The organism is Spiroplasma endosymbiont of Lasioglossum villosulum, from assembly GCF_964020195.1.
GTDB classification, from domain to species: domain Bacteria; phylum Bacillota_I; class Bacilli_A; order Mycoplasmatales; family VBWQ01; genus Spiroplasma_E; species Spiroplasma_E ixodetis_A.
The window spans coordinates 230,685-288,355 of sequence record NZ_OZ026539.1 but is presented as its reverse complement, the minus strand read 5'-3'; the positions used below and the strand labels follow the sequence as shown (position 1 = coordinate 288,355).

Sequence of the window (57,671 nt, the reverse complement as noted above, 5' to 3'; positions counted from 1 at the left end):
AAAAAGTACTATCTATGAATCAACATGATTGATTAAATTTAGTTCATACAATACATACAGAAAATAGATATGGAAAAACTTTAATTTTAGATTTACAAAAAATTCGTGCTAATGCTATTAAATTTAATTTTAAAAAAAGTTCAATACATAAGATTGTTTTAAATGCAAATAAAATTTTTAAATATTTGGATATTAGATTTTATTTAAAAAAGGTTTAAATAAATTTTGAAAAAATACACAATATTTTGAAAAAATACGAGAAAGTATATATAAATTACAAGAAAAATTTGAAAAGTTAGAAAAACAAGCATTTGAAAAGATTAATAAATTAAAACAAAAAGCAACTGATTTATTTACTAGTGCAGAAAAAAGAGCAATTAAACATGCACAATTAATTCCATTAAATTCACAAGTATTTATGGGTTGTAAAATTCAACCTTTATCATTAGATAAATGTGCAATTACTATTTATCATCGCAATCCTAAATATAAACCAATTACAGTTGTTGATAGTATTCTTAAAGCAAAAACTTTTGTTACTCAAATACATCCATTTCATTGATATCGTTGATATAGTGGTTGATACATTGGTTATGGTATTAATCGTAATAAATGATTAAAAGCAATAGCATTTGCTCCACCAGTGGTACAACAAGTAATTAGAGATAGTTTTAAAGTATATAGAGAAATATTTAGAATAATAAGAACTTATCATAAAGTAGTAAATGTTATTAATAATCCTATTGAAAATATTAATAAATCATTTAAAAGTGTTGGTTTAAAATTTTCAGTTAATACTTTATTTGGCACTGGACTATTACATCATTTAGAAAAATTTGCATATAGTCAAGTTATAAAAAAAGGTAAGAAAAAGTTACAAAAAGAAATTATCCATATATCACATAGAAAAACTAAAACAAAAACTAAGCATTATAAAAAAGCATTTTTTAAGGAATGATAAATTATGATTAATAAACTTTGAACTGATGTCAGTCTTGAAAATTATAATAACTGATATCCATTAACTGGAAAAATTACAGAAACCCCACAGCAATATATACAGACATGACCTAATGTTAATGATTGATTTAAAACTTTTGCTATTCGTGCTCAAAATGATATTAATGCTTATCTTGATTTTATTTTATCTAAATTTCCTTTTGATAGTTTTAAAGATGAATTAATTAAAGAAACATTAAGAGATATGGTTTATGTAATGGTTGAACATTGAGTATTTAATCGTACACCAATTGAATTTAATGTTGATGCTACTATTCAATTTAATAATGGTAGTCAATTTAGTGCAAGTAGTATTCCTACGATTAATGTTTGAGATTTAGCACCTAGTAGAATGAAAATATGAGCAAGATTAACAAAATTAAAACAAATATTTTCAAGTTATAATGATGATGAAATAGATATTGAAAAAATTGACTTAAAAGCATTTTATACTAGAAATCAAGTTGATGAATTAATTGAACAACAAAAAGAATTTACATTATCAAAACAAATTAAATTATATGATGATTTAGTTGATGATAATGAAAATGAAATATACAGAGGTCCTGTTAGTAAATTTGTTAATAAAGGTTATATTGCAACAGATTATGATAAAGAAACTGAAACAATGATTTTAGATTGACCAGATGAAATTGGAACATTACCACAAGAAGCATTACAAAATAATCCACAAATTGGTGATTATACACATGCACCAACTTGTGATTTTTCTGCTAAACAACAAAAACGAATTACTACAAATGAAAATACTATTAAATTATTAGAAACTAAAGTTGATAATAATATCAAATTATTAGAAAATAAAATTGAGATTAATAAACAAAATATTGATGATATTAAAAATAACTGATTTAATATTGAAACTAGTCCATTATGAAAAGAAATATCAAATGAACTTTCAACTGATAATTTAAATAAAGAAATATTAGTAATATGAGGTTATATTTATGAAAGTGATATTTATAAATATAAATATACTAGAAAATCTATATTTAAATTAGATAAACAATCTGCAATAAAATCATATACTCTATTAGATACTTTTTATTCAGATGAAATTAATAATATTAGATTATATTTAACTTGCATTAATTATAAAATTCGTGCAAGTGCTACACCTGGAACATATTACTCAGGATTTATTTCTAAAATATATCAATATATTGGAAAAGGTACACCAACTGAATTTATAGCAGAAGAAACTTCTGGACATGATTATTATACAAAACAAGAAACTAATGAATTGTTGGATAAAAAGCAAAATATTGATGATGAGAATTTACAAACAGTTGTTAAACAAATTGTTCCAGCAATTAATGAAAATAAACTAAATATTGATAAAAAACAAGATAAATTAATTGCTGGTGAAAATATTAAGATTGATGAAAATAATAAAATTAGTGCTACTGGTGGTAAAGTAGATTTATCTGATTATTATAAAAAAGAAGAAGTAGATAAAAAATTAGAAGATACAAAAGCACAATTTCCGATTGCATTTAAAATAAATGCTCTAAGTCAAGAAATTCCTAATTTAGAAACTGAACATAAAACTATTGTTGATGCTATTAATGAAATTATCAAAAAACAGCCACAACCAATTCCAATTCCTCCAAGTGGTTCAAATTGAAAAGAAGTAGGAGAAGTTATAACAGATAAAAATAATGCTGAGTTATACTTGTAAGTGCAAGTAAATAAAATTGCAAAAAATTCTCATATAAAAATTTCATAATGCTAAATTTAGTTTAGAAAAAAGTAAGGAGTTTTTATATGAGTTATAAACATCTTGGCATAGATGAAAGGATTTATATTGAGAATCAATTGAAATTTAAATTTAAAATTAGTGAAATAGCTAAAAATCTTAATCGAAGTATTAGTACTATTATTCGAGAAATTAATAGAAATAAAGATAATAATCATTATTTTTCATTAATTGCACAAAATAAAGCTGAAAATCGAAAACAATCACATATTAGTTTTCATAAGTTTAAAAATAAGAATTTAGTAAAATATGTACAACAAAAATTACTATTAGGTTGATCACCTGAACAAATTTATGGCAGAATTAAAAATTTTCATAAAGAGTGAGTTATTAGTTTTAAAACAATTTATACTTGAATTTATTTTGGAATGCTTGATAAAGTTACTAGTAAAAATTTAAGAAGAAAAGGTAAAAAACGAAAATCTAAAGAAAATCGTGGCAAGTTTAATGGTAAATCAATTAAAGAACGAGATATAAATGTTAATGATCGTATAACACTTGGTCATTGAGAAGGAGATACTATAGTATCATCACGAGGTAAAAGCAAATCATGTTTAATAACTTTAGTTGAAAGAGTATCACGATTTACTTTAGCAATATTAGTTAAAAACAGAACTACTAAAGTTATTAATAAAAATGTTAGTTATTATTTATCAATTCTTCCTAAAAACATTGTTAAAACTATTACTTTTGATCGTGGCAAAGAATTTTCAAATTGACAACAACTTGAAAAAAATTTAGATATAAAAATTTATTTTGCCAATCCATATTCACCTTGACAAAGAGGTACTAATGAAAATACTAATGGTTTAATTAGAGAAAAATTTCCTAAAAAATTTATTTTTTCAAAAACTAATAAAAATGAAGTTCATAAATTTATATTGTCTTTAAACCAAAGACCAAGAAAAATACTAAATTATCTTTCACCAATCGAATATTTGGATAGAAAAATAATTTAGTTGCACTTACCTTTACAATTTAGCTAATAATAATCAAAATTATATAAAATATATATTTAAAGATAAAACACATTATAGAATATATATAAGTTATGGTGATTATACAACTAAAGAAAATAATAAAAATTAATTATTTGTCAACTATAATTTTTATTATCAATTAGATACAAGCGTTGTAAAAAGTAGTTTATGAATAGCAAATAATAACAATAACCAACAAACTGAAATTAATATTTATAACAATAGAATAATGTGGGGTATGGGTAGAGATTATATTTTTAAAAAATTAGAAGAATTACAGGAATAATATTATGTTTTTTAAAATTATAAAAATTATTTTAGGTTTAATAGGAATAATTTTATCATCAGCAACAGCAGGTTTAATTATATTTATCATTGTAAAAATCATATTAAAAATTAATCAAATATTTTAAGAAAGGTGGTGAATATTATGTTAGGTAAATTTTTTAGAAAAGATAAAAGCAATATTAATGATAATCAAAGTGAAAAATTAAAATTTTTAACTAATAAAAATAAAAGTACACATGCTTCTATTTTAAATTATTTTGGTTTTAATGATTTTAACCATGAAACTTATTTTACTGCTTTTGTAGCAGAAAATAATGCTAATTTATATAATGCTCCATTAGAAATTAATAATGAAACCATTAAACAATATTTAATTCAACAAGAATTTTATAGAAAAAATTGAAATTCTATTTTTAAATTAAGTAAATTAGGAATTAGTGGTTATTTAATTTATATTGCAAATGATAATTTATATTTTCAAGTAGTTGACATACAACAAAGAGTTTATGATATTACTGGTAAATTAATTCAATGTACTATTTTTTATGATAATTATGAACAAAATGCACAAACTGTAAGATTATTTGAAGTTTATACATTAAACAATGAACAAGTAACAATTAATCGTGCAATTTATAGTATTAATGATACTAAAAAACAAAATAAATTAGATTTTAAATCATACATTAATAATCCTAATTTAGTACAAGAACAAATACTAAATATTAATTATATACCAATAGCAATTATGAGAAATAAAGCAAATGAACAAGCAGATTGTGAAAAAGTAATGGATAAAATTAAAGCACTAGATGTTATTTATGAACAAATTGTTTTAGATACTATTTTAAACTCACCTAAATTTATATTTAGTCAAACTTATGGTAATGTTCAATCAGCATTAGAAGAAGCAGTAAGAACTTTGGTTACTAAAAACTACATATTTAAAAGTGGTGGAGATAATAATGAACAAAACGAAAATATCAATATGACAAATAGTAATTTTAAAGGTAAAAATTTAACTGATATATATGATTGAAATGTTAATGAAATATTTAAACGTTGTGGTATTCATATACCAAGTCAAAAGAAATCAGCACAACAATCAGTACCCGAAAGTACAGCAGTTAATATTTCAACCATTAATTATATTGAACAAAAATTATGACAATTTAATATTGATATTCTTAAATTTATTCAAATATTAGTACTTTTAGATAAAGACTTATTAAATAGTAAAACATTTAATATTAATGATGACCAAGAAATTAATAACTTAACAGTTAAATTAAAATTATTTAATCCCGAAAATAACCAATTAATAGGAGAGAACAATGGAAAACAACAACAAACCACAAACGAAGTTTCCACAGAAACAAACTAAAATTAATCAAGCAGAAGTAGAAAATGATTATTTAATTGATAATATTCCCTATGACTTTACTAATATGATGAGAGCTACTAGTGACCCAGATATTAATAGAGCATACGATGAATTTAAAAAAAGAACTATATATATTTATGAAATTGAACGTTTATTTAAAAATAATGAAAATAATAGTTTAAGATTTTCAGCAAATACTATTAAAATTGGTTTTATTGATATTGATAAAGTATTAAAAACTATTGCTGTTGAAACATCAGACTTTACTATGCAATTAAATCAAAGAGCTAGCACAAATATTAATGATAATACAATTGAATATAGTATGACTGATATTAAAAATTTAATTTTTCAAGAAATAAATTTATTAAATCAATTTAAATTATATGCAGTTAGTATAAATGAACCATTAACTGAAAATAATATTGATAATTTATATATCATTAATAATTATTCACAACCTTATCAAAATCCAAAAACTAGAAGCACTAAAAGTATTACTATTATTAAAATTAAAGATTTTAAAACAAGAGATGGTTATCCAATCATTATTAAATTACAAAAACCATTAGATAAAGATACCAAAGTAATTGGTTTAAAAATTAAAGCCCCTAGAAGCATGATTTTTGGCAATATAAAGGTACTTGGTGAAGTTGACAATATGGAAGTATACCCAAAGTTATTTGTTAAAGATAAGATAGCATTTCCACTATTATCAATGCCTATCGAAACTCAACCAAAAGTTAGAATATTACAACAATGATTTAGTGAACAAATATTACCTTGAAATTTAGCAAAACAATTTATAGGACAAGAAAAATCAGTTTTAGATTTAATTAAAATTAGTAGTGGTACTGTAACAAGAAAAGAAGTTATTAATAATGCAAGAGTAACTGATACTTGACTAGGTTGAGAAATGGGTGCTGTTTGAGATGGTAATTGACCATTAAAACACGAAATACATTTAGAAGATAAAAAAGTTTTATCTTATAGTAATGAAGGATGATATGTTTATCTTGCAACCAATAATAGATTTAAAAGTATAGCAATTGAAATACAAGATGCGCCAACAATTGATAGTTTACAACAACTTTTATTAGATATGCTAAGTTATACATATAATTATAATAGAAATTTTAATGGTGCAGAATATGATGATAAAGGTAAAGCAAAAAATAAAATAGCAGAATTACGTGATACATTTTCTGGACAAAAACCGGATGAAATAATTACTAACTTATTTAAACAATGAGAGTTTGAATATCCAAATTATATAACTTTACTACAAATACAAATATTTAAACAAGTATTTATTATGTTATCAAAATATATTTATTCATCATTATCAATTAATAAAGGATTAAACGATGATAATAAAATATTATTACCTTATTATTTCAAATTAAAATCAAGTCCTATAAAACCAAGTGATAAAGAAATTTGAAAATTCAAAGATGTAAAAGTAGTGTTAAAATCTGAGTATTTTGACTTTACAGATATTAATAATATTAAATTAAAAAATAATGATATTAGCCAAAATGAATTATTTAAATTAGATGATAATCAATTTAATTGATTATCTATAACTAATGAACTTGAAAGCAATAATATTCCGTCATTAATTCCTGCTGATTGAACATTAAGTAATGGTGAATATGGTAAATATTTTACAAAAACAATTATTAATAAAGATAAAATTAAAGATATATTAAATTTATATGGTTCAAATAAATCTCAATTATTTTCAAAACTAGAATTTTATAAAGAAATTTCACAAATTGATAATATTAATGAATTTGAATTACAAATTGAAAATCCGATTAATAATTTAAATCGGATTGAAATTAGTGGTATATTTGGTGCTGGTAATTATGATTTAATTTTAAAAACTGATAAACAAGAAATAAACTTAAATAATATTAATTTATTTGATAAATATAATGAAAATATTTCATATATAAATATTGAAATTTAATTATCAAAATATCCATCAGGATATTGACCATTTCATTTTATATCATCTTTAAATGTTGGCTTAATACCAAAATATAAATCTATTTTATTTTCATCATATAAATTTTTAGTTTCTCATATTGTTGTTCCAGCCCCCCCAGTAGACTGTATAGTCATGTCCTAAATATGATTTATAATTATAAGTTTTATAATATGACATTATACTTAATAAAAGTGCAGTTATAACAGCAGTTCATAATATTATTTTTTTATAATTTGTTTTAATTCATTTTTTAAAATTATTTATTTCTTTTCCTTTTTCTTCTTTTTTATTTTCTACATCTTTTATTAGTTCTTTGCTATCTTGCATTTTAATTCTCCTTTTTTCCTTGATTTTACTTATTAAATTGTACTATTTTTGATTATTTTTACAAGTATGCTTTTAAATACAAAATAACGCCTAAATTAAAGGCGTTTATTTTATGAGACCTATACTATTAATTATATATAACTTGTTTATTATATTTTAAATATGAAAGTGGTTTTTTAAATAATTTTTATTTTATTTAAAATTACACTTATATATGTATATAATAAACAAGTAAATTATTTTTTTAAAAATATTTACAATAAATTTAGAATTTTTTAAAATAGTTAGGAGAAGTAAATGTGAATTTTAATTATAAATGAAATTTTAGAGAACAATATGCTAAAATTGATAAATTAGTTTTAGAACATATAACAAAGAAATGAGAAAAACGAGATTGAAGAATATTTAAAACAAGAGATAAAAAGAAATATAAAATAGTTGATTATCAATATCGAACAAGAAAAATAATGTATGGATTAGTAACTTATAAAAGAAGAATTTATGAATATTTTGATGAAAAATTACAAAAATGAGTTCGTGTTTGTTTAGTTGATGAATGACTAGAATTACCTAAATATAAAAGAATTGGTGAAGATGTTGAACAAACTATTATTGAATATTTTGCTGATGGAAAAAGATATCATGATATTTGTGCTATTTGTAAAAAAACAGGTATTAGTGTTAGTACTGTTCATAGAGTTTTTAAAAATTTAGAAGTAATTGAAGCAAATCCAGTAAAAGTAAAATTAGAAAAAAATCAACCTATTTTTGTAGCAATTGATGATGGACATCGAAAGTTTTGAGATTTTAAACGTAAAGATATAAAACACTCTATGTAATAACAACATATACAGATAATATTAATCATAAAGTACAAAATAAAAGAGTAAAAGCAATTATTAGACCAACAAGAACAGCAATTGGAGTTAAAAAAACTGCTGAATTTGTTAAAGAACATTGTCAAAAATTTTATGAAAATGTTGAACAAGCAAAAATAATTATTTGTGGAGATAGTGCTGGATGAATTAAAGAAGTTGCTGATTATCTTGGTGCTGAGTTTGTTTTAGATAAATTCCATTTAATTAGAACATTATATCTTGGTATAATGGCGGGAAATAAAGGAAAATATTGAAGTGAATATAATAATTGTAAAGATTTCATTAATAATGGTCAATATGAACAATTAATTGATTATTTATATAAAGAATTAGATAATCATAAAAAGTTAAAAAAACAATATTTTAAAAATAATAAACAAGGTATTGAAAATCAAGGTGCAAAGTGAAATATAGGTTGTTTTACTGAAACAAATATTTGACATGTTTTAAAAGAAATGATTGTTAATAAAACATATAGTATTTTTATTTATATAAAAATGGTTATTTTTAAATGTAATCAAATAAATTTAAAAACATAATTTTACTTATTTTAAAATAAAAAATTAAAAAAACTTATTAAATTAAAAGTTAATAAGAATTTTTGTTATATATTTATGTTAATTAAATTATTAAAATATTTTTATAATTTATAAAATTGAGTATTTTAATTGTAATATTTTTAAATTAGTAGTAAGATAAATTTACAATTTCATAAAAATCCAAATTATTTCTTGTCTAAAATATAATAAGACTAAAACGATTTAATTTATTCCGGATTTTTGACAATCTCCCACATAAAATAATGAAAACTATAATTAAAATAAAGGAAATAATTTACTAATAAAATAAATGTTTTATAAATAAATCCATATTTTATGACAAATATTAACAATATTTGTTTATAATATACCTAGTCATTAATCAATATAAAAAACAAACACACAAAAGGAGTGACTTAATAATGGCAATTAAAATTGCAATTAATGGATTTGGGCGCATTGGCCGCCTTGCCTTCCGTCAATTATTTGACAAAAAAGAAATTGATATTGTTGCTATCAATGATTTAGGAAATGTAGAAGCCCTAGCATATCTATTACAATATGATTCAGCACATAGAACTTGAAAACACGGAAAAATCAAAGCAGACAAATCAAAAAATACTATTAATGTTGATGGTAAAATAATTAAAGTTTGTCAAGAAAAAGACCCAAAAGCATTACCATGAAAAGCCAATGCTGTTGATATCGTAATTGAAGCAACTGGACGTTTTACAACAAAAGAATTAGCACAAGCACATATTGATGCTGGAGCTAAAAAAGTTGTGATTTCAGCACCAGCTAAGGGAGACTTAAAAACTATTGTTTATAATGTTAACCATGATATTCTAAAAAGTACTGATAATATTATTTCTGGTGCTTCATGTACTACTAATTGTCTTGCTCCTGTTGTTCATGCTCTAGAATCAGAATTTGGAATTATTAAAGGATGAATGACAACAGTTCATGCTGCAACCAATGACCAACGTTTACTAGACTTAGAACATTCAGATTTCAGAAGAGGACGTAGTGCTATGTCTAATATTGTTCCTGCAGCTACAGGTGCTGCTACAGCTATTGGTTTAGTTATCCCTTCTGTTAAAGGAAAACTAGATGGTTCAGCAATGCGGGTTCCAATCATTACTGGTTCAATTGTTGATTTAACAATTGAATTAAAGAAAAATGTTACTGTTGAACAAGTTAATGCAGCAATGAAAAAACATAGTAGCGAATCATTTGCTTATAATGAAGATCCAATTGTTTCAACTGATATTATTGGTTCAAGTTTTGGTTCAATTTTTGATGCAACATTAACAAAAGTTATTGAAGTTGAAGGCAAACAAATTGTTAAAGTTTTTGCTTGATATGATAATGAAATGTCATATGTATCACAATTAGTAAGAACAGTAATACACTTAGCAAAGCTAAAATAATTTTTAAATAGTTTAATTAAAATATTAAACTACAAAAATGCATCTTACCAATTACAAGATGCATTTTTATTAATCGTTTTAAAAATATATTAAAATTATAATATGAAAAAAGGAGATGAAAATTATATGAATAAAAAAACATTAAAGGATCTTGATTTTAAAAATAAAAAAGTTATTGTTCGTTTTGACTTCAATGTACCATTAGAAAATAATAAAATTACCGATGATACAAGAATAAAAGCAAGCATCGAAACTATTAAGTATTTACAAAATCAAGATGCAAAAATAATCATGTTATCACATCTTGGAAGAATTAAATCTGAAGCTGATAAAGCGAAGAATACTTTAGCGCCTGTTGCAAAAAGACTAAGTGAAATCTTAAAAGAAAATGTAATATTCATTAATGAAACTCGTGGTACAAATCTTGAAACAGCTATTAATAATCTTAAAAACAAAGAATTACTTTTAATAGAAAATACTCGTTTTGAAGATTTAAATGGTAATAAAGAATCTACTAATAATCCCGAATTAGGTAAATATTGAGCACATTTAGGTGATGTATTTGTTAATGATGCTTTTGGTACTGCACACCGTGCTCATGCATCTAATGTTGGTATTGCTACTAATATCAAAAATAGTTGTGTTGGTTTATTAATTGAAAAAGAATTAACAATGCTTAATAAAATCACCGTTAATCCAGAACATCCTTTTATAGCAGTACTTGGTGGTGCTAAAGTATCAGATAAAATTGATGTTATCAAACAATTATTAACAAAAGCTGATAAAGTTCTTGTTGGTGGTGGTATGGCTTATACTTTTATGAAAGCATTGAATTATAAAATTGGTGATTCATTATTAGAAAAAGATAAAATTGATATTGCTAAAGAAATTATTGAATTAGGAAAAGAAAAATTAATACTACCTATTGACTTTGTAATTGCTCCGGAATTTAAGGACATCAAAGGTAAAATTACTACTAATGAAAATATTGATGATGGATATGAAGGAATGGATATTGGTCCAAAAACAATTAAATTATTTGAAAATACTTTAATTAATGCTAAAACTGTTTTTTGAAATGGACCATTAGGAGTTTTTGAAATGAGTAACTTTGTTAATGGAACAAAAAATATTTGTAAAACTATTTCACAATTAAAAGGTGCATTTACACTAATTGGCGGTGGTGATAGTGCAGGAGCATCAGTTAAATTTGGATATGAAAATAAATTTAGCCACATTTCAACTGGTGGAGGTGCTTCATTAGAATATCTAGAAGGTAAGGATTTACCTGGTATTAATGCTATAGAAAATAAATAGTGAAAATATATGATTACTCAAGATCAAACAACAAGTGTTTTTATTCTTATTAGTTTATTTTTAATTGCGATGGTTTTAATATTTCAATTATTCCAATTTATTTTTTGATTAATTATTATTTTAAAAAGTAAAAAAAATGATACTAAATTAAAACCTAGCTATCAACAAGCATTATCCAATGAAAATATTAATTGTCAAATAGTTAAAAGTAAATTTACTTTTAAATATCTTAACTATAATTTTAAAAAAAATATTTTAAAATTAAAAAGTCGTGATTTTAATGAAACCACTACTTGAAATAAATATCAAACTTTAAGTAATGTACTTGTTATTAAGTGAAAAAATAATTCTCAAAAATGAAGTAATTTAGCTCTACCAATTATTAATTTATTTTTTATAAATGGTGTTATTATTACTATTATTTGTGCTTTATTGTATTATATTCCAACTCAAAATAATAATATTAACAAGGAAATATTAGCAATTTTTAGTTTCCTTAGTTTACTTATTATTACTATAAGTTGATTATTTTGAACAATGTTTTATGAAAAATTTCGTAAGTAATTAATGACATTAAATACAGAATTAAATTATAATGAACAAAAAACTATTAAATATATTACCCTATTTAAATCTTGTTTTCCATTTTCTGATTTAATGTTTTAAATAAAATAAAATTATTTTATTTAAGTATCAATTTTTACCACAAGTGTAAATTTGATACTTTTTTTATTATTTTTAATTAAATTTAAACTTAAAATTTATTAATAATTGATGATTAAATAAATTTCTATTATCTAAAATACAAATTAAAAATAAACTTAGTGGTTAATACCTAGTTATAGCGATAAAACTATAATATATATTTAAATCTCATTTATAAAAGTATAGTAATCTTGCTTTAAATTATATACCATATTTATTATTATAAAAGTAAATATCTTAAGAAAAATAAAAAAATGTTAAAATAAATACATAATTTTAGATATATTTTTTTTTGAAAGGGGTGTTAAAATGAAATATTTTAATCCAAGTTTTTTATTTAAATTATGAATATTAATTATTCCATTATTTCATAATGAAAAACAAAAAGTACAATCTATGCCAATAAAATCATTAAATAACCCAACAACCTTACAAGAATCATTAACCAATTTACAACAACTACCAATTAATTTAAAACAAGCCGAAATTTTTAATCATAAACATCGTCATAAAAAAAGAAATATTAATAGTAACTTAAAAAATTCAACATTTTTTAATGGTACATATACAAATGAAGGAACTACTTTCGTAAAATTAATTAAAGAAGACTTTTACTGTGGTGTTGAAGAGCCTTGAACTAATAATAAAGGAGTTGCTATATTACCTTATGTTTTAAAAGATAATGAATATTATTATTTACTAGTTAAAGAAAATAATCCGCTATTTAAAAATAAACAAATTAGTGAATATAGCACTATTACTGGGGAAGTAGAAAAAAAGATCTTAACACAACAGTAATAAATGAAATGAAAGAAGAAGCTAATATTAATGTTAATAATACAAAAGCAAAAATTTATTATTTAGGTAAACATTATTCAAACAAAATAAGTACCAAAGAATGACATTTGTATGGAATTGATTTAACAAATATGAATTTAGATTTAAATAAGCCCTACAAAGGTAGTGGAGATGGTTCTATTGCTGAAAAAACAATTACTGCCAAGTTTGTAAATAAAACTATTTTAGGTATTTGCAATGATGTTTTAAGTTTAGCTATTTATGGAAAATTAAATTTAGATAAAAAAATCGAATCAAATTTAAATATTGATAAAATTAATTCAATGGAATTAGGAGATTTTTCAAATCAATCTTTAACAAGTATAAATAACAACTCTTCATTATAAAAATAAGTTATTTATATTATTGATAGACATCAACTAAAAACTCATTTGTTGACTATGAGCCAAAACTTAACTGCAATAAGAAACAATCTATTAATAGTTACGATACTAAACATATTTTTAATAAAAAAATTGAAAGGGAAAAATAAAATAATGTTAAAAAAATTATTTATGGAAATTAAACAAAGAAAAACTAAGAAAAAAATAAATAAAATAAAAGAAAATTTAGTTTTTATTGATAGAATAAATTTACTTATAGAAAAAATTGAAAATTTTAAAATTAATTTTATTGAAATTACAATATATGCACAAGATATAGACTTAACTTCTTACTATCTCTCACAACATAATCTTGAAAATAATTCTAATAAATATTATTTTAAAACAAAAAATGAAACAATAATATTTTTGAAAAAATATAAGAAAATCTATGAGCAACGAATAACAAAAACTAAAGAAAAATATGGAAAATCAATACCATTATTAAATGGTTTGCAACTTAATCAAGAACAAGCACTATTAAAAGGAACAGACTTAATAAGCACAGTATCATTAAAAAATAACAATAATGTTTTAATAAAAATTAAATTAACTGAACAAATCGAAAATATATATACAAGTCTTTTCATAATAAATAATCAAAAAAGTGATACTACAAGTCTTTTAGAATTTGAAGATCAACAAGCAGACACGTTCACGCTACTTTCTGATATTTACTATGATAGCACACCAACCCAATCACAACAAAATTTAAGTTCTTTTATTATTGATACTAGTACAAACACTAAAGAACAAAGTCCTGAAGAAATAGAAGAAATAAAAGATGAAAAAAAATATGAGTTTCTTAATTCTGAAAACTCACAAATAGTAAAAAATAAACTAGCACAAAAAGTAGTATATAACATATAAAAACTTTTAAATAAATTAAAGATTGACTACTATCATTCAATTCTGAATTATTATCTCAATTATCCAACATATCATTAATTGCTCTAATTGAAATAGGATCAAATCTAATTAATTGATTATTAACATCAATAATTAAGTTATCTACCATTCTTTCCAATTCTCATTGAAAAATTAATGGTTTTTCTTTATTTTGTAATTCTTCTTTTTTATTGTTCAATTTTGTTAATATTTCTATTAAGCTAACTGTACTATTTTCATTTCAGTTATTATTTATATTTACAAAATCATTTCTTAAATTTTCAATTTCACTAATAGTTTTATTTATATACCTTGCTTCTGCTCTCTTCTCATATCATTCAGGAAATAATTTTTTGTGTACAAATGGTCCCATAGTAAATAATACTAATAATGAACTAGTAACAGCACCCATTAGCATTCGAATTGGTAATGAAAATTTATTTTCATTACTACCAAGTGCTTTAACAATTTTTTCATTACATAAATATGTTATACCAATTCCTGGTATTGTACTAAGCAAAAATCCACTACCAATAATACTCACTTTTTTTCATATATTTAATCCTTAATAATTATATATTAATTGTTGTCTACTATCTTCTGATATTCCTTCTTGTCTTATCATAATTTACTCCTATTTTTTAATTTGAGTTAATAAAATTAATTACTAATATCTTAACATAAAAACTAACATTAATATTTTAATAAACAATTAATTAATATATTTAATATTCTAAAATAAAAATAATAAAAACTAATTAATGGAAATAAGTTTATTAAATAATAAAATAATTAAAACTTCTTTTCATTTTTAATATAATCTCATATATTATCCTTTCAAAGTTGCTAACATTACAGCTTTAATAGTATGTAAACAATTTTCTGATTGTTGAAATACCTTTGATGCAGAAGATCGAAATACTTCATCAGTAACTTCTAATTCACCTGTTCCACCATATTGTTTAACAATATCTTGAGTAATTTGTGTATTACCATCATGAAAACTTGGTAAAGAATGTAAAAATATAACATCTGATTTTGCAATTTTCATTTTTTCATTATTAACTTGATATGGCATTAATTCTTTAATTCGTTGTTTTAATAAAACTTTATCTTCAGATACAGATGTTCAAACATCAGTAGCAACTACGTCAGCATCTTTACTTGCTGTTTTATAATCTTCTGTTAAAATAATAGAGCCACCCGTTTCTTGAGCAATTTCTTGACATTGTTTTAATAGTTGAGGATATGGTCATAAATTTTTATTAGCACAGATTACTAAATTGATTCCTAATTTTGCACTAATAATCATATAACTATTAGCCATATTAAAACGAGCATCTCCAAAATAAACAAATTTAATACCTTTAACATCTTTATTTTTTTTACACTCTTGAATTGTCATAATATCGGCTAGCATTTGTGTTGGATGATATAAATCAGTTAAGCCATTTCATATTGGAACACCGGCATTTTCAGCTAATTCTTCAACATCAGTTTGTTTATATCCACGAAATTGAATACCATTATAAATTCTACCAAGAAATTTAGCGGTATCAACAATTGATTCTTTAATTCCTAATTTACTACTAGTTGGATCAAAATATGTTGAATGCATTCCTAAATCACAAGCAGCAACTTCAAACGCGCTTCTTGTTCGTAATGAATCTTTTCGATATAATAAAGCAACACTATAGCCTTTTAACGGCTGTTTTTCTATTCCTTTTTGTTTTGCAATTTTTAAAGTAGCAGCTAATTCTAATAAGTAATAAATTTCTTCTGAAGTAAAATCTAATAAACAAATAAAATTTCTGCCTTTTAAATTAATAGCCATGATATGTTTTCTTCCTTTCAGTTCCTAATATCTTTATTTAATTTAACATTGATATACAATATGGGCAACACTCTGGCCACATGACAATTCAGAATTAGTAATTTCATAAACATGGATATGTATTATTATATTTAATTTTTAACTCAAATTTATTAACAGCAAGTAATTATTTTGTTAATAAATTGTTAAACTGAAAGTTGTTTTAAATATTTTTCTAGTGAAATAATATATTCTTTTTTAGAATTCCATTCTTTCAAAATTTGATTGATTAAGTAAGAACATATTTTTTTATCTTGGATAATACTCGTTACAACAAACTTTTTAATATAAAATACTCCAATACCATTTCTGATAAAAATTTTAGCAAGTAATAAAACTATTTTTAATTTATTAATTTTTGAATATATATTAATAGCAGACTTACTTTGCATTCAGTATTCTCCTTAACTTAAAATATTCTTTTTTCTCTCTCATAGTTAACATTTAAAACCTTTTTTTATATTTTTGCAATACATATACAAAAAATTACTAATGAATATATATATATATATATATTAAATTAATAAGTGTATTTTATTGTATATTTAAAATTTAAAACTATCAAAATAAAATTTTAAATATACAATAATAAATGAAAATGAAAAATATTGGTTTAGTAATTAAATGTAAAATTAAAAAAACAAAACTTTAAAACTTACTAAAATAGAATATTTTATAAAAGTTTTGAAAATAATGTTTTATCAATAAAACTTAATATAATTTTAAATTTAAAATTTGTACCTAAATTATAGGTACAAATTTTTATTATTTCTCATTTTGCTGTGTATACATCACAATACGTAAAATAAGTTGTAATATTTCATAAATCATACGAATCAAGTAATAAATAAACTTAATTTGGAAAATTCAACTAATAGCACGTATTTCTTTTTCATTTAAAATACCAACAAGATTTTGACAAATTTCTTTTCTTGATTTAGCATAAAAAATCATTTGCATTGAAGAAAAAAGAATTAATAAAATACTACCTAAAATTGATAAAACAATTGAAAGTATATTGGCGCTCGCTGCTGATAAAGTAATTCAAGAATTAGCAGGTGAAAGAGCAAATAGAATAGCAAGTGCAAAAGGAATTAAAACAAAAAATAATGTTATTTTACGAGAAAAATCTCATCAAAAAGTATTAAAACGACTACTATTTGAACTACTTACTGCCCAAGTACTTTCCATTGCCATTGCTAAAGTATAAATAGAACGACGGTGATAAGTTCATGGTAATAATCTTAAAGTAAAATTACCATTATTAAATAAATATGGCCTTAAATAAAAAAACCTAGGTTCAACAGTAATACTATTAATATTACCAAATCCCTTAAATTTTATTCTTTTTGCATTAATACCATATGTTTTTAAATATTTTTGAAATAACTCGCCACCAGTTAAATTAGCACTATTTTCACGATGGAATCAAGAATACTTAATTCAAGTGAAAAATCAAATCATAGTAACAACAAACAAAATTATACCAACAATAGCCACTAAGCTTGCTAAAACAATTAAACTAGTTGATCAAGTCTTTGGATCATTTGGATTAACTGAGGATAATAATAAATTAGTCATAATCTTCTCCTTTCTAACTATTTGAATAGAGTCTACAATATTATAACATAGTATTATTCCACCACGAAAAGAAAGTTATAAACTTCTTGATCACCATCAACAATTTCATATTCAATATCATAATCTTCATCTAAAATTTTTTTCATAAAATTAATTTGATCTTTTGAATAACCTTTACCTTTAAAAATAGTAATTATTTCTGCACCATCTCAAATTAATTTAGTAAACAATACTTTAATTACATTAAATAAATTTTCATTTGAAGCAATAATTTTTTCTTTACCATCTTTATTACGAAAACTAACAGCAGAAAAAAAGTGTTTTTTTCCAATTTTAATACCATCTATTTCAACATCACGATCAGCAACTGTTATATAACCAAAAGCAGCATATTTAATTTCACTTCACATATTTTTATTATTTTCTTTTGCACTTAATTCAGGATTAAAATTTAAAGCAGCACGCATACCTTGAGCAATATTTTTAGCAGGTAATACAAAAACTTTTGATTTTTTTTCTAATTTTCTTGCTTGTTCTGCTGCTAAAAATAAATTACTATCATTTGGTAAAATAAAAACATTTTTTGCATCGACAATTTCAATTGCCTTTAAAAAGTCATCTGTTGATGGATTAATTCTTTTTGAATACATAATAATATTATTAACCTTTAATTCATCTCTAAAAAAGGTTTCAATTCCTCTACCGGGAACAGCAGCAATTAAAGCAAATTTATTATTTAATTTACGAATTGGTTTAATAGTTTGTGTATGTGCTTTTGCCTGTTCCGTCATATTTTCAATTTTTACTTTTAAAATTTCACCAAATTTCTGAAAATAATTTAAAATTTGACCCGGTTTTAAAGTATGAACATGAACTTTAATTAAATCTTCATCATCTACTAAAACTATTGATTGACCATCCATTGTTTCTAAATCAGTTCGTGTTTTGCTTAAATTAAAATCTAACTTACTAACTTTATTTAGTTTTACAATAACTTCTGAACAATAACCAAAGTTTTCTTGATTTAAAACCATTTCTAATTTTGCTGTATCTTGTTGTTCTAATTTTTTCTTTGGTGAAATAGCTTTACCATGCTTTAAACCATACACCATACCTTCAACAATATAAACTAAACCAGCACCACCCGAATCAACAACTCCTACTTTTTTTAAAATTGGCAATAAATCAGGTGTTCTTTTTAACGATTCATTCATTCCTTCTAGTAATTTTTCAAAAATATAAAGCGAATCTTTGCCTGTTATTTCTAATTCATTAATATAACTAGCACCATCTTTAATAATAGTAAGAATAGTACCTTCTACTGGTTTCATAACTGCACGATATGCATAATCTTGTGCACTTTTTCAAGATTTTAATAAATCCTCATTACTAATGAAATCATTTTTTAAATCTTTTGTTTTTATAGTTTGAAAAAAACCACGAAAAATTTGAGATAAAATAACTCCAGAATTACCACGCGCACCCATCATTAAACCACGAGAAAAAGTAGTAGCAAATGTTTTTAAACTATTATATTCTTTGCCATTTAATTCTTTTATACCATTCATCATTGTTAAATTCATATTTGTTCCAGTATCACCATCAGGTACGGGGAAAACATTTAATTTATCAACTTCAAAATGATGATTATAAAGATTATTAGCACCGCTAATAAGCATAACTTTTAAGGTTTTAATATCAATTTTTTTCATTTAATTTCACCTTATATTTTCTTTTATTCTTCAATTAAATCATGAACAAAAATGTTAAGTACTATATAGTCTTGATGTTTAATAATCTTTTCAACAATATATTTTAAATTTTTCTGAGTTTGATTCATAATATTTCAAATATTATTATTAAAAAAACAAACTATATTAATATCAATAATTCAACCTAAATCAGACTTGTTAACTTTAATTCCATAATTATTATCTTTTTCATAAATATTGGTAACACCTGGTACAGATAAAATACTTTCTGATAATGCTTTTTTAATAATGTTCATAATATCTTTATCTTTTTCCACATAATCACCCCTATTATATTAATAATAAATTAAATTTATATAAAATAAAATCTCTTATAATTTTTATAGTCTCTTACATTATACCTAATATAATATATCAAGACAATAATAATCTTAAAGATAAAGATATTATATATTGATAATGGTTTTTTCTATTTATAAAATTTGTATAAAAGATAACGCAACTAATAGTGATATTAGTAATTTTTTTATTGAAAAATATGCAAAAAAAATTATTAATACTTTTAAAAATCTCTATTATATTTTTTATTACTATAACTATATCAAACATTTTAGAATTAGAGATAACAAAAAAAAGAAACATATTTCAACAAAAAACTATCAAGATAATTTAAATATACAATTAATTAAAGAAATAAAAAAAAGTCTTGAATATGCCATTTTAATAATAAACAAAATGGATACAAATATTTATAACCGAAATTTAAAAATAACACCAGAAGAAAATTTACAAAAAAAAGCACAAGATGCAGAAAATGAAAAATATAATGCATCATATTTACATAAAAAAACTAATGCTAATAATTGTATACTTTCATAAACGTTTTCTTTAATCTTTATTTTCTGTTACGTCAATAATAACTTCACTATTATCATCAAGAATTTCTTTAGTTATAAATTGACCAACGCTTTCAGCACCAGTTTTATCAGCAACCGTTTTTAAACGACTTAATTGTTTTTCCAACGGAACCAATGTTTTATTAATGCCAACATAAAGATCGTGATTTTCTACTAAACACTGTAAAAAATTATTATTTAATAACTGAATATGAACGGAAATATTATATATATGATTACTATTTCTTTCAATACCAACTTTAGCAATCATATCTTTTTTAATATATTTAGAATACTTTTCTTGTAAATAATTAAAATTTTTATCAACAGCATTTTTAATTTCATAAGTAATATTAATATTTTTTCCATGGACAATAACTTGCATGATTAATTGCTCCTATCTTTTAATTATTATATACATTTTCCCATAAACAAATAAATTTTAAAAGATAATAGTGTAATTAAATTTAAATTATTAACAACTAAGCAAAATACCAATTATATTTATAATATGCTCAATATAATCTTCAATTAAATTAATGATTAATACTCTATTTTTTATCTTTTCATGATTTTTGTTTTAAAAAATTTTGTTTTCCATTAAAAGCAATAGCTGTTTTTCAACGTGGATAATTATTACCTTTAGTAATAGCATTAGTATTATTCATTGGTTGTAAATTACTAATATCAGAAGTGCCTCCATGAAATAAAGGTCGTTGATGTATAATAGTTCAATTATAACTTTTAGGATCATCATCAAGTTTAACATTACTAATAAAGTTATTCCTAAACATTAGCGCACCTGCATAGTCTTTTCGATATAACTGTGGATTATAATCATCAATAATTTCTCCTTTATTTCATACTTCTTCAATTTGTTGTGGTGTTCAAGTTACTTCGCTATTAACAACATTACTACTGTTATTAGTTTGAACAGGATTCGGATTACTAGTTACTTGATAATCAAGTAATTTTGATTGTGGAAGTGCACCTCCACCAGTATTATTAATAACTATATTTATACCTTGTGTTGATTTATCGTGTTCATTAAAAAATCGATCTGTAAATGATGGTCCAATAGTTTGTTCACCAAAAAGAGAATTTTGTTCAACACTCGCGGATATTTCTGTTGCTGATAAAGCATTATTATTTGTCAATGATAATGCTTTTTTTGATTTATTTCTTAGATTAGCCATTATTAATCATAAAGAAAAAAGTACTAAAAAGAAACTACAAATTAATGCAAAGCCTGAAGGCAAAATAAAAAATAAAACATTAATATTTTTTTTGTCCATAACATAACTATAAATTTTTTTATAACCATAACTTATTAATAATCCTGAACCAATAAGTAAGACAAGCGAAATTACTACTACTATTAATGCTCATACTAAAGTTATTACTCCATATTTATTTAAAAAAATAAATGGAATTGTAATAAACACTAGAGTAATAACCGAAAAAATTAAAGTAAAAATTGTTAAAATCTGAAAAGTAAGAGTAAATGTAATGCCTTTACTATTAATTACTTCAGTTAAAATTGTTAAAATTTCGTTAACATTAGTACGATAAAGTATAAGTCATAATACTCAACTTATAATCAAAGTTATTGCCATTAACCCCGAACTAACAATAATTCCTCAACGATTATGAGAATTAATGTTTCTATAATTCTCTGCTGACACTTCCATACTAAAACCTCACAACTCTAAAATCTCATATATTAAATTCTATCATAAATGATGATTAACATGTTTAACGACAATTATGAAATATAAATGAAAATATAACCTTTATAAAAATACTTCTTGAAAATTAAAATTTAGATTTAACTTAATAAAAATGTATCATAATATTTTTAATAAACTTTAAATTTGCAACTTTCTTGCGAATAATTTTTTGTTAAAGATTGTTGATTTTGTGATTCTGATTTATTAATTTTTTCAATATTTAATCTTTCATCTAATGATTGATCTTCAAAAAATTTCCTTCTACTCTCTTTTTTTGCTAATCTATTTTTTTTCTAAAATATCAAATAAACTTTCTACTTTTAATGTACTATTTAATTGAGATTGTACTAATCTTTTATCTGCTTCTAACGTGGTAGTCATTTCTAATTTTGCAAGGTCTAACTGCTTAGTTAAAATATCTTGTTGTACCCTACTTCTTTCTAGACTTAATTGTTAAAGTTCTTTTTCCCTAATCAAATTTTCTGCTTCTATCTTCCTTTTTTCTAATTCTATTTTTTTATATTCTATTTGTTTAGTTAAAATAATTAATTCTTTTTCATTTATTTCTAACTTTAATTGTTCAAGTTCTTCTTGCTTAATTAAATTTTCTGCTTCCAATCTTTCTGTTTCTAATCTTTCTTTTTGTATTTCTGATCTTATTTTACTAATTTCTAATTCCTTATTTAATTTTTTATTTCATTCTTGAAAAAATTATTTGACATTTTTTCTTCTTTTTCTTTCTGCTCAAATTGAAAGTGTATTACCAATTATTACACTTCCAGAAAAAATAGATATTGCTACTAACCCAACACCACTTACAAACAAGCCAGTAATAGCAGCAGTACTTATAACAGCTTGAATACCAGTTTTTCAATAAAATTTTTTATTTTCTTTATCTAAAGTTTTTTTGCAATAACAACAGTTTCATTATTACAATTATTTAAATTTTGTAATTGCGTTTCCATATCTTTTATCCTTTTCAATTGTTTATTTACATTTTTATATATATGTACTTATTTTTTATGAATTGATAATGAACAATTATTACTTCTTTCTACATTTACTACTGTTGTTAAATTAAATTCTTGAGGGATCGGTGATGAAGTAATATTTAAACTAGTTATGTTATTAAGTTTTGCTAATTCTTCTCTTACTTTAACTAATTCAAGTTCAACTTTAGTTCTTTCTAATTGTTTTTTAACAATTTTTGCTCTTACTGTTTCTAATTGTAATTCTTCTAATTTTCTCTGAAGAATACTTGATTTTTCATTATTCTCATCTTCTAGTTCTACTTTCTCTTGTTTATTTTGTTTAATCGTAGCTTTAATAACTGCACCCATCATAGCACCAGATGTGCCTGCACTAGCTGCTATTCCTAAATCAGAACATTGAAAGCCATCAATTCCACCAGCCGCTAATGTTACTACTGTAGCAATACCGGCAGCTATTATAGATAAATTTTTTTCGAAAACTTTTTTGGTAGATTGTCAAAAATCCGGAATAAATTAAATCGTTGTAGTCTTATTATTATGTTAGACAAGAAATAATTTGGATTTTTATGAAATTGTAAATTTATCTTACTACTAATTTAAAAATATTACAATTAAAATACTCAATTTTATAAATTATAAAAATATTTTAATAATTTAATTAACATAAATATATAACAAAAATTCTTATTAACTTTTAATTTAATAAGTTTTTTTAATTTTTTATTTTAAAATAAGTAAAATTATGTTTTTAAATTTATTTGATTACATTTAAAAATAACCATTTTTATATAAATAAAAATACTATATGTTCTATTAACAATCATTTCTTTTAAAACATGTCAAATATTTGTTTCAGTAAAACAACCAATATTTCATTTTGCACCTTGATTAACAATACCTTTTTTATTATTTTTAAAATATTGTTTTTTTAACTTTTTATGATTATCTAATTCTTTATATAAATAATCAATTAATTGTTCATATTGACCATTATTAATGAAATCTTTACAATTATTATATTCACTTCAATATTTTCTTTTATTTCCCGCCATTATACCAAGATATAATCTTCTAATTAAATGGAATTTATCTAAAACAAACTCAGCACCAAGATAATCTGCTACATCTTTAATTCATCCAGCACTATCTCCACAAATAATTATTTTTGCTTGTTCAACATTTTCATAAAATTTTTGACAATGTTCTTTAACAAATTCAGCAGTTTTTTTAACTCCAATTGCTGTTCTTGTTGGTCTAATAATTGCTTTTACTCTTTTATTTTGTACTTTATGATTAATATTATCTGTATATGTTGTTATTAATCTCATAGAGTGTTTTATACCTTTACGTTTAAAATCTCAAAACTTTCGATGTCCATCATCAATTGCTACAAAAATAGGTTGATTTTTTTCTAATTTTACTTTTACTGGATTTGCTTCAATTACTTTTAAATTTTTAAAAACTCTATGAATAGAACTAAGACTAATACCTGCTTTTTTACAAATAGCACAAATATCATGATATCTTTTTCCATCAGCAAAATATTCAATAATAGTTTGTTCAACATCTTCACCAATTCTTTTATATTTAGGTAATTCTAGTCATTCATCAACTAAACAAACACGAACTCATTTTTGTAATTTTTCATCAAAATATTCATAAATTCTTCTTTTATAAGTTACTAATCCATACATTATTTTTCTTGTTCGATATTGATAATCAACAATTTTATATTTCTTTTTATCTCTTGTTTTAAATATTCTTCAATCTCGTTTTTCTCACTTATTTGTTATATATTCTAAAACTAATTTATCAATTTTTGCACTTTCTTCTCTAAAATTTCATTTATAATTAAAACTCATATTTTGCTCTCCTAATCTTTTTTATACTAATTATTAATTTTAATTTACATAAATTTAAAGTGTTAAAATATGGTAAATAATATTAATAATTTATTTTATTCACAATAATCCACATAAGAACGTAATTATTATTAAAATAATGGTATTGCGAAAAAAAGTACTTTCATATTTTCAATATAATAAGCAAGTAGCATTCAATTAATAATATAGGTATCATAAAATAAACACCTTTAATTTAAGCGTTATTTTGCGTTTAAAATCATACTTGTAAAAATAATCAAAAATAGTACAATTTATAAGTAAAATCAAGGAAAAAAGGAGTAATTTAATATGAAAACATCTAAAAATAATACAACAACATGATATGTAGATAATATAAACGGAGTTAGACAATCAATCACTTATAATGAAGAAGTATGAGAACATATAAATTTAAATGAAGTAGTAGAAGATAAAAAAATAAAAAACAATAAACAAAAACAAAATATCAAAAAAAGTAAATGTTGTTCAAAACGTTGTACAATTTTATAAAAATATAAGTAAGGAGAAATTTATTATGAAAACATGAATAAAAGCAAATTTAAGTAAAATAACATTAGCATTAGCACTAACTGGTGCAACAACTGGAACAATAGGATTAATCATGGGGGTTAATTACCCATAATCTTAATGGACTTAAATATTTTTTAGCATCAAATAAGGAACCTATAATGGGAGTTCAAAAAATATGAATGTCTGATATTCATAATATATCAGTTGATATTAAAAGTGAATTTAAAATTTATTTTGCTGATACTCCTAAAAAAACCAAATTTTATAATGATGGAGATTCTGTTGAAAGAATAGATATACCATGAGTTAAAGATTATTATCCTGATGGATATTTTTGATAATTAAATTTCTATATTTATATAAGAAATATTCTCATTATATTTATCAAATAAATTAATATTTTGTAAATTTATTTCTTTTTTATCGGTTATTAAAATTAAATCATAATTTCCAGCACCAAATATACCACTAATTTCAATCCGATTTAAGTTGTTAATCGGATTTTCAATTTGTAATTCAAATTCACTATTATTATCAATTTTTAAAATTTCTTTATAAAATTCTAATTTAGAAAATAGTTGAGATTTATTTGAACCATATAAATTTAAAGCGTTTTCAATTTTGTTTTTTTCAATAATTATTCTTGTAAAATATTTTCCATATTCACCGTTAGCTAATGTTCAATCAGCAGGAATTAATGACGGAATATTATTACTTTCTAATTCATTGGTAATTGATAATCAATTAAATTGATTGTCATCTAACTTGAATAATTCATTTTGACTAATATCATTATTTTTTAATTTAATGTCATTAATATCAGTAAAATCAAAATATGGAGATTTTAATATTACCTTTACATCTTTAAATTGCCAAATATCATTTTTATTAGGTTTTATTGGACTTGATTTTAATTCAAAATAGTAAGGTAATAAAATCTTATTATCATCATTTAATCCTTTATTTATTGATAAAGATGAATAAATATATTTTGACAACATAATAAATACTTGTTTAAATATTTTAACTTGTAATAAATCAATATAATTTGGATAATCTAATTCTCATTGCTTAAATAAATTAGTAATAACTTCATCAGGTTTTTGTCCCGAAAATGTATCACGTAATTCTGCTATTTTATTTGTTGATTTACCCGTATGTTCATCATAAGTTGCTCCTTCAAAATTTCTATTATAGTTATATGTATAACTTAACATATTTAATAATAGTTGTTGTAAACTATCATTAGTTGGTGCATCTTTTATTTCTAATTCAACATCTAAAAATTTATCATTTGTAGCAATACTTGTATATTCTTTACCAATTGGACCACTCTGAATTTTTCATACTTCTTTATCTTTAAGTTCTTTCTTTTCTTTTAATGGTCATTCTCCAAAAGAATAAGAACTTAAAAAATATCCTAATCAAGCATGTGTAACTCTTGCGTTTTTAATTATTTCTTTTCTTGTTTCTTTACCTCCACCAATAGCAATTAAATCTAAAACTGATTTTTCTTGATTTATAAATTGTTTTGCTAAGTTTCAAGATAATATTTGTTCACTAAATCATTGTTGTAATATTCTAACTTTTGGTTGCGTTTCAATAGGCATTGATAATAACGGAAATGCTATCTTATCTTTAACAAATAACTTTGGGTATACTTCCATATTGTCAACTTCACCAAGTACCTTTATATTGCCAAAAATCATGCTTCTAGGAGCTTTAATTTTTAAACCAATAACTTTGGTATCTTTGTCTAATGGTTTTTGTAATTTAATAATGATTGGATAACCATCTCTTGTTTTAAAATCTTTAATTTTAATAATAGTTATACTTTTAGTACTTCTTGTTTTTGGATTTTGATAAGGTTGTGAATAATTATTAATAATATATAAATTATCAATATTATTTTCAGTTAATGGTTCATTTATACTCACTGCATATAATTTAAATTGATTTAATAAATTTATTTCTTGAAAAATTAAATTTTTAATATCAGTCATACTATATTCAATAGTATTATCATTAATGTTTGTACTTGCTCTTTGATTTAATTGCATAGTAAAGTCTGATGTTTCAACAGCAGTAGCTTTTAATACTTTATCAATATCAATAAAACCAATTTTAATAGTATTTGCTGAAAATCTTAAACTATTATTTTCATTATTTTTAAATAAGCGTTCAATTTCATAAATATATAAAGTTCTTTTTTTAAATTCATCGTATGCTCTATTAATATCTGGGTCACTAGTAGCGCGCATCATATTAGTAAAGTCATAAGGAATATTATCAATTAAATAATCATTTTCTACTTCTGCTTGATTAAGTTTAGTTTGTTTCTGTGGAAACTTCGTTTGTGGTTTGTTGTTGTTTTCCATTGTTCTCTCCTATTAATTGGTTATTTTTGGGATTAAATAATTTTAATTTAACTGTTAAATTATTAATTTTTTGTTCATCATTAATGTTAAATGTTTTACTATTTAATAAATCTTTATCCATACGTACTAATATTTGAATAAATTTAAGAATATCAATATTAAATTGTCATAATTTTTGTTCAATATAATTAATGGTTGAAATATTAACTGCTGTACTTTCTGGAACTGATTGTTGTGCTGATTTCTTTTGACTTGGTATATGAATACCACAACGTTTAAATATTTCATTAACATTTCAATCATATATATCAGTTAAATTTTTACCTTTAAAATTACTATTTGTCATATTGATATTTTCGTTTTGTTCATTATTATCTCCACCACTTTTAAATATGTAGTTTTTAGTAACCAAAGTTCTTACTGCTTCTTCTAATGCTGATTGAACATTACCATAAGTTTGACTAAATATAAATTTAGGTGAGTTTAAAATAGTATCTAAAACAATTTGTTCATAAATAACATCTAGTGCTTTAATTTTATCCATTACTTTTTCACAATCTGCTTGTTCATTTGCTTTATTTCTCATAATTGCTATTGGTATATAATTAATATTTAGTATTTGTTCTTGTACTAAATTGGGATTATTAATGTATGATTTAAAATCTAATTTATTTTGTTTTTTAGTATCATTAATACTATAAATTGCACGATTAATTGTTACTTGTTCATTGTTTAATGTATAAACTTCAAATAATCTTACAGTTTGTGCATTTTGTTCATAATTATCATAAAAAATAGTACATTGAATTAATTTACCAGTAATATCATAAACTCTTTGTTGTATGTCAACTACTTGAAAATATAAATTATCATTTGCAATATAAATTAAATAACCACTAATTCCTAATTTACTTAATTTAAAAATAGAATTTCAATTTTTTCTATAAAATTCTTGTTGAATTAAATATTGTTTAATGGTTTCATTATTAATTTCTAATGGAGCATTATATAAATTAGCATTATTTTCTGCTACAAAATCAGTAAAATAAGTTTCATGGTTAAAATCATTAAAACCAAAATAATTTAAAATAGAAGCATGTGTACTTTTATTTTTATTAGTTAAAAATTTTAATTTTTCACTTTGATTATCATTAATATTGCTTTTATCTTTTCTAAAAAATTTACCTAACATAATATTCACCACCTTTCTTAAAATATTTGATTAATTTTTAATATGATTTTTACAATGATAAATATAATTAAACCTGCTGTTGCTGATGATAAAATTACTCCTATTAAACCTAAAATAATTTTTATAATTTTAAAAAACATAATATTATTCCTGTAATTCTTCTAATTTTTTAAAAATATAATCTCTACCCATACCCCACATTATTCTATTGTTATAAATATTAATTTCAGTTTGTTGGTTATTGTTATTATTTGCTATTCATAAACTACTTTTTACAACGCTTGTATCTAATTGATAATAAAAATTAATTATTTGTCAACTATAATTTTTATTATTTTCTTTAGTTGTATAATCACCATAACTTATATATATTCTATAATGTGTTTTATCTTTAAATATATATTTTATATAATTTTGATTATTATTATTTTTATCTGTTATAATTTCTTCTACTTCTTTTCAATTTGAACCACTTGGAGGAATTGGAATTGGTTGTGGCTGTTTTTTGATAATTTCATTAATAGCACCAGCAATAGTTTTATCAGTAGTTTCTAAACTAAGAATTTCAGTACCAATAGTATTAATAGAAAAAGCATATTTAAAATGGTCTTTATCCATTTTATCTTCTAATTTTTTATCTATTTCTTCTTTTTTATAATAATCAGATAAATCTACTTTACCACCAGTAGCACTAATTTTATTATTTTGATCAATAGTTATATTAGTACCAGCAATTAATTTATCTTGTTTTTTATCAATATTTAGTTTATTTTCATTAATTGCTGGAACAATTTGTTTAACAACTGTTTGTAAATTCTCATCATCAATATTTTGCTTTTTATCCAACAATTCATTAGTTTCTTGTTTTGTATAATAATCATGTCCAGAAGTTTCTTCTGCTATAAATTCAGTTGGTGTACCTTTTCCAATATATTGATATATTTTAGAAATAAATCCTGAGTAATATGTTCCAGATGTAGCACTTGCACGAATTTTATAATTAATGCAAGTTAAATATAATCTAATATTATTAATTTCATCTGAATAAAAAGTATCTAATAGAGTATATGATTTTATTGCAGATTCTTTATCTAATTTAAATATAGATTTTCTAGTATATTTATATTTATAAATATCACTTTCATAAATATAACCTCATATTACTAATATTTCTTTATTTAAATTATCAGTTGAAAGTTCATTTGATATTTCTTTTCATAATGGACTAGTTTCAATATTAAATCAGTTATTTTTAATATCATCAATATTTTGTTTATTAATCTCAATTTTATTTTCTAATAATTTGATATTATTATCAACTTTAGTTTCTAATAATTTAATAGTATTTTCATTTGTAGTAATTCGTTTTTGTTGTTTAGCAGAAAAATCACAAGTTGGTGCATGTGTATAATCACCAATTTGTGGATTATTTTGTAATGCTTCTTGTGGTAATGTTCCAATTTCATCTGGTCAATCTAAAATCATTGTTTCAGTTTCTTTATCATAATCTGTTGCAACATAACCTTTATTAACAAATTTACTAACAGGACCTCTGTATATTTCATTTTCATTATCATCAACTAAATCATCATATAATTTAATTTGTTTTGATAATGTAAATTCTTTTTGTTGTTCAATTAATTCATCAACTTGATTTCTAGTATAAAATGCTTTTAAGTCAATTTTTTCAATATCTATTTCATCATCATTATAACTTGAAAATATTTGTTTTAATTCTGTTAATCTTGCTCATATTTTCATTCTACTAGGTGCTAAATCTCAAACATTAATCGTAGGAATACTACTTGCACTAAATTGACTACCATTATTAAATTGAATAGTAGCATCAACATTAAATTCAATTGGTGTACGATTAAATAGTCAATGTTCAACCATTACATAAACCATATCTCTTAATGTTTCTTTAATTAATTCATCTTTAAAACTATCAAAAGGAAATTTAGATAAAATAAAATCAAGATAAGCATTAATATCATTTTGAGCACGAATAGCAAAAGTTTTAAATCAATCATTAACATTAGGTCATGTCTGTATATATTGCTGTGGGGTTTCTGTAATTTTTCCAGTTAATGGATATCAGTTATTATAATTTTCAAGACTGACATCAGTTCAAAGTTTATTAATCATAATTTATCATTCCTTAAAAAATGCTTTTTTATAATGCTTAGTTTTTGTTTTAGTTTTTCTATGTGATATATGGATAATTTCTTTTTGTAACTTTTTCTTACCTTTTTTTACAACTTGACTATATGCAAATTTTTCTAAATGATGTAATAGTCCAGTGCCAAATAAAGTATTAACTGAAAATTTTAAACCAACACTTTTAAATGATTTATTAATATTTTCAATAGGATTATTAATAACATTTACTACTTTATGATAAGTTCTTATTATTCTAAATATTTCTCTATATACTTTAAAACTATCTCTAATTACTTGTTGTACCACTGGTGGAGCAAATGCTATTGCTTTTAATCATTTATTACGATTAATACCATAACCAATGTATCAACCACTATATCAACGATATCAATGAAATGGATGTATTTGAGTAACAAAAGTTTTTGCTTTAAGAATACTATCAACAACTGTAATTGGTTTATATTTAGGATTGCGATGATAAATAGTAATTGCACATTTATCTAATGATAAAGGTTGAATTTTACAACCCATAAATACTTGTGAATTTAATGGAATTAATTGTGCATGTTTAATTGCTCTTTTTTCTGCACTAGTAAATAAATCAGTTGCTTTTTGTTTTAATTTATTAATCTTTTCAAATGCTTGTTTTTCTAACTTTTCAAATTTTTCTTGTAATTTATATATACTTTCTCGTATTTTTTCAAAATATGGTGTATTTTTTCAAAATTTATTTAAACCTTTTTTTAAATAAAATCTAATATCCAAATATTTAAAAATTTTATTTGCATTTAAAACAATCTTATGAATTGAACTTTTTTTAAAATTAAATTTAATATCATTAGCACGAATTTTTTGTAAATCTAAAATTAAAGTTTTTCCATATCTATTTTCTGTATATATTGTATGAACTAAATTTAATCAATCATGTTGATTCATAGATAGTACTTTTTTTAAATCAGTATTAAATTTTTTTAAAAAGTTATTTGCTTTTTCAATATCTTTAATTTTAAATTTAGGAGTTAATTGTGGACTTAATTTTATTAATGTATTTTGTAATAATAAGTGTTCTTTTAACTTTTGTGTTTCTAGTTTTTGAAAATTATTCTTATATTGTCTTTCAGCAACATAACCTAAATCTCGTAATACTGTTTCACGATTAGGAGTAAAACTATAATTCATTAAATAACGTTTATTACCAATAATTTTATCTGTTAAAATTTCTTTTCCACTTACTTGACTAATAATTTCTTGTAAATTTTTTGCTTCTTTAACGCCAATTTGTTCTAATGTTTTAGTTTTTTGTGTTAGTTTAATAAATTTAGTAGTACGATAACCACGACTAATTTTATTAAGTCCAGCAAATGCAGGTAGTATATTAAAGAAAGTATTTCATTTTGTTACATTTCCTTTTAAATAATCATAAACTTGATTAATAGTAAAATCAGTTGTAGCATAAATACCAAAATTAATGGCACTTGCAATAAAATCACTTGCACCTAATCCAAGGGCTACGCTTTCACTTAATCCACCAGTAAAAGGAGCAAGTGCTACTGCTATTACTTGTACACCAATCATTTCTAAAATTTCTCATCAAAAACTTTTATTTTCTTGTTGTTTACTTATTCTAGTATGTTTGGGTTTATTTATGTTTAAAAGTATTGCTGTATTAGTTGTACCTATTGGCATGGTATTAATTTCCTTTATTTAAGAGTTATTTTAATTTGATTTGTTGTTCCTTTATAATTTAAGTCATTAACATTTGCAGTAATAGTTATATATAAGTCATCGGCTTTTTGTTTTTGATTACTTACATTAGTTTTTCCTTGTGCATCACTAAAATATTTAATAGTTGAATTTGTTAAATTTGGATTTAATGATTTAAGTTCATTAGTACTTTTTATTTGTGTATTTAATTCACTATTATTGTTATTAACATTTGCAGTAATATCAATTGTTAAACTTGTAATTTTAGTTTTTAAATCAGTTTTTTCTGTTTTAATAACTCCACATAACATTCATCTTGATGTTGTTTCATTATTAGAAATATATGGTATTGCTTCTCCAACAACTTCACCAGCAACTTTATATGCTCTTCCTGCTTTATCATCTTTAATAAAATCTACATAAATAACTGTATTTTCTATCATGTATCTTTTCATTGCTCTTGGTGTTGCTAAAATAAAGGTCATTAATTGTTGTTCATTTTTATCATTAGTAAAAACCATATAGTCATCAAGAACGATTTCACATAATACACCTTTTACATATAAATTATTTCCATTTAAACGTAATTGTTGTGCCAACTGATTATCAGTAATTAAACCTTTATTATCTGCTAAATAAACTAAACTATCATAAAGACCATTAGTAATAAAAAATTTACTATTTGCAATATTTCTAAATTGAAACAAAGTATTTCAAGCAGATAACATTGATTTTAAATAGCCTACTGGTGTTGTATCTTCAATATCGATTTTAGTAGCAAATTTTGCAATTGCTTGTGTATCATCAATTGCCAATTTATCTGCTAAATCATTTGCAACTTCATATTGCATACTATCTAATAAATTTTGACCATTATTTGCTTTTAAATCTACATCTGTAATAATTTCTCCTGCAAGATATTTTTTAGTTATTTTTTTACTAATTTTATCTGTATCAACATATGGTAATTCATATCTTTTACTTTTATCATCTCAAGGAATAATTTTTACTTCTGGTTTTTTTGGTTTTTTAACAATAAACTCAATATTTACTGAGTCAACAATTTCAGTAGGGAAAAAGTTTGCCCATGGACTATTTGAAATTTTAAAAAACTCTATAAATTCTGGTGCTTCTACTAATCTCTCTGTATTGTCTAAATTTTGATTAAATGGTACTGACATTTTATTTCTTCCTTTCATTTATAAATAATTTTTCTTTTTATAATTAATTAAAAAATTTTCTTTATCATTTGGTTTATTATTAATAATTATTTGTTTATTGCCACCTGTATTAATTGTTTCTTTAAATACTGGTTGTTCTTTAATCATTTTTTTAATAGTTTCTTCAATTTTTGAATTTTCTAAATTATTAGTTTTAAATTTTAAATAATCATAAAATTCAGTTTTAACTTGATATTTTTTAAATATATTAATCATTTCTTTTTCTTTAATTTCTTGATTAAGTTTATTTAACTTATTTTCTGCTTCATTAACTTTATTTTCTATTTCTTGTTGAGCATTATTTTCAGTTAAAGGTTCAGTTGTTTGTTGAACATTATTTTCATTTTCTAACATTTAACATTCTCCTAATCTTATCCCAGTAATCAATCTTTAACTAATTGTGGCATTTCACTTATTAGTTTTTTATAATCATTAACAGCATTTTCTAATGTATTGATATCAGAAAATTTAAAACAATTATCAATATGTAAATCAAAATCTCTATCAATACTGATATCTTGTTTTCTATATTTTTCATTAAATTCAATTTTTGTCATATTATTTTTCTCCTTTATTAATTTTTTTCATTTAATTTTGCTAATTTTTTTTGATGTTTTATAATTTTGTTATTTGCTCTAACATGTTTTGGAGTTGTGATAAATCTTTTTAATAAAACAATAATTTCTCTGCAAATTAATGTTCCAACACTTGTTCCAATAATTATTAATTCATGTAAAAATTCTTTCATTTCAATATTTTCCTTTCAACTATTTATTTTTAATTTTTAATTATTCATCAAATTGACCACCATTAATTCTTTCAATCATTGACTGTGAATTACTTATAATTTTTACTAATACAGATATTTCTTTATTTAATTGTTCCATTCTCTCTTTATATGTCTGAATTTCATTATTATAATATTCAATAATTTTTTCTTTATTCATTGCTTTTCACCTCCCTTATAAACTCATGTGATTGTAATCTCAATTTAATGAAGCATTATCATTATTTAATGGTACTTCGCTCATATTATCACTACCATAATATTGACTTGCAGTTTCACTATTAATAGTAAATCTATTGTCATTAATTAATCTTGCAGTTTCATCATTAAATGATGTTTCTTACATTTCTTCATTATGATTTGTAGTTTCCATAGGTATTAAATTATGGATAATTTCACTTGCACCAGCAATTATGGTAGGTACTGCATAAGCATTATTAAAATCATTATTAATACCCATAGCACCACCACTTGATATTAAACATCCACCAGTAGCCATATTACAAATCTTTCTTATTGTTTCAAATTTATTAGGTACTAACTCCGTTAATCCATTAATAAGATTTGATATACCATAAGCATTTAATGAAATATAAGTATCTCAATCCATTAATGACTGATTTTCTTGCTTATTTAATAATAATCATGGAGGACCCTCAGTTGTAGTTGTAGTAGTTATTGGAGTTGGTGTTCTTGGAATAATAGGATTAATATTATTTTCAGTTCATTTACTATAATTTGCTAAACCAATTATTCCTAAACCTAATAGTATTTTTTTACTACTATTAATTAATTTAGTTTTTGTATTTGGTCTTTGATTTAAATTTCAAATATCTAAACCTAATTTTTTACCAAATAATAAACTATTAATTGAACCTAATAATGGATTATCTATTACTTGACCATAATAAGCACTTGTACCAATCATTGCAGAAATTGGACTTATTCCAGTTCTAATTAATTTAGTTAAAGTATAATTTGATTGATTTTCTATACTTGGCATTTTCTATTCTCCTTTAATTTCTAATTTTTTAACTGTTACTTTAATTCAACCTTGATAAAAATCATTATCACCAACTATTAATGCAACATTACTTTCTGGGTCAGAAACAATTATGTGTTTGGATTTAACATTTGGGTATTGTCTTAAAATAATTGCTCTAATATCATTACTTGTATGAATTTCTTTTGGAAATGGTGATAATATTTCAATTTCATCTTTATTTTCAAACAAAGTAGGTAATATTATCATTAGTCAAATTCACCTCTTTCAAGTCTTATAATTCAGTTTTCTAACTCATAAAGTTTGGATGAATATTCTATTAATGAATTATTTAATAAATCTATTCTTTCTTTCATAGAAATAATTAATTTTTCTTTATTCATAATCAAATTCACCAATTTCAATATTTTTGTTTTTTATTTTAATTAAAAAATCTTTTAAACATATTTTTTCTCATATATAAAATTCTATTTGTTTAAAATATTTAACATTAGATATTTCATTTGTAAGTCATGTTATTCGTTCTTCTAAATCTTTAATTAATTTTTCTTTATTAATACAATTTTTATGTCTTGATTTATTAATTTCATCAACTTTAATTCTATTTTCTTTACAATATGCTCTTCCATATTCATCAAATTGCTCATCTGTCATATTTTCACATTGTCTTTGTCTTTGTTCATTTTTAATTTCATCATAATATGGTTCATGAATAAATTTTTCAAATGTTATTGTTTCAGTTCATGTACATCTATTCATTATTTATTCTCCTTATTTGATTATTTTTTTTCTAAATTTTTTGCAATTGAATTTAATAATTTTAAAACTTTATATTCATTTTTTAATTCTTTAATAATAAATATTAAAAATATTATTAGTGTTATACTTGTTATTAATATTGGTACTATTAATAAAATTTTTCATAATATCATTTTTTACTCTTTTCATTTTTTAAATCATTTAACATTAATTGAACAAAATGCACGATTTTTAGGAATATTTAAAGTATTAAAAATTTGACCAGTTACTAAAATTTCATCATTTTTGTTTAATAAAATACAGCGTCTATAAAATTTTGGGTTGTTAAAAATTAAAGTAACATAGTTTAAACCATTTCATTGACCACGAACACTATAATATAATTCTTTATTAACTTTTTCGTAATATTTTGCTTCAATAGTGTTACTCAGTTTTACTTTTAATTTGACATAATTTTCTTTATCTTTCATTTTTAGAATTCCTTAAATAGTATTGAATATGTTTATATGCATCTTGTTCATGTTTTGTTAATTTTATATTTCCTTTATAATTTTCTATTTTAGTTTTATTTTTTGGTTCACTTTCTAAATAATCTCAATTCATAACATCTTCTACTAATACCATTAATGCACCAATAATTTTAGGTGTTGCTAATGGATTAGTTAATAATTGTTTTGAACTTAAAAAGAAATTTTCTACAATAATTAATATTTTTTGATTAATAAATTGTTTTTGAATTAATTGAAAATATTCTTTATACATATTTTTACTTTCTAAAACTGTTTTAGTTTTAAATATTTCATTAAAAATAATATTATTAGTTTCATTTGAATATATAACAATTCCATTATTACCAATACCAGCGGGGTCAATCCCAATAATTAATTCATATTGCATATTAATCAAATTCTCTGCATTGTATTTTATTAATTAAAATTTTAATAATATCAATTGAACCTTTTAATTTATTTAAATAATATATGTCTTTTTCTTTATTATATTGTTCTATATCACTATCTAAAATTAAATTTAATCAACTAATTAATTTTTCTTTATCCATATTTATACCTCCTACTTAACCTAATATTTAAAATACAGTCATAACAAATTGCTTTACCATTTTTATCTCTTAAAAAATATTTTCTTGTTTTTATATCATTAGTATTAAAGAATAAATAATCTAATTTATTTTGTTTACATGTTCAACAAAAATACTTTTTCATTATGATTTGAAATTTCCTTATAAGAAGTAACTATATAATTAATTGGTAAATCATCATGTTTATATGGATTATTTATTTTAAAACCTTTTCTGTTTTCTTCTCACGTAATGTTATATTTAAAACAAGGATTAGTAATTTTAGTTTTGTTATCTGTTATTTCACCGATAAATCAACTATTATGCTGTTCATAAAATTTTAATGGTTCAAGTTTTATATCATTAAGATAATATTCTTTTGGAGCAGTTGGTTTATTAACAGTTATTTTTTGGTCTTTAATATATGGTTCTAATAATTTTATTAATTCATTACCACTTAATTCTCTTTTAATATTTTCTAAATTAAAAACTCAATATGTATATTTATCATCAGCAATAAAACTATTATTTTTAACCATTCATTTTGGACATTGTAATTTATATTCACCATAATCAATAAGAATAGATTGTGGTCTATCTTTAACAATTTGTTCTTTTTTAAATTATATTTGCATAATAATCCTTTCCTAATATGTTCTGTTGCTTCTAGCATAAAGAACATATATTTTGATTTTTAGATTATTAATAATACTACTATTCGTTTTATTCATTCCATGAAAACTGGGCTCAAAAATAAATTATGAAATTTTAAAAAAATAAAAAATAAAACCAACACTTGCTCACTGGGGAGTGGCAAGGTTGGTTAAATAAAGAATAGAATTAATACAATAGGTCCCTACAACAGGTCTATATATACTAGTTTCCAATTCGCTCCCACCCCAAGAATTACCATTAATGGTTAGTATATTTTATTAGGTATCACTCCACTTTTTATTTATCCATGCAAGTCCACATACTAGCTACTATTTTTAACAACTGTGTTGTAGTTCACTTTTTTAGTTCCCTAACACGTGTTGATAATAGCGTTAAAGACGGTTATTAATTATTAACTTCTCCTACTTGGTCACTGCGTGTAGTAGATATTTAAAGGATGTTAATAATAAAAATTTTAAAATTTTACAATTACAAAAAAAGACAAGATTATTTCTTGTCTTTTTCCTTGTTAATAATTTTTATTTTATCTTTTAAATGTATATTTTTTAAAATACGTCGAATATAAATTTAAATTTAAGGGTAAAAGAGAATTTAATTTGTCTATCATCATTTTTAAATGGTAATTTTGGAAATAAGTTACTAATATGATAATTAATTATTTCGTAACTTTGACAACCGCCCCAGCAAGAAAAAGAAACAATTGTCGAAGTCAATGAACAAATGGTTGAACAATTTGAATCAGAAATATTTCAACTTAATGAAAAAATTTGTGATTTGGAAAATCAATTATTATCTAACAGTAGTGATGAAGGTTTTAATTCAAAATCCACATCAACAGATTCTTTAAATTCAGATATTTCAGTACCTCTAAAAATGCAACCAAAACTACAAATATCTAACCCCATTAATAAACAAAAAGAAAAGAACATCCCTTGAGAACAAACACTACGTAAATATGAAAATGATATTCCAACAAAAAATTATAAGCAAAGAATAAAGCCAAGTAATTCAAGAATAGTAAAATTTTAAAAATTAAACATATTTAAATAAACGCCTTTTATGGCGTTTATTTAAATTATATATTAAAGAAATTTTCAATCTTTAAAAATTAGCAATATCAACTTTATCTTTTGCTTTTGGTATATCAATTACTGGTGGAGATTCTGGATATACTTTATTCATACTACTTGCTAAATTTCTTACTCATTTACCACGATGATAAATAAATAAAGCAATAATCATCTTAAGAACATCACAAGAACGCATAATAGCATAAATATAAACAATATCTAAAGGACTATACTGTACCTCAATAAATAAAATTAATATTGAAAAACACCAAGTAAAACAACTATCAACAAGTAAAACAGTAATTGCTAAGCCACCAGCACGAAATGCATAAATACAAGTATACAAAATAGTATAAGCACTAAAAACTATAGCATCAACACGCATCATTCAACTAGAAATTCGTAAGGCTTCTGTTGTTGCATTAAATAATAATTGTGGTAAAAAAAATGAAGATAAAACTAATAAGCCAGCAAAAAATAATGATACAAAAAAGCCTAACCTAATTAAATGTTTAGCATTATATTTAGCACCAATCAAATCATCGGCACCTAAACGATTGGCAATTAACACCGAAGAAGCAATACCAAATCCAATATATAAAGTATAGAACATGGTATTAATCGTGGAAGCAATTGCCGAACCACTTAATGCTTCAAAGCTTCATTGCGAAATTAATCTAATAATCATTGTCGTAGCAACTGCAAATAATAAATCATTTAACATTAATGGCCATGTTTTAATTATAATTTTTTTAAATAAATCACCCCTAATCTTAAACATTTTCAAAACTTTTGGTTGAAATTCATATTTCTTTCATATAATAAAACCACTAATTAATGCCAACTGAGCAATTCTCGCTGTTAAAGTAGCAACTGCTGAACCTCGTGCTCCAATTCCTGTAACTGCACCAATACCATTAATTAATAATAAATTTAATAAAAAGTTAATAAATACTGAAACAAAAGTTAATATTAATGGAATATAACCACGTTTTGTTTCGCGAAATACTGAAACAAAAGCAAAGTTTATTCCTAATAATGGATAAGAAAAAACAATTCATTGATTATAATCAATACCTTGTGCTGTTGCTAAAGATGCTGAATGAAATTCATAATAACGTAAAATAATTTGTACAAATTGGGGATCATTTTTATCAATATTATGAATATTCATAAAATCAATAAGTGAATTTTCACTAAAAGGATGATTAAAATTTAAAATGTCCTTTAACTCATTAATATCATTAAGAGTTAATCCTTTAGCAGCACATAATTGATTAAATTTATCCAATGCACTACTAGGACTAGTAGTATAAGAAATTAAATATTCGCCTACTGTATAAGATAAAATAATAACTATTACTCCAATTAAAAATCCAAAAATAATTCTCATTCTTACTGTTTGTCTTAAAGAACCATATCTTCCAGCTCCATAAAATTGAGCACCAAAAATACTAACACCGTTGATAAAACCTCCCATAACGGCATAAATAATAACAAAAATTTGATTAGAAGCAGTAACTCCCGAAACAGCAATTTGTCCTGCTGAATATTGCAAATGATAAAAATGTTCTAAACCATTATCTTTTCATCAACTTCAATTATCTCAAAGTCCTAATGAATTAAAAATATCCCTAATATGATTATTCATTGGCTTTAAATCACTAATAAAACTATCCTTTAATTCTCCAACCATAATATTATCTAGTAAATTCATTGATGCTGATAATATTTGTTGCAATACTGCTGGAATAATAATCATTAATGCTAATAAATATCATTTTTTAGTAGCAAAAAAATTACTAATTTTATGTGGATTTGCTCTATTATTAATTTTAAATCCACTAATTTTCATAATTTCACCCTTATCATTAATTTGCTCTATATTATAATAATAATTTTACATCATTTAAATAATGAGGTTTGAAATTTAATATATAAAAAATCAACATCTTTGATGTTGATTTTTTATAAAAGATACTAAACTACTAAGTAAAATCTCTACGATTAAATACTAATCATGAAGAACAAAATAAACCAATACCAATCAAAACATAGACAGTCAATAAAACTGGAAAATTAAGAATTTTACTATTAGTTGCTTTATTGGTATCAACTTGATAATTTGTGTTAACTTTATTAAAACTAACTAAATAAGGATCTGCTGTCATAGCATACTCCCCTGGATAAGAAAAGATTGAACCTTGTTTAGTCGATATTCCATCTCAAATATATTTTAATTGATAAAAAATATTTAAATAACGCATTGCTTTAACTTGTGATGTCTTAGTATTAAGAGCATCATATTGTGATTGAGAAAGAGATGTATTTAAATTCGTAATCATAAGATTTACTGAATAATCAACATCATTGCTACCAACACCATTTGATCTTTTGAGATCAAGGTTATCAAGTCCAACTTTTTTACCTGTCATTAATTCTTCAAAACTTTGTTCTTTTCATTGACGAAAAGCATTACTAATATTGTAAATATGAGTAACTAAGTCTTTAGGAGCATCAGTAGTTGGTGGAGTAATAGTACTACCATTCTTAATTGCTAATACTATTGTTTGTTCTTTTTGATAATCATAATTATTTGGATACTTAACTTCTTTAATATATGTATCGTAAATACTAAACATAGCCTTTTGAATAGATTCAATAGTAGTTGTTGGGTGTTTTCTATATACATCATTAATTCAATCAATATCAGTTTTATCTAATTTAGCTTTTACATTATTATAAACTGCTAATGACTGTGAAACAACATAATATGTAGGATCAAATGTTACTAAACCATTAATTAATGTCGCAAAAATATTGAATAAAGCAGCCATTCCAATCATAATTGCAACTAAAGCCTTAGCATTTAAAATTAATGAAAATAAAATAGCAATTGAAGAAATAATTAAATCAAAAATAATAGCAACACCAAATAAAATTCATAAATAAGGAAATACCGCACTATAAATAGTTGAACTACCAATGCCAGGAATAGTAATGACAAAACTAGCAATAAAAATAGATAAAAATAAATATAAAATAATTACCACTTGTAAAGATAATAACTTTTCAGTCCAAATTTTAGTTCTACTAACTGGTTTTGATACTAAAATCAATAAAGTACCATCATCAATTTCATCACGAAAAACTTGTGTTGCTTTAACTGAAATAAATACAAAAATCATAATTGATAAAAGTACCGAGAATGATAATACTTTTCATTGTGGTACATAAAAATTTAATGCTTGATCATAAGTTAATTGTTTTATTGCTTCAGAACCCACAAATAACGAAATTAAAGACCAAGATAAAGCAAGAAAAATTAAAGTTATAATAAAAATAATTCAAGTTGAAGGAGTAGCAATCATCTTTTTAAAAGTATAACGAAATATTGGCATTATTTTTCTCCCTTCTTATTTTTATCATTGGCTTCCATAACAATTCGTTCATACATTGTTTGTAAATCAACAGTATATGGTTTTAAATAAGTAATGATAATATTAGCATTTAAAGCAATTGCTAATACTGCTGCAACTTGTGCCTCAGTTTTAATATTTACCAATAAACGATTTTCATTAACATCTACTAAAAATTTTTTATCTATTAATAACTTCATTAATTTATTATTATCATTATTAGAACTTATTTCATATAATGAATCAGTTTTATTAACCAATCCTGTATAAACAACTTTACTATAATTTAAAACAGTAACTTCATCAGCTAAATTTTGTAATTCAGATAAAATATGTGATGAAATAAAAACAGTTTTACCTTGCTCACGAAGTTTTCTTAAATCATTAAACAATTCTGTTCTCGCTGTTGGATCAAGATTAGCGGCTGGTTCATCTAAAATTAAGACATCTGGATTATTTAATAGTGATTGTGCTAATAACACCTTTTTCTTCATACCCGAAGAATAAGCATTAGGATTACGTTTTTTAAACTTTCATAAATCTAATTCCTTTAAAATCATTTCTGTCTTTTCCTTAGCAACTTTATATTTCAAACCGCTAATTTGTCCCATTGAAATTAAATAATCATAAGTAGTAATTCGTTTAGGAAATCTTGCAGCTTCTGGAATATAACCAACTTGTTTTTTTGCTTCAACTGTTCATGAACGCTTACCATGAATAATTAAATCACCGTGTGTTTCAACCATAGCGCTAATTAAACATTTAATAGTAGTGGTTTTGCCTGATCCATTTGGACCAATAAAACCATGAATAGTACCTTTTTTAACTTTAATAATAGCATTATCAACAGCTTTAATTTTTTTAAACTGTTTAGTAAAATCACGAATTAAAATTGCATATTGAGCATCTTCAGGATTAACTATTACATTACGGTTATAATGATTACGTCAGTTTTTAAAATATGATTTAATAAAATTTAGAAATTTATGTTTTTCTTTTGATTTAGCATTAACATCATCTTCAACTAAAGAACTATTAATAACTGGTTTTAATATTTCTTGTTTTTTCATACTCATTCTCCTAACTACTTAAATATAATAATTACTATATGATTAATATACTTAATACTGATATATTATATATTAATTTATAATTCAAAAATAAAAAAATTAATAATATAAAAAATACTAAAAAAGAATAACAATTACTAAAAACCTATCACTAATTAAAATATCTGATTAATGATAGGTTTTTAATATAACTTTTTATATTCTTAATAAATCAATTGATTTATATCTTTATTATAATTTCAATTTGATTTAAATAATAAAAAAAATAAACAAAACTGTTTATTTCATAATTTCACATATAATGGTGGGACTAAATGGACTTGAACCATCGACCTCACGCTTATCAAGCGTGCGCTCTAACCAGCTGAGCTATAGTCCCAAAAAGAGCAACAGAGATATTATATATTTGTTCAAGCACGATTGCAATATATAATAACAATATTTTATTTAATTGCTGAGTTATACTTGTAAGTGCAAGTAAATAAAATTGCAAAAAATTCTCATATAAAAATTTCATAATGCTAAATTTAGTTTAGAAAAAAGTAAGGAGTTTTTATATGAGTTATAAACATCTTGGCATAGATGAAAGGATTTATATTGAGAATCAATTGAAATTTAAATTTAAAATTAGTGAAATAGCTAAAAATCTTAATCGAAGTATTAGTACTATTATTCGAGAAATTAATAGAAATAAAGATAATAATCATTATTTTTCATTAATTGCACAAAATAAAGCTGAAAATCGAAAACAATCACATATTAGTTTTCATAAGTTTAAAAATAAGAATTTAGTAAAATATGTACAACAAAAATTACTATTAGGTTGATCACCTGAACAAATTTATGGCAGAATTAAAAATTTTCATAAAGAGTGAGTTATTAGTTTTAAAACAATTTATACTTGAATTTATTTTGGAATGCTTGATAAAGTTACTAGTAAAAATTTAAGAAGAAAAGGTAAAAAACGAAAATCTAAAGAAAATCGTGGCAAGTTTAATGGTAAATCAATTAAAGAACGAGATATAAATGTTAATGATCGTATAACACTTGGTCATTGAGAAGGAGATACTATAGTATCATCACGAGGTAAAAGCAAATCATGTTTAATAACTTTAGTTGAAAGAGTATCACGATTTACTTTAGCAATATTAGTTAAAAACAGAACTACTAAAGTTATTAATAAAAATGTTAGTTATTATTTATCAATTCTTCCTAAAAACATTGTTAAAACTATTACTTTTGATCGTGGCAAAGAATTTTCAAATTGACAACAACTTGAAAAAAATTTAGATATAAAAATTTATTTTGCCAATCCATATTCACCTTGACAAAGAGGTACTAATGAAAATACTAATGGTTTAATTAGAGAAAAATTTCCTAAAAAATTTATTTTTTCAAAAACTAATAAAAATGAAGTTCATAAATTTATATTGTCTTTAAACCAAAGACCAAGAAAAATACTAAATTATCTTTCACCAATCGAATATTTGGATAGAAAAATAATTTAGTTGCACTTACCTTTACAATTTAGCAATTTTTATTTAATATTCTTATAATAAAAATTTATATTTTTAAAAGTAAAAAAAATTTTTGTATAATTTATTCATACAAGGTTTTTTATTAAGAGGGGATTGAGAATGACAAAGATTAAAATACATATCTTAAAAATTGAAAAATGAAATCAAAATTTAGGAAAAGAAGCAACACTAAATGATGATGATATAAAAGATATAAATGAGAATGAGAATATAGAAAAAATTAATGATGATATTATTGCAAAATCACCTACGTTTTCATAATCATATTTTTATTGTATATTTATTAAAATTTTTTAATAAAAAATACTAAATATTAATTAAGTAAAATGATATAATTTATATATAATTTACTTGTTAAATTATATAAGTTTGAGAGGTAAAAAAATGAATGGCAATAAAAATGAAATGAAAATAAAACTCAAAGAAATTTATTTATTAAAATATAAAACAAATCAAAGTGATGACATAAAATATAAAGCATTTGAAACATTACAATTAGCAACACTATTTCATCTAAGTTTTAAAGAAATAGTAACAAAATTTGGATACCCTAATCGCGAAATTATTCACTATGAAATTATTGTAATACCATTTAATTTAGATGCAAGTAGAATATTGAATCAAATTAATAAATCAAAATAATATTAAGAAAATATTCAAATATTTTCTTAATATTATTTGCAATCACGGTTTTAATTATAATTACTGGTCTATACTTAATTTGATTTAGTAACTTTTATTTTAAATTCAATAATAATGAACAATGCCATTCAAATTTTAAAGATGGATATACAATGTTAAAACATTTTGGTTTAAGTTATAGTATTAGCACTTCAGCAAGTTCTTTCTGTAATTTAAGTCATTTTCCTGATAATTACTATCCTTGAATTCAATTACAAATTGGAGTTATTTTTTGTATAATTATCACTCCAATCTTACTATATACAGTATTTCTATTCATAGTAATTATTTTTGTTTTTAAAATAAGAGAAAAAAATAATAATTTTTGAGATGCAATCGAAAATTGTAAAATAATTAATAATTACTATGTTCATTAATTTTTATTAATATACTTTATCTTATTAATATTTTAAAAATGAAACTTAATTTTGCTAAGGTTTGTTTTAACTAAATATTCTATAAACATTATAATGTTTTTTATTTTTTTAATAATTTTATTTTATTCTTTTAAAAAATAACTTCCCTTGATAATTTTGATTAGTTTTATCATTATAATTTTTGCTTCCAATATATAAATTATTATCTACAGGTAATAAACTCACTACAACACCATAATCTTTATTTCAACCAAATACTTCAGTAAAAGTAATACCACCATCAGATGACTTATATAATCCACCTTTAAAAAATTTATTATCAATAACTTGAACTCTACTTCCAACATATAAATCATTATTAACAACAGCTAAACTTCAAATCTCACCATAATTTTTATTATTTTTTCAACCAATAGTTTCTGTTATTTTTTCTCCTTTAAGAGAAAGTTTAAATAGTCTACTTTCATATAGTTGATTTCTACTTCCAACATATAAATTATTACCAAAAACTATTAAACTCCAAACTTCACCATTATTTTGATTTCATTTTTTTAACAATTCTAATATTCCATTAGGTTTAAATATTAATAAATTTCCAGTATATGTACCAGTTTTAGTACCAATATACAAATCATTATCAATAACCGCTAAACTTCTAACTTCACCATATGTTTCAATTCAATCCTTAATTTCTGATACTTTTCTATTAGATTCAATCATAAATAACTTACCATAACAATCAGAAGTTCTTGTTCCAACATATACATTATTGCCCATAACTACTAAACTATAAACTTCTCCTGTTATTTCTGATATTTGTGTCAAAATATTTTGTTCAGGAGAATATCTAAAAAGTCCATTAGCAAAAGTTGCTACATAAACAGTTCCATCATTAGTAACAACTAAACTAGAAATATAACCATTAATACCAGTAATTGGTGTTATTATTTTATCTTTTGTATTACTTGCATTATCTTTAATTTTATATACACCATTACTAGTTCCGACATATAAATCATTTTTTATATTTAATAAAGTTGATATTGCACCATAAGATTCAGGTCAATTAAAAATATTTAATTTTTCTTGATATACCCCCTCATTTTGAACTAATATTTCAGAAATTGCTATAATACCCCCGATTAATCCACCAGCCAAAACTGTCCCACCAACCATTCCTACAATAACTCTTTTCTTTTTCTTCTAATTTCTTTTGGCATAAATTAAAATCTCTCCTTAATTTTATTAAATTTTTGTAAATTAATTTTACATTATTCTTAAAACAAATTATTGATATTCTTATTTTACACATATATAGTGTTTATAATAAAAACACCTCCAATTTATCTAAAGAAATACAAATTAAAAAAAGAAAGTTATTTAAATAAAAAAATAAATTATAAGCAAAAATAATATATAAAATTCTAGTAATACTATAAAAATAATAAAAAAAGAGTCTGAGACTCTTTTTTTATTATATTAACGTTTTGAAAATTGTGGTGCTTTTCTGGCTGCTTTTAAACCATATTTTTTACGTTCTTTCTTACGTGCATCACGAGTTAATAATCCAAATTGTCTTAATAATGTTCGATAATCTTCTGACACCTTAACTAAAACATTAGATAAAGCTAAACGTGCTGCACCAGCTTGACCAGTTCTTCCACCACCTTCAACTTTGATATTAATTTCAAAGTTTTCTAACGTATTAGTTACTTTTAAAGGTAATAACATATCTTGAACTAAGATTTCTTGTTCTAAATATTTTAAAGGCTCAAAACCATTAATTAATATTTTTGATTGACCAGTATTTTTTAAATGAACACGGGCAGTTGACGTTTTACGTCCGCCTGAACTTGAATAAGTTACGGGTTTATTAGATGTTGTCATAAAAGTCTACTCCTCTTGGCCTAATATTAAAACTTCGGGGTTTTGGGCTTGATGTTGATGTTGATCATGGTTATAAACATGAAGATGTGTAAATTGCTTACGACCTAAGGTAGTATTTGGTAGCATACCTTTAATCGCTATTTCTACTAATTCAGAAGCATCTTTAGCAATCATACTTTGTGCATTACGTACACGTAATCCACCAGGATATTGTGAATGGTTATAATACTTCTTATCTTGTAATTTATTACCTGTTAATTTAATTTTGTTTGCATTAATAATAATGATATAATCTCCACAATCTAAATGTGGTGTAAATGAAGGTTTATTTTTACCACGCAATATCATTGCAACTTTAGTTGCAAGACGTCCTAAAATTAAACCACTGGCATCAATAACATATCACTTTTTTTCAATGTTACTGAAATTCATTGTTGTTTGACGCATTTTTTTCTCCTTACAGTGTAATTTTTACCGGGACTACATTGCTTAAAGCATTAATAATTATATAGAAACTTATTTAAAAAAACAAGTATTATCAAAGATTTAATAATTATTTTTACACAAAATTATCGATTACAAAATAAATAATTAAAAGTTATAACTAACTCTTATAAAAATATTTATTTTTTAAAAATATAGTATTATTTTCTAAAAATAATTACATTAAACATTTTTTTATTATATATTATTTTTTTCAATTATAAACTTAAATTAAAAAATATATACCAAAATATATCATTATTTAAACAATAAATTAAAAACTAAAAATAAATTAAAAGGAGAATAAATAACTATGAAAAATTTAATAAAACTAATGACAACATGTTCTTTATTAATGACAAACATAATCTCAACATTAAGTAATGCAAATCATAATACAAGTAATTTTCAAAATAATTTTTATACTTTAGGAGACAGTTTATCAGATGTAGGAGCATTGGTTGGTGCAGGAAGTCAATTTTTTCAAAATATTCCCCTCCCAGAGGAACTTATGAAATCTCATGATGTACAATTAAAACCTCCTTATTATCAAAATCGATCTTGATGTAATGGCCCTGTTGCAACCGAATTAATTAGTAAAAAATTAAAACAAAAAGTTACAGCTGGATGAGACTTTATAGCATTAAATGGTCAACATTTTTCACAAATAGGTACTAACTACGCTGTTGGTGGAACATTTATAGAAAAAGTTTATGGTCTTGAAGGTTTATTTTTAAATAAATTTTCACTTGATGAGCAAATAAAATCATTAATAAAACAACATAGTGATTTTTATAATGATGATTTAGTTTTTATAAACATTGGAACTAATGATTTAATGTGAATAATTGATCATAACATTACTGATATTGATAATGCTATTAATAAAATTATTAATAAACTTGATGAAGATTTAACAGAATTAATTAATAAAAATATTAAAAAAATAGTTATAACAAATATTGCTGATATGGGATTAATTCCTAACTATAAAGAAACTATTAATCAACAACCAATGACAAATCTTGTAAATAAATTTAACTTAAAATTAACTGAAGAAATTAAAAAAGCAAATAAAAACTTTGAAAAAACAAATATTAAAGAGTATGATGTTTTTTCAAAATTTAATAAACTATTTGAACAATTCAAAAATAGAGGAAGTCAATACCAAGATTCAAATGCTACTAAAATTGATATAAATACTCTTAGAAAAAATGGAATATTACAACCTCAATATGTTTCTGGTGCAAACTCACAAAATATTGATAATTACTTTTTTTTAGATCAATTTCATCCAACAAAATGAGTTCAAGAACAAATTGCTAATGATTTATACAAATTTTTATACAAATTTTTATACAAATTTAATAATAAAAATCTATTTGAAGTAGATTATCGTCCTGCTGCACATGATTGAATAAAAGTAAAAATTAGTTATGATAACTTTTTACATATCCAAAATATCTATAATACTGAAAAACAAGAAAATTTTAAACAATTATTTTTTAAAATTATCAATAAATTTGCAAAAGAAGACGATACTGGATTGGGTGGTAGTATAAGTCAAGATGATATTTATACAACAATAAAAGTTATTATTGATCATTTTCAAGAAATAAATAATTTTTTTAAAAGACTACCAGAAGATCAAGGAATAAGGCTTGTTACAAATAGAATTGGTTCATGAGATAAAAATGATAGTATGGGTGTTTTTAGTCAATAAATAAAAAATGGTATTAAAAATAAATAATTAAAAAATTTTAATCAAGTTTACTCATAATAATTAACATTAAATATTTTTTATTGTATATTAATTTTTTCACATATAAACTTTAATTAAGATTTATCAAAACTATATTGCTTATCTTTAATATCATAATTATGAACTTAAATAAAAATATTATTATAAATTAAAAGTAAATATTTTTAAATAAATCTTAAGATAATAATAAAAAACTATATAAATTCATAAATATAAGTTTAAAATAATAAGTCTATCAATTATATTTATCTAAAAAATATTAAAAGTAATAAAAAGGGGGGTTTTATTAATGAGAACATTATTAAAAACATATAAAATACTACAAAATACAATTTACGTTGATAGTAATGGAGAAGAGCAAACAACTAGTAAAATAGACTTATCAGATATAAAAACTACTGAAATTGTTCAAATTGGATTTTATGAAAATAAAATTGGAGAAATTCAAGTTGTTAAAATGCTAAGAATAATTGAAAAAGTACCTGACAAACTACCATCAGAAATAACATCATTGCAAGAAATGTTTTCTGGTACCTCAAAATTCAACCAAGACATTTCAAACTGAGACACTTCAAAAGTGACAAATATGACATCAATGTTTTCTCTTACACAATCATTCAATCAAAATATTTCAAAATGAAATGTTTCAAATGTAACAACTATGCATAATATGTTTGGTGGTGCTTCAAAATTCAATCAAGATCTTTCAAACTGAAATACTTCTAATGTAACAAATATTAGTTACATGTTTTACTATGCAAAATACTTTAATGGAAATATTTCAAAATGAAATACTTCTAAAGTAACAGATATGAGTTACATGTTTTGTAATGCTCTTGAATTTGATAAAGATCTTTCAAAATGAAATGTAGAAAAAGTAATAGACATGCGTAGTATGTTTGCTGGTGCCGAAAAATTTAATCAAGATCTTTCAGATTGAGATACTTCTAATGTAAAAGATATGAATTTTATGTTCTATGATGCAAAAAAATTTAATCAAGATCTTTCGCTTTAAAAAGTAGAAAAAGTAATAGAATATATTGATTTTTTCTGGAATTCAGGAGTAACTGATATCAAAAAATGCCAAAATTCAATAACTAACTTTTTAAGTTAAATCCTAAATTTTATTATATAAATTTAAATTATTTTTTAAAAAAAATAATAACTAAAATTTAATGATATTTAATTGTAAAAATAATATTTGACAAATAACATTACTTATCCTATAATTAACAAGCATTCACGAAAGCAGCAAATAAGTATTATTAAGTTGCAAATAGTTTACCCTCAAAGATTATTCTTTTTATTAGTAGAATTTTCTATTAATCTTAATAGTAACCAGTGCTGTTCTGGCGAATTGTAAACTATCTTAATGAGAACTTATTAAAGTCTCTTTGTGTTTGTATACATTCCAAGGAGGTTTTTATTATGTCAAGATATACTGGTCCAGTTTTTAGAAAATCAAGAAGATTAAACTTCTCAATTCTTGAATCTGGTAAAGAATTTGCAAAAGGAAAAAAGCGAACATTCGCTCCTGGACAACACGGTCAAAAAAGAATTAAACTTTCTAACTATGGATTACAATTACAAGAAAAACAAAAAATTCGTTTCACTTATGGTTTAAATGCTCGTCAAATGAAAAATTTATTTGATGAATCAAAAAAAACTCATGGTGTTACTGGTACTAACTTGTTGGTATTCTTAGAATCAAGATTAGATAATATTGTTTTTCGTTTAGGTTTATCTTTAACAAGAAAAGGTGCTCGTCAATTAGTAAATCATGGTCATGTTTTAGTTAATGGTAAAAAAGTTAATATTCCTTCATATCGTGTTAAAATAGGAGATAAAATTACTATTACTGAAAAAGCACAAAAAAATGTAAAAATTATTGAAGCATTAAGCGCTAATGCTTCAACATTACCATTTATTGAATTCAATAAAAAAACATTTATTGGTACATATGTACGTCATCCACTACGTGACGAACTAAATACTGATATTAATGAAGCATTAGTTGTTGAATCATATGGACGTGCTTAAAATTAATAATTAATTTTTCTCCTACTACTATGTCAATTAAATTAAATGATATAATGTTAATTAGAGATGAGGAAAGGAAAAATAAAAAGAAATATTTAATTTTATGAATAGCTATAATTCCTTTAATTTTTAGTAGCGTATTTTCATTTTTTACTAAAAATTATTATGACAATATTTTACTAATATCAATACTAACGATATCTTATTTAATTTATATAGGTTTTTTAATCGTTAGTACTTATGGATTTATTAAGATAAAAGACAAAAAAGAAATTAATAATAAACAAGTAGAAAATACTATTGATTTAATAAAAAATAAAATATTGTAAAAGTTACCCTTTGGGGTAACTTTTACATGTTCTCTATAAATAATGATCTTAATATAAGTTCATACTATATAGCATTAAGAAAATTATTTGAACCATTACTATTATTAGGAATATGTTCTTGATTTGCTGCATCGATAAAATTTTGTTGTCTTATTGGACCATTTTCTAAAATTTGATTAATTCTTGTTTGCAAATCAGGATTATTAGGTTCTTTATATTTATTAGCGTTTTTCCAAATGCCAGAATTATTTTCTTCAATTCTATTTCTTATTTCTAATATACTTTTCTCTATATTTCTTAATTTCATAATTTTTCTACTTTCATCTTCATCTTTAATAGCCGTTGATGCTGCAGAAATTAGCTTAGTAATATCACTATAAGTTGACATATAAAAAGGAGTACCAGCAATAATATAACCTGCATTTTTTTCTGCATTATAAATTTTCTCTTCAACTTTTAAATAATTAATGATAATATTAATATTTTCGTTGATACTTTCTTCTTTTGCATTTGGACCATTTTCTAAAATTTGATTAATTCTTGTTTGCAAATCAGGATTATTAGGTTCTTTATATTTATTAGCGTTTTTTTCATCTTGAATTTGGTGCTTCAATTTCTTCTTTTCTAGTAACTAATTCTTTATATATTTCTTCTAATTTTTTAAACTTTTCTAATTCATCAACATTATTAAGAACATTTACTATTTCTTTTTCTTTTAATAGTTGGATATTAATTCGATGTTGAAGTGACATATAAAAAGGAGTATAGGAAACAGAATATCCTGCTTTACTTTCTGCATTATAAATTTTCTCTTCAACTTCTATATAGTCATTAATATTATTAATTAATTTACCTATATTTATTCTGAAATTATCAATCATATTTTTCTTATATTCTTTAGGTGTGTTTTCTAATGTTTTTCTTAATAAATCATCTAACATATTCTTTATCTTCCTTTGCTTATTAAAATTAACTTAATAAAAATCCTAATATAGAAAATATCTATATTAGGAAAGAACATTTATTAAATTACTAAGTAATAATATCATATTTTTTTTAAAACACAAAGAAAAAATACTACTCTGTCATTATTTAGTGATAATTTCCTATTAGTTATCGAGTAAAAATTTCCCAAAAGTGAAGTTAAATATACTTGGTGATAAATATGGAAAGAAGTATGACTATGAAATAAAAATATAAATACAAAATTATAAATGATATTATTATTAATAAATTATCTAAACATCAAGCCAAGAATAAACTTAATCTAACTATTAGAAGAATTAACCAATTAATTCAAATTTTTAATAGAGAAGGTAAAGTTGATTTTATTCATAAATCTCGTAATAAAATTTCTAATAAGGCAACAAATTTTGAAATCAAAATTAAGATTATAAACTTGTATAAAACAAAATATTATAATTTTAATTTTCAACATTTTCATGAGAAATTAATTAATGAAGAAAAAATTAAGATTTCATATAACACACTTTATACTATATTAATTAAAAAAAAAATTACTTCACCAAAAAGACATAAAAATAAAAAAAATAACTTACATCCAACAAGAAATCGAAGAACAAATTTTGGTGAATTAATTCAAATGGACGCCAGTAATCATCATTGATTTGGTAACGATAAACCAAAATAATTTTTACATGCTGCAATTGATGATGCTACAGGAAATATTGTTGGACTATGATTTGATCATCAAGAAACATTAGATGGTTATTATAATATTTTTTATCAAATTTTAACTAATTATGGAATACCAAAAACATTTTATACCGATAATAGAACAGTTTTTGGATATAAGAAAAAAGTTGATGCAGGAAAAATAAATACAGAAAATGACACTTATACTCAATTTCAAAAGTCCTGTAATGATTTAGATGTTGTGAAATAATCAGAACTTCAATTCCGCAAGCTAAAGGTCGCGTTGAACGCTTATTTGGAACACTTCAAAGTCGTTTAATTAGTGAATTACGACTTAATAAAATTAGAAATTTAGAAGAAGCTAACAAATTTCTTAAAACATACATAAGTACTTTTAATAAACAATTTGCCTTTCCTATTGATGATACTAAATCTGCTATGGCTAAAGCTCCTACACAGGAAGAAATCAATATTTATCTTTCAAGATTTTCTAAAAGAAAAACAGATAGTGGTTCAACCATAACATATTATGGTAAAAAGTATTTTCCTTATAAAAATAACAAAGTTCAATACATACAACCTAGAACTGATGTAATTGTACTTAAATCATTTATTAATGAATTATATCTTAGTTACAATAATCAAATGTATGAACTAAAAGAAATAGCACAAAAACCAATTATAAAAGAAAATTTAATAAAAACTAAAAAAGTTTATATACCCAATAAAAATCATCCTTGAAGATATGGATATCAATAATTCTTAATTAAAATTAAAAATCTATTTTATAAGATATTTAATTTTATAAATACTAAACCATATAAAATTTTAAAACGTTTGCGTATGAGCAAATTTGGTGTTCTAAAATTGATTTTAAATATAAAAGAAATTGTAATTGCAATCTCTCGTTTTTACATTTGTGGTAAGTTTGATTTAGTCGGATTTATTAATAAATTATTTAAAGTTACATTATTAATTTTATTAACATCTATATTTATTTCACTATTTGATTTTCTTATATATAATTCTTTTACTTTTTTAATATTTCCAAAAAGTTCTTTTGATATTTTTATAAAAAAATCATTTTTTTCTTTAATTATTTTATTTTTATCAATTTTTCCAAAAGTAAATATTTTCAATATTGAATAACTAATTTTTTTAAATTTGCTAATCTTTTGTTTTTTTAAATTTTCATTAATATCAACAATAGTAGTTTGAGCTAAATTAACTCTATTACTAATAATTTCTGGAGTAAATTGATTTTTATTAATAATTATTTTTTTCAATTCTCTATTAATTCATTCATATTCTTCTTGTAAATTTTTATTCATTTTTTCATCCTTTCAAAATAAAAACTCATTTACTTTGAAATTAAAGCAATGAGTTAAAAACTTATATTAAACTTAATTAAATTATACAAAAAAAGTTCGCAAATCAAAATTTAAAGCTAAATTTTTAACGTTTATTTGGAATTCGTGTTTATATTTATTTAACACTGTAACTTTCCAAAATAATTTATTTTTTTATAAATATTTTTGGGAAATTTTCACTCGATATTGACAAGAAAAAATACTACTCCAGTTATAAATAAAATTAAATCCCTCAACTATTTTTTTATAAAAATATTGAAATAGAAAAAAATATTTTTTTATTTTTTTTAAAACGGATTATAAATATTTTTTAAATTTTGAATAATATGTTCTCTCACTATTACATCTTTAATTGAATTAGTAAAAGCAGAAATTTTAGGCTTTAAAAGATTATAACGACCCATATTTTGTGGAAGTGTAGTATCTATTATTGGCATATCTTTTAAATTATCATCGAATATTTGTACTACTTCCGAATATAAATTAAGTATATTAGCATAAGCATTAAAAACTGATACCATATAATTAACATCTAAAAAATTATCAACTCCATGTTGTTGCAAGAGATCTATAATTATTTTTTTATTAGCAATGATATCACCTGTTGATTCCATCTCTTTTAGAGCATTAGCAATTTTATCAGTTTCATCTACTCTTAATATACCTATCATTTTTAACTTTTCAACAGTACTGTAACATTCCTCATAAGTTGTATTATTTTTTAATTCATTTATACTTTGTTTTAATGTTTCACTATTTTGATATAAATCAATAACAGTGTTAATGTCTGTTACATTAACATTTAAAAAAGGAAGATTATTATCAATACTACTAAATATTTTATGAGTAACAGAAGTTGTCGGTATTTCATTTTTAATAACACCATAACTTAATGATTTATTACCGAAAACACTAGTACCCATCATAATAATTACGATACTACCTAAAATACTCATTCTAATAAAATTAATTAAAATTCCAGCTGTAGCATTTATTGCTTTGTGTTCAATTTTATTTTTATTAAAAAGTACAAAATATAAAATAATATAGATTATTCAAAATAAAATATTAATGCCAATAATTCAAACAATAGCATATATC

Annotated in this window: 70 protein-coding genes, 1 tRNA gene and 1 pseudogene (2 of these 72 cut by a window edge); 28 read left to right on the top strand and 44 right to left on the bottom strand. The window is 22.6% G+C overall.

Annotation, left to right across the window (positions count from 1 at the left end; all coding sequences use genetic code 4):
- The 7 genes from AACK81_RS01675 to AACK81_RS01645 form a co-directional block, all read left to right on the top strand.
- On the top strand, positions 1-218 hold the 3' end of the coding sequence (locus AACK81_RS01675) for a hypothetical protein (protein ID WP_338961979.1). It extends 736 nt beyond the left edge of the window; the window shows 218 of its 954 coding nt (coding positions 737-954); the start codon falls outside the window, past its left edge; it ends in the stop codon at positions 216-218.
- 200 nt (positions 219-418) lie between these two features.
- On the top strand, positions 419-961 hold the full coding sequence (locus tag AACK81_RS01670) for a hypothetical protein (protein ID WP_338961978.1): 543 nt from the start codon (positions 419-421) through the stop codon (positions 959-961).
- Between the two features lie 3 nt (positions 962-964).
- Positions 965-2,701, top strand: a complete 1,737-nt coding sequence (locus AACK81_RS01665) for a hypothetical protein (RefSeq protein ID WP_338961975.1) — start codon at positions 965-967, stop codon at positions 2,699-2,701.
- Positions 2,702-2,787: 86 nt separating this feature from the next.
- Positions 2,788-3,738, top strand: a complete 951-nt coding sequence (locus tag AACK81_RS01660) for an IS30 family transposase (RefSeq protein ID WP_338960236.1) — start codon at positions 2,788-2,790, stop codon at positions 3,736-3,738.
- A gap of 311 nt (positions 3,739-4,049) precedes the next feature.
- On the top strand, positions 4,050-4,172 hold the full coding sequence (locus AACK81_RS01655) for a hypothetical protein (RefSeq protein WP_338961973.1): 123 nt from the start codon (positions 4,050-4,052) through the stop codon (positions 4,170-4,172).
- A 17-nt stretch (positions 4,173-4,189) separates the two neighbouring features.
- Positions 4,190-5,431, top strand: coding sequence for a hypothetical protein (locus tag AACK81_RS01650; protein ID WP_338961971.1), 1,242 nt, complete (start codon positions 4,190-4,192; stop codon positions 5,429-5,431).
- Positions 5,382-7,406 carry a hypothetical protein gene (locus tag AACK81_RS01645; protein WP_338961969.1) on the top strand — a complete coding sequence of 675 codons (2,025 nt, stop codon included), beginning with the start codon at positions 5,382-5,384 and terminating at the stop codon, positions 7,404-7,406. The genes AACK81_RS01650 and AACK81_RS01645 overlap by 50 nt, the downstream gene beginning before the upstream one ends.
- Here AACK81_RS01645 and AACK81_RS01640 read toward each other — a convergent pair.
- On the bottom strand, positions 7,403-7,561 hold the full coding sequence (locus AACK81_RS01640; protein ID WP_338961966.1) for a hypothetical protein: 159 nt from the start codon (positions 7,559-7,561) through the stop codon (positions 7,403-7,405). The two genes, AACK81_RS01645 and AACK81_RS01640, sit on opposite strands and share 4 nt — an antisense overlap.
- Entirely contained in the window at positions 7,512-7,754 is a 243-nt protein-coding gene (locus AACK81_RS01635; protein ID WP_338961964.1) for a hypothetical protein, read from the bottom strand. Before AACK81_RS01635 ends, AACK81_RS01640 begins: the two co-directional genes overlap by 50 nt.
- A 299-nt stretch (positions 7,755-8,053) precedes the next feature.
- Here AACK81_RS01635 and AACK81_RS01630 point away from each other — a divergent pair, with 299 nt between their 5' ends.
- From AACK81_RS01630 to AACK81_RS01595, 8 genes are all read left to right on the top strand, one after another.
- Positions 8,054-8,593: a UPF0236 family transposase-like protein gene (locus AACK81_RS01630; protein ID WP_338961962.1), complete on the top strand. Its 540-nt coding sequence runs from the start codon at positions 8,054-8,056 to the stop codon at positions 8,591-8,593.
- A gap of 266 nt (positions 8,594-8,859) precedes the next feature.
- Positions 8,860-9,171, top strand: coding sequence for a hypothetical protein (locus AACK81_RS01625; protein ID WP_338961960.1), 312 nt, complete (start codon positions 8,860-8,862; stop codon positions 9,169-9,171).
- 422 nt (positions 9,172-9,593) lie between these two features.
- Positions 9,594-10,601 (top strand): type I glyceraldehyde-3-phosphate dehydrogenase, encoded by a 1,008-nt coding sequence (gene gap, locus AACK81_RS01620; protein WP_338961958.1) that lies wholly within the window; start codon positions 9,594-9,596, stop codon positions 10,599-10,601.
- Positions 10,602-10,727: 126 nt separating this feature from the next.
- Positions 10,728-11,918 (top strand): phosphoglycerate kinase, encoded by a 1,191-nt coding sequence (locus AACK81_RS01615; protein WP_338961956.1) that lies wholly within the window; start codon positions 10,728-10,730, stop codon positions 11,916-11,918.
- A 9-nt stretch (positions 11,919-11,927) separates the two neighbouring features.
- A complete protein-coding gene (locus AACK81_RS01610; protein WP_338961954.1) occupies positions 11,928-12,482 on the top strand; it encodes a hypothetical protein in 555 nt (184 codons plus the stop codon).
- Positions 12,483-12,932: 450 nt separating this feature from the next.
- Positions 12,933-13,421 (top strand): hypothetical protein, encoded by a 489-nt coding sequence (locus AACK81_RS01605; RefSeq protein ID WP_338961951.1) that lies wholly within the window; start codon positions 12,933-12,935, stop codon positions 13,419-13,421.
- A gap of 8 nt (positions 13,422-13,429) precedes the next feature.
- Positions 13,430-13,807, top strand: a complete 378-nt coding sequence (locus AACK81_RS01600; RefSeq protein ID WP_338961949.1) for a hypothetical protein — start codon at positions 13,430-13,432, stop codon at positions 13,805-13,807.
- 150 nt (positions 13,808-13,957) lie between these two features.
- Positions 13,958-14,713 (top strand): hypothetical protein, encoded by a 756-nt coding sequence (locus tag AACK81_RS01595; RefSeq protein WP_338961947.1) that lies wholly within the window; start codon positions 13,958-13,960, stop codon positions 14,711-14,713.
- On the opposite strand, the gene AACK81_RS01590 is transcribed toward AACK81_RS01595, so the two are convergent.
- The 6 genes from AACK81_RS01590 to AACK81_RS01565 form a co-directional block, all read right to left on the bottom strand.
- Entirely contained in the window at positions 14,649-15,275 is a 627-nt protein-coding gene (locus AACK81_RS01590) for a hypothetical protein (protein WP_338961944.1), read from the bottom strand. The two genes, AACK81_RS01595 and AACK81_RS01590, sit on opposite strands and share 65 nt — an antisense overlap.
- A 285-nt stretch (positions 15,276-15,560) precedes the next feature.
- On the bottom strand, positions 15,561-16,565 hold the full coding sequence (gene argF, locus AACK81_RS01585) for an ornithine carbamoyltransferase (protein ID WP_338961942.1): 1,005 nt from the start codon (positions 16,563-16,565) through the stop codon (positions 15,561-15,563).
- 185 nt (positions 16,566-16,750) lie between these two features.
- Positions 16,751-16,996 carry a hypothetical protein gene (locus AACK81_RS01580; protein ID WP_338961939.1) on the bottom strand — a complete coding sequence of 82 codons (246 nt, stop codon included), beginning with the start codon at positions 16,994-16,996 and terminating at the stop codon, positions 16,751-16,753.
- Between the two features lie 373 nt (positions 16,997-17,369).
- Entirely contained in the window at positions 17,370-18,185 is an 816-nt protein-coding gene (locus tag AACK81_RS01575) for a hypothetical protein (RefSeq protein WP_338961936.1), read from the bottom strand.
- Between the two features lie 53 nt (positions 18,186-18,238).
- Entirely contained in the window at positions 18,239-19,897 is a 1,659-nt protein-coding gene (locus tag AACK81_RS01570) for a DAK2 domain-containing protein (RefSeq protein WP_338961933.1), read from the bottom strand.
- A gap of 23 nt (positions 19,898-19,920) precedes the next feature.
- On the bottom strand, positions 19,921-20,214 hold the full coding sequence (locus AACK81_RS01565) for a hypothetical protein (RefSeq protein ID WP_338961931.1): 294 nt from the start codon (positions 20,212-20,214) through the stop codon (positions 19,921-19,923).
- Positions 20,215-20,356: 142 nt separating this feature from the next.
- Between AACK81_RS01565 and AACK81_RS01560 the strand changes: the two genes are divergently transcribed.
- Positions 20,357-20,776, top strand: a complete 420-nt coding sequence (locus AACK81_RS01560; protein ID WP_338961929.1) for a hypothetical protein — start codon at positions 20,357-20,359, stop codon at positions 20,774-20,776.
- Between the two features lie 9 nt (positions 20,777-20,785).
- Here the strand turns inward: AACK81_RS01560 and hpf are convergent, their stop codons facing one another.
- From hpf to AACK81_RS01540, 4 genes are all read right to left on the bottom strand, one after another.
- The gene (gene hpf, locus AACK81_RS01555; protein WP_338961928.1) at positions 20,786-21,178 is read right to left on the bottom strand and encodes a ribosome hibernation-promoting factor, HPF/YfiA family; all 393 of its coding nucleotides are present in this window, start codon (positions 21,176-21,178) and stop codon (positions 20,786-20,788) included.
- Positions 21,179-21,344: 166 nt separating this feature from the next.
- Positions 21,345-22,484, bottom strand: a complete 1,140-nt coding sequence (locus tag AACK81_RS01550) for a hypothetical protein (protein ID WP_338961927.1) — start codon at positions 22,482-22,484, stop codon at positions 21,345-21,347.
- Positions 22,485-22,976: 492 nt separating this feature from the next.
- A complete protein-coding gene (locus AACK81_RS01545) occupies positions 22,977-23,141 on the bottom strand; it encodes a hypothetical protein (protein ID WP_338961926.1) in 165 nt (54 codons plus the stop codon).
- A gap of 395 nt (positions 23,142-23,536) precedes the next feature.
- Positions 23,537-23,866, bottom strand: coding sequence for a hypothetical protein (locus tag AACK81_RS01540; RefSeq protein ID WP_338961924.1), 330 nt, complete (start codon positions 23,864-23,866; stop codon positions 23,537-23,539).
- Between the two features lie 10 nt (positions 23,867-23,876).
- Between AACK81_RS01540 and AACK81_RS01535 the strand changes: the two genes are divergently transcribed.
- Positions 23,877-24,032: a hypothetical protein gene (locus AACK81_RS01535; RefSeq protein ID WP_338961922.1), complete on the top strand. Its 156-nt coding sequence runs from the start codon at positions 23,877-23,879 to the stop codon at positions 24,030-24,032.
- A 223-nt stretch (positions 24,033-24,255) separates the two neighbouring features.
- On the opposite strand, the gene AACK81_RS01530 is transcribed toward AACK81_RS01535, so the two are convergent.
- A complete protein-coding gene (locus AACK81_RS01530; RefSeq protein ID WP_338961920.1) occupies positions 24,256-25,377 on the bottom strand; it encodes an Mbov_0401 family ICE element transposase-like protein in 1,122 nt (373 codons plus the stop codon).
- A gap of 330 nt (positions 25,378-25,707) precedes the next feature.
- Between AACK81_RS01530 and AACK81_RS01525 the strand changes: the two genes are divergently transcribed.
- A complete protein-coding gene (locus AACK81_RS01525; RefSeq protein ID WP_338960314.1) occupies positions 25,708-25,908 on the top strand; it encodes a hypothetical protein in 201 nt (66 codons plus the stop codon).
- A 200-nt stretch (positions 25,909-26,108) separates the two neighbouring features.
- Positions 26,109-26,270 (top strand): hypothetical protein, encoded by a 162-nt coding sequence (locus AACK81_RS01520; protein ID WP_338960315.1) that lies wholly within the window; start codon positions 26,109-26,111, stop codon positions 26,268-26,270.
- Here AACK81_RS01520 and AACK81_RS01515 read toward each other — a convergent pair whose 3' ends face one another.
- From AACK81_RS01515 to AACK81_RS01420, 20 genes are all read right to left on the bottom strand, one after another.
- A complete protein-coding gene (locus AACK81_RS01515; protein WP_338960317.1) occupies positions 26,271-28,307 on the bottom strand; it encodes a hypothetical protein in 2,037 nt (678 codons plus the stop codon).
- Positions 28,258-29,499 (bottom strand): hypothetical protein, encoded by a 1,242-nt coding sequence (locus tag AACK81_RS01510; RefSeq protein ID WP_338961919.1) that lies wholly within the window; start codon positions 29,497-29,499, stop codon positions 28,258-28,260. The genes AACK81_RS01515 and AACK81_RS01510 overlap by 50 nt, the downstream gene beginning before the upstream one ends.
- 17 nt (positions 29,500-29,516) lie before the next feature.
- Positions 29,517-29,639, bottom strand: coding sequence for a hypothetical protein (locus tag AACK81_RS01505; protein ID WP_255495924.1), 123 nt, complete (start codon positions 29,637-29,639; stop codon positions 29,517-29,519).
- Positions 29,640-29,643: 4 nt separating this feature from the next.
- On the bottom strand, positions 29,644-31,647 hold the full coding sequence (locus AACK81_RS01500) for a hypothetical protein (RefSeq protein ID WP_338961918.1): 2,004 nt from the start codon (positions 31,645-31,647) through the stop codon (positions 29,644-29,646).
- A gap of 3 nt (positions 31,648-31,650) precedes the next feature.
- On the bottom strand, positions 31,651-33,348 hold the full coding sequence (locus AACK81_RS01495) for a hypothetical protein (protein ID WP_338961915.1): 1,698 nt from the start codon (positions 33,346-33,348) through the stop codon (positions 31,651-31,653).
- A gap of 14 nt (positions 33,349-33,362) precedes the next feature.
- Positions 33,363-34,547 (bottom strand): hypothetical protein, encoded by a 1,185-nt coding sequence (locus tag AACK81_RS01490; RefSeq protein ID WP_338961913.1) that lies wholly within the window; start codon positions 34,545-34,547, stop codon positions 33,363-33,365.
- Between the two features lie 18 nt (positions 34,548-34,565).
- On the bottom strand, positions 34,566-34,940 hold the full coding sequence (locus tag AACK81_RS01485) for a hypothetical protein (RefSeq protein WP_338960326.1): 375 nt from the start codon (positions 34,938-34,940) through the stop codon (positions 34,566-34,568).
- 17 nt (positions 34,941-34,957) lie between these two features.
- Complete coding sequence (locus tag AACK81_RS01480) at positions 34,958-35,143, bottom strand: hypothetical protein (protein WP_174480219.1); 186 nt, start codon at positions 35,141-35,143, stop codon at positions 34,958-34,960.
- A 17-nt stretch (positions 35,144-35,160) separates the two neighbouring features.
- Positions 35,161-35,334 carry a hypothetical protein gene (locus AACK81_RS01475; protein WP_338961912.1) on the bottom strand — a complete coding sequence of 58 codons (174 nt, stop codon included), beginning with the start codon at positions 35,332-35,334 and terminating at the stop codon, positions 35,161-35,163.
- 40 nt (positions 35,335-35,374) lie between these two features.
- On the bottom strand, positions 35,375-35,533 hold the full coding sequence (locus AACK81_RS01470; RefSeq protein ID WP_338960327.1) for a hypothetical protein: 159 nt from the start codon (positions 35,531-35,533) through the stop codon (positions 35,375-35,377).
- A 180-nt stretch (positions 35,534-35,713) separates the two neighbouring features.
- Positions 35,714-36,376: a hypothetical protein gene (locus AACK81_RS01465; RefSeq protein WP_338961910.1), complete on the bottom strand. Its 663-nt coding sequence runs from the start codon at positions 36,374-36,376 to the stop codon at positions 35,714-35,716.
- 3 nt (positions 36,377-36,379) lie between these two features.
- Positions 36,380-36,625 (bottom strand): hypothetical protein, encoded by a 246-nt coding sequence (locus tag AACK81_RS01460; RefSeq protein WP_338960331.1) that lies wholly within the window; start codon positions 36,623-36,625, stop codon positions 36,380-36,382.
- The gene (locus AACK81_RS01455) at positions 36,625-36,759 is read right to left on the bottom strand and encodes a hypothetical protein (protein ID WP_338956809.1); all 135 of its coding nucleotides are present in this window, start codon (positions 36,757-36,759) and stop codon (positions 36,625-36,627) included. The genes AACK81_RS01460 and AACK81_RS01455 overlap by 1 nt, the downstream gene beginning before the upstream one ends.
- A complete protein-coding gene (locus AACK81_RS01450) occupies positions 36,752-37,135 on the bottom strand; it encodes a hypothetical protein (RefSeq protein WP_338960333.1) in 384 nt (127 codons plus the stop codon). Before AACK81_RS01450 ends, AACK81_RS01455 begins: the two co-directional genes overlap by 8 nt.
- A gap of 20 nt (positions 37,136-37,155) precedes the next feature.
- Complete coding sequence (locus tag AACK81_RS01445; protein WP_338957299.1) at positions 37,156-37,308, bottom strand: hypothetical protein; 153 nt, start codon at positions 37,306-37,308, stop codon at positions 37,156-37,158.
- 3 nt (positions 37,309-37,311) lie between these two features.
- Positions 37,312-37,605, bottom strand: coding sequence for a hypothetical protein (locus AACK81_RS01440; protein WP_338960335.1), 294 nt, complete (start codon positions 37,603-37,605; stop codon positions 37,312-37,314).
- Positions 37,595-38,032, bottom strand: coding sequence for a hypothetical protein (locus AACK81_RS01435; RefSeq protein ID WP_338961908.1), 438 nt, complete (start codon positions 38,030-38,032; stop codon positions 37,595-37,597). The genes AACK81_RS01440 and AACK81_RS01435 overlap by 11 nt, the downstream gene beginning before the upstream one ends.
- 1 nt (position 38,033) lies before the next feature.
- Positions 38,034-38,195, bottom strand: coding sequence for a hypothetical protein (locus AACK81_RS01430; protein WP_338960339.1), 162 nt, complete (start codon positions 38,193-38,195; stop codon positions 38,034-38,036).
- Complete coding sequence (locus tag AACK81_RS01425; RefSeq protein WP_338960340.1) at positions 38,188-38,358, bottom strand: hypothetical protein; 171 nt, start codon at positions 38,356-38,358, stop codon at positions 38,188-38,190. The genes AACK81_RS01430 and AACK81_RS01425 overlap by 8 nt, the downstream gene beginning before the upstream one ends.
- Entirely contained in the window at positions 38,330-38,752 is a 423-nt protein-coding gene (locus tag AACK81_RS01420; protein ID WP_338961906.1) for a hypothetical protein, read from the bottom strand. The genes AACK81_RS01425 and AACK81_RS01420 overlap by 29 nt, the downstream gene beginning before the upstream one ends.
- A gap of 856 nt (positions 38,753-39,608) precedes the next feature.
- Here AACK81_RS01420 and AACK81_RS01415 point away from each other — a divergent pair.
- A complete protein-coding gene (locus tag AACK81_RS01415; protein WP_338961904.1) occupies positions 39,609-39,917 on the top strand; it encodes a hypothetical protein in 309 nt (102 codons plus the stop codon).
- Between the two features lie 72 nt (positions 39,918-39,989).
- On the opposite strand, the gene AACK81_RS01410 is transcribed toward AACK81_RS01415, so the two are convergent.
- The 4 genes from AACK81_RS01410 to AACK81_RS01395 form a co-directional block, all read right to left on the bottom strand.
- Entirely contained in the window at positions 39,990-41,813 is a 1,824-nt protein-coding gene (locus tag AACK81_RS01410) for an MATE family efflux transporter (protein WP_338961903.1), read from the bottom strand.
- Between the two features lie 133 nt (positions 41,814-41,946).
- Positions 41,947-43,359, bottom strand: coding sequence for an ABC transporter permease (locus AACK81_RS01405; RefSeq protein WP_338961901.1), 1,413 nt, complete (start codon positions 43,357-43,359; stop codon positions 41,947-41,949).
- Entirely contained in the window at positions 43,359-44,447 is a 1,089-nt protein-coding gene (locus AACK81_RS01400) for an ABC transporter ATP-binding protein (RefSeq protein ID WP_338961899.1), read from the bottom strand. The genes AACK81_RS01405 and AACK81_RS01400 overlap by 1 nt, the downstream gene beginning before the upstream one ends.
- Before the next feature lie 302 nt (positions 44,448-44,749).
- Positions 44,750-44,826 (bottom strand) — tRNA-Ile (locus AACK81_RS01395).
- 178 nt (positions 44,827-45,004) lie between these two features.
- Here AACK81_RS01395 and AACK81_RS01390 point away from each other — a divergent pair.
- The 3 genes from AACK81_RS01390 to AACK81_RS01380 all read left to right on the top strand — a co-directional run bounded on the left by AACK81_RS01390 (position 45,005) and on the right by AACK81_RS01380 (position 46,627).
- Complete coding sequence (locus tag AACK81_RS01390; protein ID WP_338960236.1) at positions 45,005-45,955, top strand: IS30 family transposase; 951 nt, start codon at positions 45,005-45,007, stop codon at positions 45,953-45,955.
- Positions 45,956-46,084: 129 nt separating this feature from the next.
- Positions 46,085-46,246: a hypothetical protein gene (locus AACK81_RS01385; RefSeq protein ID WP_252319474.1), complete on the top strand. Its 162-nt coding sequence runs from the start codon at positions 46,085-46,087 to the stop codon at positions 46,244-46,246.
- 123 nt (positions 46,247-46,369) lie between these two features.
- Complete coding sequence (locus tag AACK81_RS01380) at positions 46,370-46,627, top strand: hypothetical protein (RefSeq protein WP_338961898.1); 258 nt, start codon at positions 46,370-46,372, stop codon at positions 46,625-46,627.
- A 533-nt stretch (positions 46,628-47,160) separates the two neighbouring features.
- On the opposite strand, the gene AACK81_RS01375 is transcribed toward AACK81_RS01380, so the two are convergent.
- From AACK81_RS01375 to rplM, 3 genes are all read right to left on the bottom strand, one after another.
- Entirely contained in the window at positions 47,161-48,219 is a 1,059-nt protein-coding gene (locus tag AACK81_RS01375) for a hypothetical protein (RefSeq protein WP_338961896.1), read from the bottom strand.
- Positions 48,220-48,522: 303 nt separating this feature from the next.
- Complete coding sequence (gene rpsI, locus AACK81_RS01370) at positions 48,523-48,930, bottom strand: 30S ribosomal protein S9 (RefSeq protein WP_281748548.1); 408 nt, start codon at positions 48,928-48,930, stop codon at positions 48,523-48,525.
- A gap of 6 nt (positions 48,931-48,936) precedes the next feature.
- On the bottom strand, positions 48,937-49,377 hold the full coding sequence (gene rplM, locus AACK81_RS01365; protein WP_252319876.1) for a 50S ribosomal protein L13: 441 nt from the start codon (positions 49,375-49,377) through the stop codon (positions 48,937-48,939).
- Positions 49,378-49,726: 349 nt separating this feature from the next.
- Here rplM and AACK81_RS01360 point away from each other — a divergent pair, with 349 nt between their 5' ends.
- The 4 genes from AACK81_RS01360 to AACK81_RS01345 all read left to right on the top strand — a co-directional run bounded on the left by AACK81_RS01360 (position 49,727) and on the right by AACK81_RS01345 (position 53,544).
- Complete coding sequence (locus AACK81_RS01360; RefSeq protein ID WP_338961894.1) at positions 49,727-51,136, top strand: SGNH/GDSL hydrolase family protein; 1,410 nt, start codon at positions 49,727-49,729, stop codon at positions 51,134-51,136.
- Positions 51,137-51,464: 328 nt separating this feature from the next.
- Complete coding sequence (locus AACK81_RS01355) at positions 51,465-52,190, top strand: BspA family leucine-rich repeat surface protein (protein WP_338961893.1); 726 nt, start codon at positions 51,465-51,467, stop codon at positions 52,188-52,190.
- Between the two features lie 413 nt (positions 52,191-52,603).
- Entirely contained in the window at positions 52,604-53,215 is a 612-nt protein-coding gene (rpsD, locus tag AACK81_RS01350) for a 30S ribosomal protein S4 (RefSeq protein ID WP_338961891.1), read from the top strand.
- A 29-nt stretch (positions 53,216-53,244) separates the two neighbouring features.
- Entirely contained in the window at positions 53,245-53,544 is a 300-nt protein-coding gene (locus AACK81_RS01345; RefSeq protein ID WP_338961890.1) for a hypothetical protein, read from the top strand.
- A 64-nt stretch (positions 53,545-53,608) separates the two neighbouring features.
- On the opposite strand, the gene AACK81_RS01340 is transcribed toward AACK81_RS01345, so the two are convergent.
- Both AACK81_RS01340 and AACK81_RS01335 read right to left on the bottom strand, forming a co-directional pair.
- The gene (locus tag AACK81_RS01340; RefSeq protein ID WP_338961889.1) at positions 53,609-54,157 is read right to left on the bottom strand and encodes a hypothetical protein; all 549 of its coding nucleotides are present in this window, start codon (positions 54,155-54,157) and stop codon (positions 53,609-53,611) included.
- On the bottom strand, positions 54,123-54,485 hold the full coding sequence (locus AACK81_RS01335; RefSeq protein WP_338961888.1) for a hypothetical protein: 363 nt from the start codon (positions 54,483-54,485) through the stop codon (positions 54,123-54,125). The genes AACK81_RS01340 and AACK81_RS01335 overlap by 35 nt, the downstream gene beginning before the upstream one ends.
- A gap of 266 nt (positions 54,486-54,751) precedes the next feature.
- Between AACK81_RS01335 and AACK81_RS08845 the strand changes: the two are divergent.
- A pseudogene (locus tag AACK81_RS08845) lies at positions 54,752-55,959 on the top strand (ISNCY family transposase).
- Between the two features lie 152 nt (positions 55,960-56,111).
- Here AACK81_RS08845 and AACK81_RS01320 read toward each other — a convergent pair.
- Together AACK81_RS01320 and AACK81_RS01315 are read right to left on the bottom strand one after the other, a co-directional pair.
- Positions 56,112-56,531, bottom strand: a complete 420-nt coding sequence (locus AACK81_RS01320; RefSeq protein WP_338960498.1) for a hypothetical protein — start codon at positions 56,529-56,531, stop codon at positions 56,112-56,114.
- Between the two features lie 326 nt (positions 56,532-56,857).
- Positions 56,858-57,671, bottom strand: partial view of a hypothetical protein gene (locus tag AACK81_RS01315; protein ID WP_338961885.1) — the 3' portion only. Its footprint extends 263 nt past the window's final position; 814 of the gene's 1,077 nt are visible here — the last part of the coding sequence; its start codon lies off the right edge, out of view — the gene reads right to left on this strand; it ends in the stop codon at positions 56,858-56,860.